The sequence below is a fragment of the Chitinophaga alhagiae genome (assembly GCF_003568665.1).
Lineage (GTDB): Bacteria > Bacteroidota > Bacteroidia > Chitinophagales > Chitinophagaceae > Chitinophaga > Chitinophaga alhagiae.
The window spans coordinates 518786-576456 of sequence record NZ_QXMH01000003.1 but is presented as its reverse complement, the minus strand read 5'-3'; the positions used below and the strand labels follow the sequence as shown (position 1 = coordinate 576456).

Here is a 57671-nt window from a genome sequence, read left to right as displayed (position 1 = left end):
CAGCTACTACGATGGACCAGGAACAGGCGGCAAGGCTGCTGGAAAGATACAATAGTGGTACCGCAACAGCGGCAGAACGGGCTATGGTAGAGCGTTGGTACGAGTCCGAAGCGGCCGGCAGAAAACTGGGGGACGACCAGTTCTTCGAGCACCTGAACCAGCAGATCTGGCAGGGCATTGCGGCCAGAACAGGCCTGGTGCGTTCAACGCCCATACAACGCAGCCTGCGCAACTGGCGGCAACTGGCGGCTGCCGCGGCGGTGCTGCTGCTGTTATCTGGAGGCCTGCTCTTTTACCTGGCTCAGCGCCCCGCAGCTACGGTTGTTGCAGACAGGCAACCGGCCGCTATCACACCGGGCGGCAACAAAGCCATTCTCAAACTGGGAGACGGCAGCGAGATCTCCCTGACAGATGCCGCCGAGGGTGAACTGGCGCAGCAGGCGGGCGTACGCATCGTCAAAACAAAAGAAGGCCAGCTGGTGTACCAGCCGGCAGACGCGGGCGTGCAGGAAGGGAAATACAATACCATTTCCACCCCCCGCGGCGGGCAGTACCGGATAGACCTGCCAGACGGCACCAAAGTATGGCTGAACGCCGCGTCGTCTCTCGTATTCCCCGCTACCTTTGCGGGCCTCCGGGAAAGGAAAGTGGAGCTGACCGGGGAGGCCTATTTCGATGTAGCGGCCAATGAAAACAAACCATTTATGGTAACCAGCCACCAGCAAACGGTGCAGGTGCTGGGCACACAATTCAATATTAACGCCTACGCGGATGAACCAGAGGTGAAGACCACCCTGCTGCATGGGGCCGTAAAAGTGAACGGCACCTTGCTCAAACCCGGCCAGCAAGCCCTGGTGCAGGGCGGCAGCCTGCGGGTAGTACCGGTGGAGACGGCCGCGGAAACGGCCTGGAAAAACGGGGAATTTGTGTTCAACGGGCAGTCATTTGCCGCCGTTATGCGCACTATTTCCCGCTGGTACGATGTTGAGGTGGTATATGACCACACGCCGGGGGCGTTACACATCGGGGGGGAAGTATCCCGCTCGCGCAACCTGCCGGAAGTGCTGAAAATGCTGGAAGTAACAGGAGATGTTAAATTTAAAATAGAAGGGAGGACGATCACCGTGACCAAATAAGCCAGGAGGCCCCGGCCAACGCTGATGAATGAGCGCCGGTTTTATCAACTAAAATAACGCAATTGAATGTTCTCAAAAATTACCGCACATGGTAAGCGATACCGCTATGCCGTTAAATTTCCGCTTGTTATGAAGCTCTTGCTGATGCTGCTGTTTTCAACAGCCCTACAGGCCGCCGCTACCACGGGTTTTGCGCAAAGCATTACCATCAACGAAAAAAATGCGCCGCTGGAAAAGATCCTGCGGCTGATCCGGGTGCAGAGCGGCTATGATTTTATGTATGACAAAGACCTGCTCAACGCCGCCGGCAAGGTAGACCTGCAGGTGAAGAACGTTACGGTAGAGCAGGCTATGGAAAAATGCCTGGCCGGTTTGCCGCTGAGCTTTTTTATTGATAACAAAATGATCGTTATCAAAAAGAAGGAGGCGCAGCCTGCGCAGCAGCGGGCAGACAGTACTGTGAGGGGCAGGGTAACAGACCATGAAACGGGCGAAAACATTATTGGCGCGTCCATTATCGTAAAGGGCAGTAATGCCCGCGCGGTAACAGACCAGGAGGGCCGTTTCACCATTGCCGCGTCCAGGGGCGCTACCGTATCGGTGAGTTTTATCGGGTATGAAAAAAAGGAAGTGACGATAACCGGCCCCTCGCTGGAGGTATACATCCAGCCTACTTCCGCCGCTATCAGGGAAGTGGTGGTAACCGGTTATGGCGAAGTACGCCGCCGCGATCTCACCGGCGCCATCGGCTCCGTGAAAATGGCAGACTTCCAGAAAGCGCCTGTACGGTCTTTTGAGGAAGCGCTGGCGGGCCGTGTGGCCGGCGTGCAGGTCAGCTCTTCAGACGGGCAGCCGGGAGCGGACATGAAAATAGTGATCCGCGGCAATAACTCCGTTACGCAGGATAATTCGCCGCTGTACGTCATAGACGGTTTTCCTATGGAAAGCCCTGACAATAACGCCATCAATCCCGCGGAAATCACCAGCATAGAAGTGCTGAAAGATGCTTCGGCCACTGCCATTTACGGCGCCCGTGGCGCTAACGGCGTGGTGATCATCACCACCAGAAAAGGAAAGGAAGGGCCGCCGGTGATCACGTATAACGGGTATTACGGTATTCAGCAGAACCTGCGGCAGATGGAGCTGATGGCGCCCTATGAATTTGTGAAGTACCAGCTGGAGCGTGACAGTGTACTGGCCACCGCCGCGTACCTCGCCAACGGTAAAACGCTGGAAGATTACAGGAACGTGAAAGGGCTCAACCTGCAAGACGAGATATTTGGCGTGCAGCCCATGCAGAACCATTTTATCTCGATCACCGGCGGTACCAAAACCACCCGGTATGCTATTTCCGGCTCACTGCTCAACCAGGACGGCGTGATCGTCAATACCGGGTACAACCGTTACCAGGGAAGGTTCAATCTTGAGCAGGACATCAACAAGCATTTCAAGGTAGGCATCAACGCCAACCTCAGCCACCTCAACAAGTTCGGCACATCGCCGGCAACGGGCAGGGGCGCCGTGTTTTCCACCAACCTGATGTACAGCGTATGGGGCTACCGCCCTGTTTCAGGCGGTTCTTCAGACCTGCTGGAAGATGATGTGGACGACGTGGTTGACCCCCTGGGAGATTTTCGCTTCAACCCCATCACCTCTGCGGAGAACGAGCACCGCCGGCTGGTGTCTGACATCACCATGGTGAACGTTTTTGCGGAACACAACATCGGCAAGCATTTCAAGCTGCGCATAACAGGGGGCATGACGAAAGACAAGGTACGCCGCGAAGCGTTCAATAATTCCAGAACACCTTCCGGCAGCCCGAAAACACAGGCCGGCAAAAACTATGGCATCAACGGCTCGGTGAATTTTGTGGAGCGCAACAGCTACCTCAACGAGAACACCATCACCTTCAACAAACAGCTGGGCCGCTCTCACCGCATCAACGCCGTGGCAGGTTTTACGGTACAGCAATCTGACATAGCGCAGTACGGCCATGCGGCCAACCAGGTGCCCAATGAAGCGCTGGGCATAGCCGGCCTGCGGGAGGGCACGCCGGTAACGGTCAACTCCGAAGCCTCCTCTTCCGCGCTCGCTTCCTTCCTGGGCCGCGTGAACTATACGTTCCGTGATAAATACCTGCTCACCGCTTCCATGCGGGCAGACGGCTCTTCCAGGTTCTCGGACGGCAACAAATGGGGCTATTTTCCCTCCGGCTCCGTTGCCTGGCGCCTCAGTGAGGAAAATTTCATGAAGGGCCTGCGGGCCCTCTCCAATGCCAAGCTGAGACTGAGTTACGGCGTAACCGGCAACAACCGGGTAGATGATTTTGCGTACCTCAGCGCCATCACCCTGCCGGCCGCTACCGCCTACAGCTTCGACAACCAGCCGGTAAAGGCGGCTGTGCTGTCTGAGCTGGGCACCCAAAGCCTGCAATGGGAAAGCACGAGCCAGACCAACCTCGGCCTGGACCTCGGCTTTTTCAACCAACGCTTCACCCTGGAGGTAGACGCATATAAAAAAGTAACCTCCAACCTCTTGCTGGACGCCAAGGTGCCCACCTCCATGGGCTTCTCCAATGCTTTCAAGAACATCGGCAAAGTGGAGAACGCGGGGCTTGAATTTACCTTCAACGCAGACATATTGAGCGGCCGCGCTTTTACCTGGAACACCAGCTTCAATATCGCTTTCAACAAGAACAGGCTGCTCCAGCTGGCAGACAACCAAACCTCCCTGCTGTCTATCCTCTCCTGGAACCTGGACTACAGCAAGGTGCCGCTCTACATTGCGGAAATAGGCGCGCCCATTGCGCAGCTGTATGGCTACACCTGGGAAGGGAATTACCAGTACAGCGATTTTGATGAGACCAGCCCGGGCGTATACGTGCTGAAAGACAAGGTGGCCTCCTACCGCACCAACCGCGCGCTTACGCAGCCGGGAGACATCAAGTACCAGGACAGGAATAACGATGGTGTGGTGAATACCGATGACCGCACCGTGATAGGCGATCCCAACCCGGATTACCTGGGCGGGTTTTCCAATAACTTTTCCTGGAAAGGTTTTGACCTGAACGTGTTTTTTCAGTACTCCGTAGGGCAAGACGTGTTCAATGCCAACCGCATCATTTTTGAAGGCGGCGGCAGAATGCACCAGAACATGTTTGCCACCTACCTCAACCGCTGGACGCCGGATAACCAGAACAATACCTACTTCCGCACCAATGGCCTGGGCCCGGCGGATTTCGGGTATTCCTCCCGGCTGGTGGAAGACGGCTCTTACCTCCGGCTGAAAACGGTGGCGCTGGGTTACAACTTCCCGCAAAAGCTGCTGAAAAGGATACGGCTCTCCAGCCTGCGGGTATATGCTTCCGCGCAGAACCTGTTTACCTGGACCAACTATTCCGGCTTTGACCCGGAGGTGTCTGCCTTTGAGTCTGCCCTTACGCCGGGCTTCGACTACTCCGTATACCCGCGCGCAAGAACCATCACCTTCGGCCTCAACCTGACCTTATAAAAAGAATTAGCATGAAAAAGGCAACTGTATTGTTAGTTGGCATCATATTATTTTCCACGGTGTCCTGTAAAAAGTTCCTGGCCACCAAACCGCAGGATTTTTCTTCTCCCGAACAATTCTACAGCACGGAGCAGGAGCTGAATGAAGCGCTGGCCGGGGTGTACAATGCCCTGGCGCAGGATGCCACCTATGGCCTGTACCTGTCACTTTTCCTGGCGCATGGCAGCGATGAGGCGTTTTACAAGTCCACTACCTCTACGGCCAACGCCATGGCGTATGACCATAACACCGCGGATACTTACGTTAATAACGTGTGGCGCGATCTTTACATGGGCATCAACCGCGCCAACTACCTGCTGGCCAACATCGGCAAACCGGTGATGGACGAAGGCGCCCGTAACGTGATACGCGGAGAAGCGCTGTTCCTCCGCGCCTACATGTATTTCCAGCTGGTGAGCCTGTACGGGGACGTGCCGCTGCTGCTCAACCCGTCTGTAGACAGCCGCAGCACAGACAATCCCCGTACGCCTGCCAGTGAGGTGTACCGGCAGATACTGAGCGATATGACCGTGGCCAAAGACCTGGTGAACAGTTATACGGTAACAGGCAAACCTACACATGTGTCTAAAACCGCCATCATGGGGGTATTGGCAAGGGTCTGCCTGACCATGGCCGGGGAGCCGCTGAAAGACACGGAAAAATACAAGGATGCGCGCGGCTGGGCAGATAGCGTAATACAATCCGGCATACACCAGCTGAACCCTGACTACAAGCAGGTATTCATCAACGAATGCGCAGACCTGTACGACACGCAGTTCAATGAAGTGCTTTGGGAAATTGAATTTTACGGTAACAATAACAGCACGCTCAAAATGGGCAGCCGCTTTGTCAACTATGCATCCACCCTCAACCGCGATAATATTGCAGGCTATGCCTACGAGCGCATTGGCGTTACGGCCGTGCTGTACAGGATGTACCATGTAAACGACCTGCGGCGCGACTGGTGTATAGCGCCTTACAGCTTCAGGAGCAACAACGGTACCGAAGAAGTGCCCAAAGCCGCCACAGACATTTATTCCCGCAGCTGCGGCAAATGGCGGCGCAAATATGAGACCGCGCTGCCCCGCAATACGGATTACGGGCCTACCAATTTCCCGATCATCCGCTATGCCGATGTGCTGCTGATGTACGCCGAGGCAGATAACGCGGTGAACGGCGGGCCTTCCGCCAGGGCTTATGAGGCCACCAACCAGGTGAGGCGGCGGGGTTACGGCAAGCTGCTGCCCGGCGCAACCAATCCGGAAGAGGCAGACCTGGCGCCCGGTTTGGGGCAGGAAGATTTTCTGAAAGAAATGCAGCAGGAGCGCGCCCGTGAGCTGGCGTTTGAAGCGCTGAGAAAATTTGATCTCATCCGCTGGGGGATCTTTTTACCCGTGATGAAGGCCGTGGGCGCTGATATTCAGCAGGGGGCCCCCACCAACCTGCGGTACGCCACGCGCGGGTATAATAATGTATCGGAGAAACACAAGCTGCTGCCAATTCCCAGCCTGGAAATGTCGCTGAATAAGGCCATGGAGCAGAACCCTTTGTGGAAATAGATATTGGCGGGGCCGGCCATCAGCCGGCCCTTTCCCGCTAACTTGCTGCCAGCTGTGCTGCCACGGCTTCCAGCGGAGCCACGTCCACATAAAAATCAGCATGGTAGGTGTCTGTTGAAGTGCCTTTACTGAGCAGGTAATAATAGTCATGCTCCAGCGCGGCGGCCATGGCAAAGAAGCAGTTATTGTGACTGTCTTGTTCATTGCGAAGTTCCAATACCTTGCCGCCCCGGGGCATGAACAGCATATTGGTAAGCCCGGCCCCATGCAGCCCTGCCAGCACTTTCGCGGAGCGGGCCAGTTGTACCTGCTGCTCAAAAGTGTAATCTTCAAAAATGTGTACCTCAAAACCGTGGCGGGCAAATACGCCCGCCACCTGAGTTTCGTTGATGATCTTTCGTTTGGCCGCTTTGGCGCGGCTCACATAAATATTTTTACCTGCAGCATTCTGATGACCGGCGTTAAACCGGCTGCGCAGCAAGTTGATCAGCTGTGGGTTGTAATTCCCGGTTGGCGCTGCATGGGCGGGTACTATCAGCTCGCTGACCGTCAGCTTTTTATGGGGATCGTAGTGTAGCGGCGTAGCGCCCAGCATGTGGAGAGACGGTGGTACAAAAGGGACCTGCGCATAGTGTTCCGGCAGCAGCACCGGGCCGTAGAAACCTGACTGTTCAGCCGCCATTAGTCGCGGAAGGGCATCAGAGAACCAGTGAAAATATTCCCGGCTCCACTCGTCCGTTATCCAGATAGCCTCTGCAAGTTGTTTGCCGGGCAAAGGCAGCATCAGCAGCTTTTTGAACAGCCGCCTGGCGGGTACAGGGCGTATATGTGAAAAACTAATATGGAACCGCCGCTGGTGCGGGTCAAAAATGCTGCCTTTCAGCACCTGTGCATTGCGCAACCGGTATGTGACGGGTGGCTGCGCTTCAAAGCCAAGGGCTGGCTCAAACAGGTGAGCGTCTGTTTCCCGGATGTTTACGGGAAGTCTTTTTTGCATGGTTTACCGTTCGTGATATTTCACGTGCTCTACGGCAATTGCTTCATGCTACAGGCCGCTAAAATAAAAAATATTCTGGTAATCGGGCTGGGCCCGCATCATCCCCTCACCACCGCGGCATACATCACGCCGCCGTACCGGGAATCATAGTTGCCCAGCCGCGCTACGTCCGCGTACCCCAATTGCTCCGCCAGTTTTCCCAGCCGGGAAAAAGAAACAGGGTGGGGCACCCATACGGGCACCGGTACTTCGGTATCATACTCCACTACTACAAAGAGCGGGCGCTGCCTGAAAAACGGGGCGGTTTTGCGAAGCAGGGCGGCAGGGTCTGCCACGTAGTGAAGGGCATTGGCCATGAGTATGCCGTCCAGGCCTTCCAGCGGAAGTTCATCCAGTACAAAGTCCGCTTTAAGCGGTACAATTTCTACCGGGCCTTTTTCCGGGGGCATGGCAATGTTATCTACCGCAAATATGCGGCTGCCCGGCGCCAGCAGGCTGCCCAGGGCATGGGTAAAAAGCAGCTCGCCGCTGCCGAGATCGGCCCAGTGCTGTGGGTGCGGTTGCTCAAGATGGGCGGGTTTGAGCAGGGAAATAGCGTCTGTCAGTTTCATCTCGGTTAAAAGGTAAGACAATTCTGCCTTTTTTGCCTGCACCTGTGGAGAACTGCCGCCGGTCAGCCCGCTACCGGCTGACGGTGGTGTTTTACCAGGTGCCCGATCAGGTCTGGTATAATAAGCCCTGTTTGCATCCCAAACGCGGCGGCAACACTGTTCAGCGTTTCCCGGAAGTGATAACCCACCGAGCCCACGCAGTTGAAAGCATACTCCCGGTAACCGGGGTAGCAGCTGACCAGGTTGGTGAAGAACTCGGAAAAAGCGCCGCGTAGTACCGCCTGTGCATAAGCCTCATCTATGTCAGGCAGGGAAAGGAACCTGGTGAAACCGGCGCAGTAGCGGTTGGGCAATGGTTCTTTGTATACCTGGTGCATAATGGTTGCTTCACTCAACCCGTAAGTGCTCTCAAACAATTGCCGCACATGGCCCGGCATTTTATGGCGAAGGAAATCTGACAATATTTTTTTGCCGATGGCCGCACCGCTCCCTTCATCGCCCAGCATAAACCCGAGGGAGTCTATGTTCATTGATATCTGGCGCCCGTTGTACAGGCAGGTATTGGTGCCGGTACCCAGTATGGCGGCAAAGCCGGGCGAGTTGCCCAGCAGGCCGCGCGCGGCGGCCAAGAGGTCAACCTCCGCGGAAACGTGCGCGGCGTGTGTAAATACCTGGCGCAGCGCAGCTTCCATATCCAGCTCCTTGCCGTCCTGGCAGCCCGCGCCATAAAAATATACCCGCGAAACGGCGTTGATATCGACCTCGGCGGGAAAGCTGGCCCTGATGGAGCCGGCTGCGTAATCTGTGGATACAAAGAAAGGATTATACCCTTCCGTATTGAAATAGTTTTCTTCTCCCGCTTCATTCACAAGGCACCACGCTGTTTTGGTGGAGCCGCTGTCTGCGATCAGTAACATGTATGTTTTTTATAGGTTTGACAGTTCTTTTTTCCGCCCTATCAAATGCCCTTTTATAGCAAAGAGCCCGATCACGATGTAACAGGGCACTACCAGCCAGTAGGCCTGCTGTTCATTGAAGGCATCCGCCAGCTTGCCATAGGCCAGCGGCAGCACCGCGCCACCGCTGATGGCCATTACCAGCAATGAGGCGCCGGCGTTGGTGAACCGGCCCAGGCCGTGTATGGAAAGCGGCCATATGGCCGGGTACATCAGCGAATTGGCCAGCCCCAGCAGGGCAATGAACAATACAGACGTGTAGCCGGTCGTAAAAATGGCGGCCAGCGAAAACACAATGCCCAGCAGCGCGGAGTATTTCAACGCCGCCTGCTGGCTCAGGTAGCGCGGTATCAGTACAATACCGGCCAGGTAGCCGCCCAGCATGGCCAGCAACGTAAAAGACGTAAAGAAGCGGGCGGTAGACAGCCTGATGCCCTGGTACGCGCCATAGCTGATAATGGTATTGCCCGCAATTACTTCCACGCCCACGTACAAGAACAGCGTGAATACGCCCAGCAGCAGATAGGGGAACTGGAAAACGCTGCCTTTTTCAGCATTGTCTCTGGCCGTTGAGGCTGTTCCCGCGTCTTCCCGTACTGTGTTGTGCCCGCCTGCGCTGCTTTGTTGCGCAGGCATATTGTTTTCCTCCACGTCTTCTTCCGGCGAAATTTCCGGCAGGGGAGAGCGGTAAATGAGCGCTGCCAGCACCAGCAGCAGCGCTGTGATCACGATATAAGGTATGATCACTTTCTGCGCCAGCCCGTTGAGCGCGGCGGTTTTTTGCGCCTCGGTCATCCGTTGCAGGTCTGCCACCAGCCCGTCCGCATCGCTCAGTATAACGGCGCCGAGTATCAGCGGGGCCACAATACCGGCTACACCATTGCAAATGCCCATGATGCTCATTCTGCGCGCCGCGCTTTCTACCGGCCCCAGTATGGTAACGTACGGGTTGGACGCGGTTTGCAGCACGGCCAGCCCCGCGCCCTGCACAAAAAGCCCTGTTAGAAAAATGATGTACTGGCGGTACATGGCCGCCGGCACAAACAGCAGGGAGCCGGCGGCTACCAGCAGCAGCCCGGCAGACATCCCTTTTTTGTATCCCGTTATTTTCAGCAGCCAGCCTGAAGGGGCGGCCATTACAAAGTACGAAATATAAAAAGCAAATGCCACCAGGTAAGACTGGAAACTGTTCAGCTCGCAGGCTATCTGCAGGTAGGGGATGAGCACCGAGCTGAGCCAGGTCACGAACCCGAAAATGAAAAATAGTGCGCCGATGATAATAAGCGGATGCAGCCTGGCGGGCGCAGCGCCGGTAATGGTGGCGGAAGAAGATGGCATAGCGGTTAGCGGTTTTTACGGCGGATGTTGTCCAGCACGGTTTCGTAAACATCAATTGGGAACTGGGAGGGTTGCCCGTACCAGAAGAAGGAGTCCAACCCTTCGTAAGTATTTTCCTTCATATGGCGCGAGGTGGGCAGATAACTGGCCACGTCGTTGCAGTACCCGGCCACGCTCACAAGGCTGCCGGGGTACAGGGCTTTGATGCCGCTGCTGTACTCCGTCACAACCTCACGGGAAAGCCCTACCAGTTTCCAGTTGCCGATGTTGATGGTTTGCACGTATACCGGCATGGTGGCCGGCATGGTGTTGGTGTTGTAATACTGAAGCATCATGTTGGCCCAGCGCACGTTACGGTCCGGCACCATTTGCCCGGCGCCTGTCGCATTGCTTTCGTGCATGGCCTGCACGGCTTCCCTGGCCATGGGCCGGGTGGGGAAAACAACGCTGTCCGTAAAGCAGGTAATAGCCCCTTTAATGGGCGTCATGCTGCCGGTCATCACTTCCTGCACGTTGGCGGCCAGGGCGTTGCCGGTGTTGGTGTGGTTGGCGTCTTGCGGATTAATGTCTCCCGCGCAGCCCTGTATAAAAACAGCGTGGCTGATGTTGTTGTTCCCTTCCAGCGCGGCGCGCGCCACGGCGGGGTAGTTGGCGCTGAGCGTAACACCCTCCCGGCCGCTGGCATTAAATACCGGGTGGCAGCCGGTGAGGAAGAGCACGGTCTTTTGCCCGTTGTCTTTCCGCACGGCGGTGATCACGTCCACGTCATTGTCATATGGCTCGGGCGCTGTGCTCAGGCAGCGGTTGCGGCCAATAGCGGTTTTGCCGCGGCCAAAATACAGGTCTGACGGCGCAAGGTTGCGGATGGCATTGCCCACTGCACGTACAATGGCGGGTTTCACCACGGCGTAGAGATAGCTGCTGTCTGGTTGCTGGCAGGGCGGGTGCCAGGTGATGTAGGGCTGGGCCACCGGCGCAAAGTGGGTGTGCGAGGCATTGAGCATCACGGCCTGGGGCGGAACACGGTATTTTTTGCTGATCTCCCGTTTCACCTCCCCGGCAAATGCATGGTCAAAACCGCAAACATCCAGCCCCACTACTACCACGCGCTGTTTGCCTGCCGACACGGCCAGGGCGGACGCGCTCATGTTGCCGTCGCTGTTGTGTTTGGCCCTGAAGATGTTGCCCGCCGCATCGCAGCCGTACAGGGTATTTCCCGCCACCGCAATGTGCCGCAGCTTCACATCGTACGTAATGCCGTTGTGGCGGGCCATGCGCAGCCAGTTATCGCCTTTGGCGGGGTTGCAGCGGTAGATGTTGTCGTCTGCCGTGAGGGCGTACAGTTCGTTGTTGTAGGCGGCAAGACTGATAATGTTTGCCGGGGCCTGCATGGTTTGCCAGCGCTGACCCAATGTGCTTACATCAGCAAACTGCAACCCCGCAGGAGTGGCCGCGTATATGGTGCCGTGCAGTACCGTGATAGCTGTGGCGTTGGGCGCGGTGCCCTTTTTAATCCAGTTTGCGGGAAAAGAGCTTTCCGGTAACCGGGAAGTATTGCCGGCCGCCCGCTTTTGTTTTTTTAGCGTTTTGTTTGCAGAATGGCTTTCCAGTAATTCTCCCTCTTTATTCAGCGCGTACAGCGTATTCCCTTCAGCCGCCAGCAGCTTCACACCGGCAGCGCCGCCCGCCGCTTGCCAGGCGGGTGCGTTGCTGCCGGCTGCCGCTGAAAGTAATGTATGGTTGTTGGAAATGATGAGCTTGCCGCCGGCGCCTGTAAATGCGGTGTAACCGGGGGCGGCTTCGCCTGCCTTGATCCAGTCAAGACTGAAACGCCCTTCTACCGGCGCGCCGTAGCCTGCCAGCGTTAGTGAAAAAGGCCATGCCTGCGGCTCGGTGCTTTCGCGTGCAAAGCCTGCCCTGTACTGCTGCGCCTGGCCGGGCAGGCAGCAGTGCAGGAGCAGGAACATGCAGGTAATGTATCCGGAAAACTTCATGTGTTGTTGTTTTTGAAAGATCAAAGTTTGGCGAGGGCTTTTGCGTTCTTCTGGATCTTGCGGATAGCTGCCGCAATCTGTTCCATATCCGCGCGGCTGCCCAGGAGCATGGTCTGGAAGAGCCATACGGCCTGTTCGCCGCACAGTTTGTCGTTTTGCGGGCAATGGTTCTTTTCCAGCCACTGGTTCATGGTTTTTTCACCATAGATCTTCAGGTAATGTTTGTTCTTTGCCAGTCCCGTTACATACTCGTTGCGGTTCATCTGCCCATATCCTTCGGAGCAGGGCACGCCTTCCGCCTGCAACGCTTTCAGGAACGTTTCCCGGCTAAGGCCGTCAAAATGCCGGCTGTCATACCGGAACATATAGAGGTGGAATGCGCTCATGGTAGTGCCTTCATACAGTTTGGCGGGATAGATACCCTTGATCTCTTTCAGCATGGAGCTGAGGTATGCGGCATTTTCAGCCCTGCGTTTAGCCTGTGCCTGCAGCCGCGTCATCTGCGCCAGCAGCAGGTTGCCCTGGAACTCGGTGAGGCGGAGGTTGGTGGCGCGGGTGCCGGTACCGGTGCCGTAAGAGGTGGTGGTGCCGCCCTGGCCCTGGTTGTGGAACGTGTAACAGGTGCGGGCAAAATCAGCATCGTTAGTGGTGATGGCGCCGCCTTCCGCACAGTTCAGGTTCTTGGAAGCCTGGAAGCTGAAGGCGCCGGCAAGGCCCAGTGTACCTACCTTTTTGCCTTTCCATTCCGCCAGATGCGCCTGGCACGCGTCTTCGATCAGGGGAATGCCGGTTTTCTGCGCAATGGCCAGCAGCTTGTCCAGGTTGGCGGGAGAACCGCCGATGTGTACCGGCATAATGATCTTGGTCTGCGGCGTAATGGCGGCTTCCACTTTGTTGGCATCTATCTGGAAACTTTCAATGTCTGTATCTACCAGCACCGGCAGGGCATAGTTGAGCACTACCACGTTGTAGGTGGCAATAAAGGTGTATACGGGAATGATCACTTCATCTCCGGGGCCAATGTCTTTGGCGCCCAGAATGGTGTACAGGGCGCTGGTGCCGCTGGATACGCCCAGGCTGTGTTTTGCGCCCAGCATTTTGGCGTATTCCGTTTCGAAAGTAGATACTACATTACCGCCCAACCGGCCCCAGGTGCCGCTTTTCAGTACGTCGGTAATGGCTTTTTCTTCCGTTTTGTCAAACAGCGGCCAGCCGGGGAAACCGCCGGGGTGGGCCTTGGGGCCGCCCAGCAGGGCCGGTTTGCCGTTGTCTGCGGCGTGGGCAATGTGGGGGAGGCCTAATACCATGCCTGCGCCGGCAATGGCCATGTTGCTGATGAATTGCCTGCGTGGCAGATTATTTTTTGTCATGGTAAGATGTTTATCGTGTTGACGAAATGTTTTTTATGGTGTTTTATGCGTGCCGTTGAGCGCCGTCATGGCTTTCTTTACACTGCCATGCTCCAGCAGGATGGCCTTTGCTTTTTCATAACCGGCAATGCCTGATTTTTGCATGAGCATTTTCACCGCCCTGTCCGTGATCTTGTCATTGATGAGCTTTACGTTCACCATGCTGTTGCCTTCCACGCGGCCCAGCTGTATCATCACGGTGGTGGAGATCATGTCGAACAGCATCTTCTGCGCCGTGCCGCATTTCATGCGGGTGCTGCCGGTAATGAACTCGGGACCGGTGATCACTTCTACCGGCAGGTCTGCCGCGGCGGCAATGTCGGAATCAGGGTTGCTGACAATGCAGCCGGTGGTGACGCCCAGCCTGCGGCATTCTTTCAGCCCTGCCAGAACAAAAGGCGTAGAGCCGCTGGCGGAAATGCCGATCACAATATCACGGGCGGTCAGCTGCTCGCGGTGCAGCTTGTCAAGCGCTTCGTTCACATCGTCTTCCTTCTCTTCCGGCGCTTCCGCCAGGTGTTCCACGCCGCCGGCCAGTATTACGTTCACCACGCCTTTGGGAATACCGTAAGTGGTAGGCAGCTCAAGGGCGTCCAGTACGGAAAGGCGCCCTCCGCTGCCCGCGCCCATGTAATACATGCGCCCGCCGCTCTTCAGTTTTTCAACAATGGTCGTGATCAAACGGCTGACCTGCGGGAGCGCCTTTTGAATGGCGCCCGCCACCGTGGCGTCCTCGTTATTGATAAGGGTTACCAGGTCTTCCACCGATCTGGTTTCCAGGTGGTCATACCTGGAGGGTTGTTCAGTAATGCGCGTCATATGAATAATTGATTTTTCTGCTTTAATTCTTTTTCAGTGCCCACAAACCCGCGGGGTTGAACTGGTAGCGCCAGAGGTCGCCGTTGCTGTCAAGCGCCAGCAGGTCAGTGCCCGCCGTGATCACTTGTACGTACATGTCCCATCCGGTGCCTGCCAGGCGGCGGCTGCCGAAGGCGCCGTCTTCTGAAAGCGGGTATTGCCACATGTTGCCGTTGGCCTCAATGGCCATCAGGGAATTTTCGTAGGCAAAGATGTTCACAAAGCCGCCCCATCCGCTGCCTATGCCGCTGATGTTCCCGAAGTCGAAATTACCGTCCGCGTCCAGCGGGTATTTGGTCATGCTGCCGTTGGCGTCTATACCCAGCAGCAGGCCTTTATAGGGCACTATCTTTTGCGCCCCGCTCCAGCCCCAGCCAACCGTTCTGCCGCCGGCTATCTCGCCTGCCGCGTTGATGGGGTACTGGGCCAGGTCTCCTCCGCCGGTGGCATACCGGCCAATGAGGCGGTTGCCGCCATAGAAAAAGATGATATTGAAAATGTTCCAGCCCTGGCCAACAGTAGCGGGCGCGGCTGTAAACAACCCGGTTTGCGCATCTGGCGTATACAGCAGCATGTTACCGCTGGCAGGGTCTTTCAGGATGAATTTTTCACCGAAGCTGATCAGGAAAGTGCCGGCGTCTGCGCCCAGCGATGCGACTTTTTCACGCGGCACTTCACCCGGCATGTACCCGCCGGTCACCACAAAATAGCCGGTGCTCAGCGAAGCGTTCACGGTACCTGTTTTGCCGGGCTGGGACAGGGTAACGGGCAGCAGGTAGCTGACAAACGGCTCCAAAAAGCCTTTGGTATGCACTACCAGCGGCTGCGGGCCGGTGGTGAGCTGCCCCGCGGGTATGTTAACGGAAGGGGTGGCAATGCTGTAGCTGCCTTCCGGCATCACCGGGTAGCTGGTGCCGTGGGCCTGGTTGAAGGCGGTAGCCGCCGCGGGATCTACTGCAAAGGTAACCGGTAGGTCTGCCGTGGGGCGTGCAATGCCGCCGAAGTAAGCGGAAAAGCTGATGGTGTCGGGCACGTCCGTAATGGTCACGGAGATGGGCAGGGGCCCTCTGGCGGCTTGCGGCATGTACAGCAGGGAATATTTTTCCGTACCGGGAACGTCCGTTTTCACCGGCACTTCTTTTGAACAGGCCAGCAGCAATAATGTGCAGGCAACTGGTATAATGAGTTTGCGCATAGTGTTCAGTTTTTACCACCCCGGATTCTGGATCAGGGCGGGAGCTTTATCTATTTCAGATTGCGGAATGGGAAAGAGGTAATGCTTCGGCGCCTGGAACACCCTGGTTTCCACCAGCGTGCGTTTGTAAAAAGCATTGTCCTGCAGGCTGCTGCCGGCGCTGATGTTCATACCGTATACCGGGCCGTTGTCTGTTTGCGGCGCTATCTTCCAGCGGTGGCAATCAAAGTACCGGTAAGATTCGTAGGCCAGCTCCACTCTTCTTTCCTGCCAGATGCGGGCGCGCATGGCGTCTTTGCCGAGGCCCTGCGGCAGCTTGGGCATACCGGCGCGGGTGCGGATGGCGTCTATATACTCGTATACTTCCGCCGTGGGGCCCTGGGCTTCGTTCAGGGCTTCCGCATAATCCAGGTAGAGGGCGCCGAGGCGGAAAAACGGCCAGGTGCCCAGCAGAAAGCGGCCCTGTGAAATGTTGGCGGCCGGGTTCACGAATTTTTTCAACAGGTAACCGGTGGTGTTATAGTCTCGCCCGGCGTTGCCGCGGCCGTCTGCGCCGCTCTGCCAGAACTCCATCTGCCGGTCTACAAAATAGGCGCCGTTAAAATTGATAGTGGCATAAAAACGCGGGTCGCGGCCCACGTACATGTTGCTCACCCCGGCCAGCCATCTTTTGTCTGGCCCGTCTGCAGCGGCATACCCGCTTTCCTGGTAGCCGGAGGCGGCGTTGATGATGGGCGTGCCGTCTGGCTGGTACCCGGTGATGGGCGCCATGCCGTTGGCCATTTCATAAGCGTCTACCTGTACCTGTGTTGGATTGTAGCCGTTCCAGCCGCCAAGGCTGCCGGGAAAGGCGCATTTTTCCATCCAGCCGGTCACACCTGCGTTGTAGGCAAACAACACTTCGTTGTTGTGGTTGTCAAGGAACATTTGCTGGTAGTTCTCTACAGGGTTGGTGTACCGTTTGTAAAGCGCGTACCCGGCCGCTTCGCATTTGTCTATGCAGTCTTTGGCCGCCGTGGCCGCCTGTTCCCAATAGGAAGCATCATATTGCTGGGGGAACAATTTGTTACCGTCCCTGTCCGCAAAGCTCACATAATCCGGGTTGCCGTTAAACAGCGGGCTGGCGCGGTAGAGCAGCATGCGCGCCTTCAGCGCCAGTGCGGCCGCGGCGGTGGCCCTGCCGTAGTCACGGTCAGATGTGAGTTTGACGGGCAGTTTGGGTATGGCAAGGTCGCATTCGCTGGCAATGAATTGAACGCAGCTATCCAGCGTTGTTCTGCGCAGTTTGGTGAAATCGTCCGCTACGCCGGCGGGCGCGTTCATGATGGGCACGCCGCCGTAAATGCGCACCAGCCTGAAGTGGTAATAGGCGCGCAGGAAAATGGCCTCACCTATCCACCGCTGCTTGTCCGCTTCGGAAAAGGTAGCGTCTACCGGTGTTTTGTCTATGTTGGCCAGGAAGATGTTAGCCTTGCGGATACCTTCGTACATGTTCTTCCACAATTGGGCATCTACATTATACGCATTCCACGAGCCTTTGTTCATCAGTTTCTCAAACTTCTCCGGCCAGGGGATGTTCATCTCATCAGCCGCTATCACGTATGGGTTGGGCGATGTGCCCAGGTAGTCCGTAAAGTAGTATTCATTGCCCATGGAGGCGTACGCGTCTGTGAGGAACGCTTCCGCGTAAGCCCTTTTCTGGAAGGCTTCTTCAATGGTGATGGACTCGTCAGGCTGCTTGTCCAGGAAGCCCTTTTTACAGGCGGCGCCCGCAAGCAGCAGTATGGTGATCAAATATGGAATATGTTTCATCATGCTGATTTTTGGCTATTTGAAATCTATTTGCAGGCCTACGTTGACCGTCCGCTGCAGCGGGTAGGAGCCGGTACCGTCGTTAGACTCCGGGTCCATGAACTTGATATAGTCCCACGTATGCAGGTTCATGCCATTCACAAAAAAACGCAGGCTGCGCAGTCCCACCCGGTTGTTGAAGCGCTCGGGCATGTTATAGCCGATCTCGGCATTGCGGAAGCGCAGGTAGTTGCCGTTGCGCATCCAGAAATTGGAAGTAGTGTAGTTGTTCGGGTTGTTGCCCACGTCAATGGCCGGGTATTTGGCATTGAGGTTGCCCGGCGTCCAGCGGTTGTCATAATATTCGCGCAGCACGTTGTTTACGCCGAGGCCGTCTGCAAAGGCGTACATGGAAGTGCCGGTGATGAGCAGGCTGGTATTGGCCGCGCCGGTAAAGTATATGCTCAGGTCAAAGCCTTTGTAGGCCAGGGTGCCGCCAAACCCGAAGGTCATTTCCGGCAGGCGCGGGTTGCCGATGGGGAGGCGGTCGTAAGAGTCTATTACACCGTCTGCGTTGATGTCCCGGTACTTGATGTCTCCGGGGCGCGGCGTGGCAAAGGTCTGCCGGGGACTGTGGTCAATGTCTGCCTGGTCTTTGAACAACCCGTCAGACACGAGAGACACTACCTGCCCCAGCCGCAGCCCGCGCGTTTGCATATAGGGATAGAGCGGGTTGGGCGTGGCGTCTTCCAGTACTTTGTTGCGGGCAAAGGTGTAGTTGCCGCGGAAGGTATAGAACAGGCCGCTTTGTGTGGTGTGCCTTATTTCCAGCAAAGCGTCTATGCCTTTGTTCTCAATAATGCCGAGGTTGCCGTAGGGGATAGACCAGGGGTAGAAACCGGTAATGGAGGGCACGGTTTTCTGCTGTAGCAGAATGCCGCGGCGGTTTTCGGAAAAGGCGTCTACCTGCAGCGTGATGCGGTCATTCAGGAAACCGAGGTCCAGGCCGATGTTGGCCTTGCGGGCTTTCTCCCAGCTTACGTCAGGGTTGCCGATCTGGTTCTCTTCCATGCCGCGGTAGGTTTGCTGGTCAAGCCCGAAGCGGTAATTCTGGCCGTTCAGCAGGGTGGTGGTCAGGAAGAGGAAGCGGGCGCCGCCAATCTGGTCATTGCCTACCAGGCCGTAAGAACCGCGCAGTTTCAGATTGGAAACGGCGTTCACGTTCCAGAACTGTTCGTTGCTCACTATCCAGCCGGCGGAAAAGGCCGGGAAGAAGCCGAAGCGTTTGCCTTTGGGAAAGTTCTCGGAGCCGTTGTAGCCCATGTTCACTTCCGCCAGGTAGCGGTTGTTGTAAGCATAGGTAACCCTGGCCGCCAGGCCCTGCCGGCGGAAGGGCAGGTTGGCGAGAGAGGAGCCGGCGGTAAGGGCTACGTAATCGCGCTGGTTGTATAACAGCATGCCGGTGATGGCATGGTCGTTAAAAGACCGTTCATAGTTGACCTGTGCTTCCATGTAAATGGCGCGGTCGCTGGAAGAGCCGATGCTGTAAGCCAGCGGCTGCTCTTCGCGGTAAGGGGTGCTATACTTGTCACTGCCGTCAGGGTTTTTGCCTTCATACCTTTTTACGAGGAATGCCTTGTGGCGTACGTTGCTGACGGAAGCGTTGCGGTCATAGGAAAAGAGGCCGCGTACGGAGAGGCCTTCTGTAACCAGTGAGGAGAGGTCCCACCGCAGGCCGAAAGTACTTTGCAGGGTGCTGTTATCTTGCGTGGTATACCCGCTTTGCGTTACCCTGGCCCAGGGGTTCCAGCCTACATAAGTGGAGGAGCCGCCGGGTGTGCCATCGGGGTTGCGGATGGGGTAGGCAATGGGGGAGATCACTTTCATGGCGCTGAAAATATCGCCGGCGGCAAAGCCGGGATAGTTGCCGTTCTGGATAATAGCGCCCAGCCCCAGTTGCATCAGGAGGGTTTTGGAAAGATTGACATCTACGTTGCTGCGGAAGTTGTACCGCTTGATGGTGGCGTTGGTGCTGTATTCGTTGGCGGCGTCTTGTTTGTACAACCCGTCCTGCAGGGTGAAGCCTACGTTGGTATAATATTTTATGATATCCGTACCGCCCGTAACGCTCAGGTTGTTGATCGTCTGCCAGGTATTGCGTTTGAGCACGGCATTGGTCCAGTCTGAATTGGGGTAGAGGTAGGGATCAGAACCGGTGCGGTATTTTTCCAGCTCTTCCTCGCTCCAGCGCGGTTGTTCATTATTGTATATCCGGGCTTCGTTCATGAGGCCCGCATATTCGCCGGCATTAATATACTCCGGCAACCGGAGTGCCTGCAGCGATGCTGTTTCTGTACGGAAGGTTACATGCGGTTTGCCGGTGGTGCCGCGGCGCGTATTGATAAGAATTACCCCGTTGGCGCCTCTTACGCCGTACACCGCCGTAGCGGAAGCATCTTTCAGGATGGTGAAGCTCTCCACCTCCTGCGCGTTGATCTGGTTCATATTACGCTCCACGCCATCTATCAGTATCAGCGGGGCGTTATTCCCGAAGGTGGCCAAGCCGCGTATTACCACCTGCGCGGCGTCATAACCCGGTTCACCGGAGCTTTGCCGGGTAATAATACCCGGCAGCTTGCCCGCAATGGCATTGGAAATGGCCGGGGTAGCCACTTTGGCAATTTCCCGCGTGGAAATAGTGTTCACCGCGCCTGTGACCGACACTTTCTTCTGCCTGCCAAAACCTACTACCACCACCTCATTCAGCTTGTCTGTAGCGGACGCCATGTCAATGATCACAATTTTGTTGCCGGCTACGGGAAACTCCCGCGTGTTGTAGCCTACATAAGTTAATACCAGTGTGGCCCGCGGCGGAACGCGCAGCTGGAACACCCCCTGGATGTCTGTTACCGCACGGGCCGTACCGTCCTTTTCGGTGACGGATACCCCGGCCAGCCTTACGCCGGCCTCATTCAGCACAGTGCCCGCTACCAGTATCCTGGCGGTATCTGCCTGTGCATAGGCCCTGCCGTGGAATGACATGCAAAGCAGCGCGGCAAGAAAGTACAGGACATAAAAAGCCCTGCCGGTTTCTGCATGAGTTTGAAATTTCTTCATAAATCATCTTGGTTGAAACTGGTCAATAAAATTGCGTATTCACGAATCGTAAATGCGCAGTATTAGGATGTTGAAGGGTGGATCGTCTGCATTGAAAGACCGTTTAGGTGTAAAAATTACCTTTCCAAGATAAAACAATTATGCGCATATATGCAAATTAAAAACGCAAAAAAACTCATTTATGCAGATTTTTGCCTGTTTTATATTACTTTGGGGCCTGTTTACAGTTAATTTAATAGTATGTTGAAAGAGGAAAGGCATAAAATGATCATGCGGGAGGTAAATCTGCACAACAAAGTGTTGTCCGCAGACCTGAGCCGGCTGCTGAACGTGTCTGAAGATACCATCCGCCGCGATTTCAAGGAGCTGATAGAGGCCGGCAGGATATTGAAGGTACATGGCGGAGCGGTAAGCCCTTCGTTCCACTTTCCCCATAACCTGCAGAGTGACGTGTATGCCCGCGAAGCCAAGCAGGCCATTGCCGAGAAAACCAAAAAGCTGCTGAAGAAGGATATGACGGTGCTGATAGAAGGCGGCACCACCATTACGGAGCTGGCCAAAGCTATTTCCAACGACCTGCGCGCCACTTTTTTTGTATTGAGCCCCCAGGTATCCATTGCCTTGTCTGACCACGAAAAGCTGGACGTGATCAGCATCGGCGGCAAACTCTCCAAAAACTCCAACGTACATACCGGCGCCAGTGTGATCAACCAGCTGGCAGACATCAAAACAGACCTGTGCATCATTGGCGCCAACGGTTTTTCCGTGGCAGACGGGCTGACGGACAGCGATTGGGAAATAGTGCAGATCATCAAGGCCATGATGCGCTCTTCCCAGAAAGTGGCCGTGCTCAGCATCTCCGAAAAACTAAACACCACCCAGCGCCTCAAGGTATGTGACCTGCAGGCCATAGACTACCTTATTACGGAGCTGCCGCCAGACGATCCGTTCCTGGCGGCATACCGGGGGAGCGTGGAGTTGCTGTAGCGCCAATTTTTTGATATATATCAAGAATGTTTAGGAAAGGAGCCCTTAAATTTACGGGTAAACCAAGACAACCTCCGTTATGTACCGGATCATACCCCCGCCCCCCGGCCCGAATACCCGGTGTACCACCCTTGAACCGCCGCATGCAGATAACCTGCTGCTGCCATATGAATATGCAGACCGCCTGGAAGACGATTTCGGCAGTATTACCTACCAATGGGTCAATGGGGCCGGGTTCAAAATTTTCTTCTCTGTACTCGACTTGTCAACACCACAGGAATTGATGCTGAAGGTGGATGCGCAGTCTATATCACTCATGCATATGATGATCGGCTCCTGCTCTTTTTTATCAGAGAATGAAGAAGAAAGGCAACTGAAGGAAGATGGGTACGCGCTTTTTCATATCCCTAAGGGTTGCCACTCCCTGAAGTTTCCTGCGGGAAAGCATGTGTTAGCCCAAATAGATATTGAGGCCGCAGTTGTAGAGCGGCTTTCCTGTTCCTGTTTTGCGGTGTTCGATGTATGGGAACGGTATGAAGAAAAGGAAGACCGCCTGTACGCGTCCTGCATCATCACCATGAGCAACCGCCTGGTGGAAATGCTTATACGCCTGTTATACAACCAGGCCGATGAAAGCATCCGCGATCTTAATCAGCAGGCAAGAGTACTGGATATACTGGCAATGTACGCGGAAGACGCAGCGGGTATTTATGATGAAGACAACCGGCCCGCACCGGGAGGGTTCAGTTTTTCACGGGAGGATACAATTGCGGTGCGCAGGGCCAGGGAGCTGCAGGCGCAAATGGCCGGTGAGGAATTATCCCTGAAAGACATTGCGCGTATGGTCAACATGCACGTAAAAAAGTTGCAGGCGGGGTTCAAGATGCTGTTCGGACAGAGCGTAGGAGAGCTGACCACGCTTGAAAGGATAGAAAAGGCCAAGCGCCTGCTGTCAGGAACGGAACTTTCGGTTACAGACATAGCCTACGAAACCGGCTATTGCAATGCATCCGCATTCATCAGGGCATTCAGGCGGCTGGTGGGCGTTACGCCTGCGGCTTACAGAAAATAAGCGCCGGAGTACATGTACCTCCGGCGCTGAACATTCCCGATGCTTACAATACTGTTTCTTCTTCCGTTACATTTCCCGGCAGGTCATTGACCTGTACCTTCACCTTTCCACCGGCGGCCGCTCCGTTGGATGTGGTGGCGGTATACAGCCAGATGTCCTTTTCTCCCGGAACAGGTACGGCCTGCCCTTCCTCCACCAGGTTGCCTGCGGCATTGGTGATGGTCACATGCACAGCCTGTACCCGGAAGTCGTCTGTGGCATGTATGCGGATCGTGTCTCCCGGAGAGCCGGTGTAATTGACCGCATCTGTTTCCCTGATGACTGGTGGTGTGAAATGGTCTGCGATGGCCTTGTTGAAAGCAGATACGCCGGGATCCGCGGCTTTTTTGTAAGCTGCCTTCAACGCAGGATTGCCGAGGACGATCTTAGCATAACGAGAAGCCTGCTGAAATCGGCTCCTGATGCCCACCTGCTCCTCCGTCGGGTTATCCGGCCGCCAGGCCGGGGGCTTGCTGATCACGGTTTTACCCGCGCGCTGGCGAAATACCAGCTCGTTGCCCAGGGCGCCGCTTGCGCCCCTCATAATACTGTTGTAATCTTGTTTCATACATTTTGTTTTTTAAAAGTGAATAAAAATTGTTTCCGTCAACTTTAAGTACTTATTGTTAACAGTTACAAAATTGCGGCAACCGGAAGCAACAGCATGTTCCGGCCGGCATAAAAAGTATACCGGAAAGGCGAATCCCGCAGCAGGCAGGTGTAGTATTTTAACCAGTGCCCTGACCGTACCTCAAGCGAACGTGAAGCGAACGAGAAGCGAAGGAGAAGCGTAGGTGAAGGGTGGCGAAAATAGTATCATAAAGGAAGCGCTGCTACTATAAACACGTAAATGGTATTGCTGCGCGTTGGCTGCGTATGGACCTGGAAAAGAGCCGCCATGCAGGTGCCGCCGTAAAAAAAACAGTTGTGCGCCGACTGGCCGGTTTCAAACTGGAGCATCATCCGCACAGAAAAAAAATTTGGACGCTAAAATTTATTATTCTACTTTCACCAGCGAAGCGAAAGCTGCTTTTTTTAGTCCCCTTTGCTTAAACGTTTAAGCGTTATGAAATGGGCCGGTCAGACCAGGGCCGGTAGGAAGATCTTTTTGCCATAAGGCAGAGGGGCCCCAACATATTCCACGGGTGAGCAAGATGCTGAACGCGGACCGGTAATGCCCGTTACTATTCACCATTTTATCAATAAGAACCTCGTCAACTATGAAATCAAGCAAGAACCGCCGGGATTTTCTGAAGAACTTTACGTTAGGCGCCATTGGCGCAACCGCGCTGCCAGGCGTGGTTACAGCGCATACCGGTAGCACCGGGCAAGGCGTGCCGCAAAACGGGCCGGATGCAGCGATGCCCGTAGAAGCAGGCGGAGAAAGAACAGCCGCTTCCGGCGCGCGCGCCTACAACGGCGTGTACACCGGTCAATACATCAACCGCGTGGCGTTCCCCATTGGCGGCATCGGCGCGGGCATGTTCTGTCTCGAAGGTACGGGCGCTATTTCCCACATGTCTGTCCGTCACAACCCTGAAATGTTTTTTGAGCCGGCCATGTTTGCCGCCATCAGTATAAAAGGCATACCGGGCGGGGCCAGGGTGCTGGAGCAAAACATTCCCGAATGGAAAAAGTTCGGCCAGCGCGATGCGGGCCTCGGCGGCACCGGCGGCGCTACCTGGGGACTGCCGCGGTTTGCCGCGGCGGAGTTTAAAGCGCGTTTCCCTTTCGGAGAGATATCGCTGAAAGACCCCGCTATTCCGCTGGCGGTGCGGATCAAGGGGTGGAGCCCGTTCACTCCCGGAGATGAGGACAACTCCAGCCTGCCCGTGGGCGCGCTGGAATACCGCTTCACCAACACCGGCAAAACCACGCAGGAATACGTGTTCTCCTACAACAGCCGCAATTTCATGCGGCAGGGAGACCAGCTGAATAATATCAAAGCACTGGAAAACGGTTTTATCCTCTCACAGGAAGCGTTGCCCGATGCGCCGGAAAAGCAGGGCCACTTTGCCATTTTCACCACAGACGATGCCACGGTTACAGATCATTGCTGGTTCAGGGGCGGCTGGTTCGATCCGCTGTCTATGGTATGGAACACCATTCGCAACGGCGAGGTGAAGAACAACGCGCCTGTTGAAAAAGATGCGCCGGGCGCCTCGCTGTTTGTGCCGTTCCGCCTGCAACCCGGCCAGCAGAAAACAGTGCGCCTCATGATGGCCTGGTACGTGCCAGACTCCAAACTGCGCATCGGCGAAGATGTTTCCGGAGACCATCCCGGCCAGCCAAAGTTTCACCGCCCCTGGTACAGCAGCCGCTTTAAGAACATCGGGGAAGTGGCGGCTTACTGGAACAGCCAGTACGATGCGCTGCAAAAAAGAACATCGCTGTTTACCAATGCGTTCTATAAAAGCACGCTGCCGCCGGAAGTGGTGGAAGCGGTAGCCGCCAACCTCACCATCCTGAAATCCGCCACTGTAATGCGCCAATACGACGGCCGGTTCTGGACGTGGGAAGGCTGCGGGGATAACTGGGGCAGCTGCCATGGCTCCTGCACGCACGTGTGGAACTACGCGCAGGCAGTGCCGCACCTGTTCCCCGCGCTGGAAAGAAGCCTGCGCAACACGGAGTTCAGTGAGAACCAGAATACGGAAGGACACCAGGGCTTCCGCGCCAACATTCCTATCAGCCCCCTGGTACATAACTTTCATTCGGCGGCAGACGGGCAACTGGGCGGCATCATGAAAGTATACCGCGAGTGGCGCATCAGCGGGGATAACAACTGGATGAAAAACATGTACCCCGCTGTGAAAACCAGTATGGACTACTGCATCCGTACCTGGGACCCGCATAAGAAAGGGATGGTGGCAGAGCCGCATCACAACACGTACGATATTGAGTTCTGGGGCCCCACCGGCATGTGTACCAGCTTCTACCTCGGCGCCCTCCATGCTATAACGCTGATGGGCCGGCACCTCGGGGAAGATGTAACGGCGTATACTTCACTGTTCCGTAAAGGCAAAGAGTATCTTGAAACTTCGCTCTACAACGGAGAATATTTTATCCAGAAAATACAGTGGACGGGCCTCAACGCTCCTGACCCGGTAAAGGCCCAGTCTTTCCACACGCATTATTCCGAAGAAGCGCAACGCCTGCTGCAGCAGGAAGGCCCCAAGTACCAATACGGCAGCGGCTGCCTGTCAGACGGCATACTTGGCTCCTGGATAGCCCGCGTGTGCGGTATGGAAGAACCGGTGAACGCGGCCAAGGCCAAAAGCCACCTGCTGGCGGTGCATAAATACAACCTGAAAAAAGACCTCAGCGCCCACGCCAATCCCCAGCGCCCCACCTTTGCGCTCGGCAACGAAGGCGGGCTGCTGCTTTGTTCCTGGCCCAAAGGCGGCATGCTGTCCCTGCCCTTTGTATACAGCAATGAGGTATGGACGGGCATCGAATACCAGGTGGCTTCCCACCTGATGTTCCATGGCGAAGTGGAAAAAGGGCTGGATATTGTACGCGCCTGCCGCAACCGGTACGATGGCTCCGTTCGCAATCCCTTCAATGAATATGAATGCGGCCACTGGTACGCCCGCGCCATGAGCAGCTACGGCATGCTGCAGGGCCTCACCGGCGTGCGTTTTGACGCGGTAGACGGTACGTTGCACATAGATTCCAGGGTGGGGGATTTCACCAGCTTCATTGCCACCGCGCAAGGCTTCGGCACGGTCAGCCTCCGCAACGGCAAACCATCGCTGGCGGTGGCGCACGGTTCCATTCCTGTTAAAAAGACCATCGTGGCGGGCAAAGAAACATCCCTGGCATAACATTATTATCACCATCACCACCGCATTATTCAACCAGATCAATAGCACGGCATTTTAAATTCCATCTGCTTAAACGTTAAAGCAACTCCTTATCCACAAAAAAATTAGCACGTTTATGAAAAGTTGCCGGCAATGTATGCCTATCCAGCAAAGCACGTCCAGGAAAAAATGGATCAGCTGCTTCTTTTTCTTTTTCGCCTTCACGGCCGCCGGTTACGGCCAGAAGGTGATCACCGGTAAGGTAACCGCGGCGGCAGACGGCCAGCCGCTGTCTGAGGTCACTATTGTAGTGCAGGGCTCGCCCGTGGGCACCACCACTTACCCAGACGGTACTTATGCCATCAAGGTGGCGGGGAACGATGCCATGCTGGTGTTCACCTACGTGGGCTACGAAACGCAGGCCATTACGGTAGGCGCCAATACCGTTATCAACATTGCCCTGAAGCAGCAGAGCAGCACGCTGGGAGATGTAGTGGTAGTCGGCTTCGGCAAGCAAAAGAAGGCCACGGTAACGGGTGCTATCTCCAGCGTGCCGGTAGCCAACATCCAGCGTATTGCCACGCCGTCTCTCTCCAATGCCCTGGCAGGCAGCATGCCGGGCATCATTACCCGCCAAAGCTCCGGTGAGCCGGGGTACGATGGCGCGGCCGTGTTCATCCGCGGCTTCGGCACCTGGGCCAACAGGGCGCCGCTCATACTGGTAGACGGCGTGGAGCGTGATATCAATAACATCAACACGCAGGAGATAGAGAGCTTTTCCATTCTCAAAGATGCTTCGGCCACGGCGGTTTACGGTGTAAGAGGGGCCAACGGCGTGATACTCATCACCACCAAAAGAGGCACCACGGGCCGCCCGCGCGTGGTGTTCCGCACGGAGCACGCCTCCCTGCAGGCCATGCGGCTGCCGGATTATATCAACGGCCCGGAATATGCCGGGCTCATCAACGAAGCGCTGCTCAACAACGGGCAGTCCGCACGGTATACGGAAGACGAGCTGCGCAAGTTCCGCGATCAGTCAGATCCCTTCATTTACCCGGACGTGAACTGGACGGACGCGGTGCTGAAGGAAAATACCTACCAGACCATCAACAACCTCAGCGTATCCGGCGGCAACGAGATCATTAAATACTATACCAACGTGGGCTATACCATATTGAACGGCATTTACAAACAAGATCCCCACAACCCCTATAAAACGAATGCGCAAATGAAGCGTTATAACTTCCGCTCCAATGTAGATATCAACGTGTCCAAATCCATCAGCCTGGAGCTGGGCATTGGCGGCATCATACAGAAAGGGAACTATCCCGGTACGTCCGCCCCGCGCATTTTTGACGCCCTGAAAATAACCTCGCCCATCAACTATCCCAAGCTGAACCCGGACGGTTCTGTGGCAGGCGCTTCTACTTCCTACCTGCAAGACAACCCCTGGGGGCTGGTTACACAGGCGGGGTATACACGGCAAGACAGAAATTCGCTGCAGGGCACCTTCGGCGGCAGATGGGACCTGTCTTCACTGGTCACAAAAGGGTTGTCTGTACGCGGGCTTTTTTCTTACGATCATAATTATGCCGCGTCTACAGACCGCATCAAGCCGTACGCCATCAAACAGTATACAGAAGATGCTGACGGCAATGGCAATTACGCTACCATCCGGGAAGAACAGCCCATGCAATACAAGCTGAACAACCAGGCCAGCCGCACGTATTATACGGAACTGGCGGTGAACTATAACCGGGCTTTCGGGAAACACACCGTTACAGGCATGATACTGGGCAACCGCCGGGAAAACATAGACCTCACCGCGGGCGTGCCCATCAACAACCTGCCTTACCGCAACCAGGGGCTGGCCGGGCGTATCACGTACAACTACGACAACCGTTACCTGGCGGAAGCGAACGCCGGTTACAACGGCTCCGAAAACTTCCCCGAAGGCAAGCAGTACGGTTTTTTCCCGTCCATTTCCGCGGGCTGGATCATCAGCAACGAAAATTTCTGGAACGTCAACGCCATTTCCAGCCTCAAGATCAGGGGCTCTTACGGCAAGGTGGGCAACGACAAGATCATTGCCGGCCGCCGCTTCCTGTTCCTGACCACCATTAACCGCTCCGGGCAGTCTTATTTTTTCGGGGATAACCAGCGTTTCTACCAGGGCTTTGAGGAAGCGCAGATCGGCAATGATGACGTGACCTGGGAGGTAGCCGCCAAATCGAACATCGGGTTTGACCTGGAACTGTTCAACGGCAAGGTGAACCTGCAGGTAGACGGTTTCAAGGAACAACGGGAAGGCATCCTGATACAACGCGGCGTAATTCCCCGCGTAACAGGCTACTACCCCTGGACGCTGCCCTATGCCAACCTTGGCAAAGCGGAAAACACCGGCCTGGACGCCTTGCTGGAGATCAAGCACACCACGCGCAGCGGTTTCTACTATAACTTCCGCGGCACCTTCACCTACGCCAAAAGCATCTGTACGCAAAACGACGATCCCACGCCAAAATATGCCTACCAGTCTTTTGTAGGCCTTCCCATAGATCAGCCCATGGGGCTGATAGCGCTGGGTTTCTTCAAAAATCAGGCAGACATAGACCGCAGCCCCCAGCAGAAATTCATGGACGAGGTAAAGCCGGGCGATATCAAGTACCAGGATTACAATAACGATGGCGTGGTGGACGATTACGACCGTGTGCCCATCGGGTACCCCCGCACGCCGCAAATGGTATACGGCGCCGGCGCCAGCTTTGGCTACAAAGGGTTTGAGCTGAGCGTGTTCTTCACCGGTGCGGCCAGGGCCAGCCTGTTCGTAGACGGGCCGTCTATGTACGCCTTCCAGATGGGGCTGGGCACGTATAACATACTGCGGGAATATTACGACAACCGCTGGACGCCCGCCAGCCAGCAGGCCAAATACCCCCGTGTATCGCCCTACCAGAACCCGAACAACAACAGAACGTCCACGCTCTTTTTGCAGGACGCGGGTTACCTGCGGCTGAAAAGCGCGGAGGTGGCGTACAACTTCAAAGTGGCCGCCCTGAAAAAACACGGGCTGGATGATATCCGCCTGTTCATTAACGGGTATAACCTGGTTACATGGGACAAAATAAAAGTGATAGACCCGGAATCCAACTACGGCACCGGCGGCTACCCGCTGCAACGTAGCATCAACTTCGGCGCACAGTTATCATTTTAAAACACCTTCAAACTTACAAGATGAACAAGCTGCTTGTTTTTACCGCTATATTGTTATTAACGGCATCATGCACCAAAGACTATCTGAAAAAGGCGCCTGACGAAGACCTGGATATCAAAAAAGTATTTTCGGAAAGAAAGTACGCAGAGTCTTTTCTCTCCTCCGCCTATCACAACATTCCCGTGATGCTGGGCGCGGCAGACTGGGACCAGCGCAACCCCTACACCGGGGCCAGTGACGAGATGGAGATCACCTTCCTGGGCGCCTACTCCCACCTGCTCAATTCCGGCGCCTGGAGCGCCAATGATTATTATCCTGACATCTGGGGGTTCATGTACGAAGGCATCCGGAAGACCAATATTTTCCTGGCCAACGTGGAGCAGGTGCCGATGGATGAAACGGAAAAGCGGCGCTGGATAGGGGAGGCCACTTTCCTGCGGGCCTTCTATCATTTTATGCTGGCCCGCATCTACGGCGCTATCCCCGTTGCGGACCACCCCTACGCGTTGAGTGAAGATTACGCCGTTATCCGCCGCCAGCCGGTAGACAAGGTGATCGACTTCATTGCCGCGGAATGCGATAAAGCCGTACCGCTGCTGGAATGGCGCGTAGGCGCGGACCAGCTGGGCCGCATCACCAAACCCGCCGCCATGGCATTAAAGGCGCAGGCGCTGCTGTATATGGCCAGCCCGCTGTGGAACGGCAACACGGACTATACCAACATCAAAGACCAAGAAGGCATTCAGCTGTTCCCCGCTTTTGACAAGGAACGGTGGAGAAAGGCCGCACAGGCTGCTAAAGATTGTATTGACGGTGCGGAAGCCAACGGCTACAGGCTATACCGCTCCGCCAGCAACGACCCGGTACGCAACTACCAGGAAGTATTCATAGAACGCAACAACGCGGAGGTGCTCTTTGCCCGCAATGCCGGGGAGCATTCCCATTTTGAACGTTGCAGCAATCCCATTGGCTTTGGCGGGTTCTCTATTTTCTGTCCCACGCAGGAGCTGGTGGATGATTATGAAATGGCCAACGGCGAGCGCCCCATCACCGGCTACAACGCAGACGGATCGCCGGTTGTCAACCCCGCCTCCGGGTATGTGGAAACGGGATATGCGGCGGCCAAACACCCGCTGGACTATTACCCCGCCGGCGTGCGCAACATGTACGTAGACCGGGAACCGCGTTTTTACGCCAGCATCAATTTCAACGGCGCCATCTGGAAAGGGAGGGGCATACAGTTCTGGTTTGAAGGGCTGGACGGCCGCAAGCGCGCCGGTTCCGACTATTGCATTACAGGTTACCTCATGAAAAAAATGGTGAACCCCACGTCAGATATTTTCCAGAACAGGTTTTCGCTCAATACTTTTATTTACTACCGGCTGGGAGAATTGTACCTTGACTATGCGGAAGCGCTGAATGAAATGGACGGCCCGGTGGCGGACGTGTATAAGTACATCAACCTGGTGCGGGACCGCTCCGGCCTGCCGGGGCTGCCCGCCGGTCTTACGCAGGATGCCATGCGGGAAAAGATACATCACGAACGGCGCATAGAGCTGGCTTTTGAAACGCACCGCTATTTTGATACCCGCCGCTGGAAGATAGCCGCCGGCATTGACAGCAGGGAGATCCACGGCATGAATATTGGCGCGGGCGCGGCACTGAATGATGATAATTTTTACAAAAGAACAGTGGTGGAAAAACGCGTGTTCATTGCCCCCAAACATTACTTATGGCCCATTCAGCAGGAAGAGATCAACAAGAACCACAACCTGGTGCAGAACCCGGGGTGGTAGGCCTTCCGGGGGATGGCCGGGCGCATGCGGCATGCCCCTCAACGATACAAACATTGGAATATGCATAAAAAGTTCCGCGCACGGGTGACCTCACCCGTGCGCAAATATTTACTGCTGGCCGCTCTGCTTTGCACCGGCACTGTTACGCAGGCGCAATGGCTGCGGCGTGACAGTACCCTGTGGGGCATCCGCAACGGCATGGTGGTAGGCCTTTGGCCGGGCGCCATTGAAAACCTGAAACAGGGCGCCAACGGAGGGCCGCGCGGCCTGCTGCGCATTGGCTACGAATACATGGGGCTGGTGTACCACATCAACTACATAGCGGTGGAACCGGTGGTGAACGGGAAAATAGAGTTCAGTGAAATTTCGCCCTCCGCTGCTGATGGCAAATGGGGCAAGCTGATGTGGGTAACAGATACTTTCCACACGGCAGACAGTATCGGCTTCTGCCTGCGGATGGAAAAATTCGCCAATGGCGCGCATCCTTATCTCAAGATCACCCTCTTCAAAAACCGCCCTGAAGAACTGTGTATTGAAGTATACCATCATGCAGACAGCGCGCCTATGGACCGTTGCGGCATTACCGCCACCATGGGCAACTATTCCCGGCTGAGAAGGCTGCATCTTAAAGACACGGTGATCAACGCCCGCCGCCTGTATGAGGGTTATAGCGGTATAGATTTCATCGAGAAAGAACCGTACCCCGCCACGCAAATGCCGCGGGATGCCAACGGGGATCTTTTGGTAGTGGCCACGCCGGATGAAACTTTTGCCGAACTGGCCGCATGGCCGCAGGAAGAAGCCTATATGAAACGGTGGAACTGGCGCTACCGGCCGTTCTACATGTTGAGCCAATACTGGCGGAAAGAAAAGGAACAGGCGCAGCCTTCCCTGCAGGTGCGCGTAAACGGCCGCGCCAGCTACTGGAGCGGCGGCAGCAGGAACGCGGAACATTACATTGCCGTACCCGGCGGTCCCTCTTTCGAGAACTTTGAATTGCGCGAAAAGTATATACCCGGCCAGCGCCTTTATTTTGGCCTTAGCCGTAAAACGGCGGCGGAACTGCTTTCCCCGTTATGAGGAAAGCGGTTCTTTTACCGCCACGGGCAGCGCATGCCGCCAGGCATACCAGGCCACCACGGCAAAACAGATCAGCGGCACCACGTATGCCAGCTGTACATTGTAATAATAAGCTACAGCCCCCAGCCCCAGCGGCACCAGCGCGCCGCCCACAATAGACATCACGAGAAAGGCGGAGCCTGTTTTTGTTTCGTTGCCGAGGTCTTTAATGGCCATCGAGAAAATAGTGGGGAACATGATAGACATAAAAAATTCCACCAGCAGTAAAAAGTATACGCCCACCAGGCCGCCCTGCAATACGCAATACGCCAGCAGCAGTACGCACGCCACGCTGTAAGCCAGCAGCAGCAGGCGGGGAGATGTTCGCTGCATCAGGAAGGTGCCGGCGTACCGCCCCACCATAAAACAAAGCAGCAGCATGCCCAGGAAGGTAGTGGCCTCCATTTCCGGCATACCCGCGCTGAAACCGGCGTAGCGGATAAAGAAGCTGGAAATGCATACCTGCGCGCCCACGTAAGCGAACTGCGCAATAACGCCCCAGCGGAAATGCATGTGCCGGAATACGCGCAGGTTGAGGCTGAAGCCGCTGCCATGTTCTTCTTGTACTTTAGGGAAATGTACCAGCCTGAAAACCAGGGCCACCACCAGCAATACCCCGGCAATAGCCAGGTAGGGCGCCTGCACGGAACGGGCTTCAGACAGGAGGTAGTTGTTGAGCGCGTCAGGGCTCATGGCGCCCAGTTGTTCCGGTGAGTATTCCTTGCCGGACAATATCACCTTGCTCAGGAAAAAGGCCGCCACAAATGCCCCGAGGCCATTGAAAGCCTGCGCAAAGTTGAGGCGCTGTACAGAGGTCTCTTTGGGGCCCATAACGGTAATGTACGGGTTGGCGGCGGTTTCCAGGAAGGTCATGCCCGCGGCTACGAGGAACAGCGCAAAGAGGAACAGGCCGAAAGAGCGCATTTCAGCCGCGGGAAAAAACAAAAGGGCACCGGCCGCCGCTATCAGCAAGCCGGTGATGATGCCCGTTTTATAACTCCATTTGCGCATCACCCACGCGGCGGGCAGCGCAAAAAAGAAGTAACTCACCCAATAGGCAGAGTCTATGAAAGCAGATTGGAAATCGTTCAGCTGGCAGGCCTTGCGCAGGTGCGGTATCAGTACAGGGATCAGGTTGCCGGTGAGCGCCCATAAAAAGAACAGGCTGATCACCAGTATGAAGGTGAGCTTTACCGCGCCGCTGCGCCCGGGAGAGGCCAGCGTATCGTTTTTCATTTCAATTGTGGAATCCATAAAGGAATTTTTTGGGAATGCAATTGTTGTATGCCGTGCATGGTATTTCCTGTATTTGTCCGCTTCTGCATTGGGCGCTCCAGGGTGCTACTGCAAGGTAGCTACATGGTTCACCAGCGTGCCGATGTGGTCTATGCTGATCTCCACCCGGTCATCGTCCTGCAGGGTAAAACTGTTTTCAGGCACCAGGCAGGTGCCCGTCATCAGGTAACATCCGTCCGGGAAGGCGCAGCCGCGGAAGAGGAAATCTACCAGCTCCTGGTGGCCGCGTTTCATCTGGCTGATGGGCACATGGTCTCCATACTGCTGCACGGCGCCCCGGTAGATGGCCATTTTGATCAGCGTATCTGGCGGAATGGGCGCGTCTGTTACCATCAGGCAAGGCCCCAGCCCGGCGCACTTTTCATACACTTTTGCCTGCGGCAGGTAGAGCGGGTTTTCGCCTTCAATGCTGCGGGAGCTCATGTCGTTGCCTACGGTGTAGCCTTCAATGGTGCCGTGGCTGCTCACAAACAACGTCAGTTCAGGTTCGGGCACGTCCCAGGAAGAGTCTTTACGGATGTACACCGTTTGCCCGTGGCCGGAAACGCGGCGCGGAGTGGCCTTGAAGAATAGTTCAGGCCGCTCCGCCACGTATACCTTGTCGTAAAAAGTAGCGCCGCCGGCATCTTCAGATTCTTCCATGCGCGCGGTACGGCTGCGGAAGTAGGTAACGCCCGCGGCCCATACCTCCTGTGTGGCAATGGGAGGCTGCAGGCCGGTGGCAATGATCTTTTCCGCCGCGGTCTTGTCCATCGGGGACTGGCCCTGCAGGTCAGACAGTATGCATTGGTACAGGTCTTTCCTGTTCACGAACCGGTTCCAGTCTGTGAGGAAAGAATAGTATTGATGCTGATGGAACACCAGCAGGGCGCCTTCGGTTTTATAAAGAAGAATGGTATTCATGTGGCTTTATTTGTTTTGAAGGAATTGTTGTACATCCTGCAGCGGCAGTTGCCATAGCAGCTGCGCCAGCGTTTGCAGCGCTTCGCGGCTGCCTTCAAAATGCAGGGTGGCCTGGCGGTAGTTGACAGATTCCCCGGGTTGCAGCGCGCGTGCGTCTGAAGAGGATTCTACTTCGTAGAAAGGCCCCATCTGCGAGCCGTCTGCCAGCGGCCCGTCGTTATAGCAGTTTACGGCATCTCCCTTGAACGGTTCTTTCTGCAATTCCCATTTTGAATTGACGTAGCGGCCATCGGGCACTACATCGTACAGCAATACCGTGAGGGTATTGTTCTCCAGGTCTATGCTGCCCGCGCCAGGCTTGGCCACCAGCGGGGAAAGGCCCAGCTTGCCGCGTGCCTTCCCGTCTGCGCGGAAAAGCAACAGGCTGTCTTTTACGGAAAGCCGATCCGGCGCAATTTTGCCGAAGTAGTCGTCCGTAATATGTGCGCGGGCATCCGGGATATGGCGGAACGGCGCTACCACGGCGGTCTGGTCAGAGGGTTTGAACATGCCCAGCAGCCAGATGCTTAGCAGGCCGCTTTGCTCCTGCCAGGCGCTGTCTCCCGCATTGGTGAGCACGTTTTCCGTTTCATAGGCTACATAACGCAGGCCCTCCGGCAGGTCAAAGCCGAGTTTGGCGGTGATGGCCTGCTGGTCAAGCAGGCGGATGGTGCGGTTGATGTTGAGCGTGAACGGGGTGCCGGAGTAATTGATGATGTTGCCGGCATATTGGTAGGTAACGGCGGTGGGGGATGATGATCGCACAACGTAATGCGCGGTGTCTATCAGTCCCGGTGTTTGCCAGTTGTCAAAGTCGAAAGGTTTGCCGGGCGGGAAGAACAGGGAGTATTGCCCGCCTTCAGGCCCCAGCCAGAAACGTTCTTCCCCGCCAAAAGCATTGATATGCGGCGTGAGCTGGCCGGATGCCACCAGGTCATAATTGATCCAGCCGAAACTTTTGCCGGCATCGCCGCCGGCGGTGCTGGTCATTACGCGGGCCTGGTAATCGCCCGTTACCACCACCCGCGCGCTGTCTCCGCCGCTGAGCACCACTACGTTCTGCAGGTGTTTTTGCAGGAAAGCCACATCTTCTCCGAAGGTGGAGGGTTTGGCATCTTTTTTCTGTGCCGCCTCATTACAACCAATAGTGCCGGCCAGCAAACAGCCTGCAATGATTTTCATGTTCATAACTATGGTATTAAGATGATTTACAGGGATACGCCTCTTTTCCATGGTATAAAATCGTCTTGCTCCAGCACCTGCGCTTTGGCCGTGTATTGCCCGCCGGCCGTATCTATCACCAGCTCCATGATACGGGCGGCCACCTCGTCAATAGACTCTTCTCCGCTGATGACGGTGCCGGTGTCCAGGTCAATGATGTCCCGCATTTTATTGGCCAGCCTGGTGTTGGTGGAGAGCTTGAGCACCGGTGTTACCGGGTTCCCGGTAGGCGTGCCCAGCCCGGTGGTGAACAGGACGATGTTGGCGCCCGCGCCTACTTCGGCGGTGGTAGACTCTACATCGCTGCCGGGCGTGCAGAGCAGCGCCAGGCCAGGGTGCCGCACACGGCCGGGATAGTCGATCACGTCGGTAACCGGGGAGGAACCTCCTTTCCGGGCGGCGCCGGCGGATTTGATGGCGTCTGTGATCAGCCCGTCACGGATGTTGCCGGCGGAAGGGTTGGAGTCAAAACCGGAGCCTACTGCTTCGGCCCTGCTGGCGTACTCCCGCATCAGCTGCGTGTACCGCGCCGCCAGTTCCGTATTGATGCAGCGGTCGCTCAGCTCCTGCTCCACGCCGCACAGCTCGGGGAACTCGGAGAGTATCACCGAACCGCCCAATGCTACGATCATGTCTGAAACCCGGCCCACGGCGGGGTTGGCGGAAATGCCGGAAAACCCGTCTGACCCGCCGCATTCCATGCCCACTATCAGCTTGCTCAACGGCGCCGGCTGGCGTTGCTGCTGGTCGGCTTTCGCCAGCCCTTCAAACGTTTGTTGCAGGGCCTGTTCCATCAGCGCTTTTTCCGATCCTATTTTTTGCTGTTCCAGGCAGATCACTGTTCTGTCAAAGCCCGGCACCCTTTTTTCAATTTCTTCTTTCAGCATCTCAAGCTGCGCGTTCTGGCAGCCGAGGCTGAGCACCGTGGCGCCCGCTACGTTGGGGTGGGTGATGTAGCCGGCCAGCAGCCCGCACAGGGTGCGCGCATCGTCTTTGGTGCCGCCGCATCCCAGGGTATGCGTGAGCAGCTTGATGCCGTCTATGTTGGCAAAGGCCCTGCTCTCGACCGCGGGCTGCTCCGCGCTGTCTGTATTGCGCAGCAGTTGCTGCAGCATGGTTTCGTAGGGATTGTGTTTTGCGTAGCCCAGCTCCTTGACCAGTACTTTGTGCAGGGTTTGCACGTTGCGGTTCTCGCAGAATACCATGGGAATGATCACCCAGTAGTTGCCGGTGCCCACGCGCCCGTCTGTTCGGTGATAGCCCATGAACGTGCGGTTGGCCCAGCGGGTAACGTCCGGCACGTTCCATTGCGTGTGCCTTTCTTCTTTTACGGCAAAGCTGCCGGAGGCATGGCGGATGTTCTGCGTGGTAACCAGTTCCCCGGCGGGCAGGTCTTCATTGGCAATGCCTACCAGCACGCCGTACATAATAACCGGGCCGCCTTTGGCAATGGCCTCGCCCGTGAACTTGTGTTTGGCCGGAACGTTGCGCAGGGCGGTAATACCGGCTGCGGTGGCGCCTGCGGGCACGTCCTGCAGGGCTACCCACACATTATCTTCCGGGTGTATTTTGATGATCTGTTGACGCATGTTGTTTGAATATTGAGTGGATGATCAGAGCGCCCTGTCCAGGTGTACATACCCGCCGTCTACATGTATCAGCTGCCCGGTGGTATGGCTGGAACGGGACGAGAGGAGGAAGGCGGCCATGTTGGCGATCTCTTCCGGCGTGGTCATGCGTTTTTCCAGCGGTATGCCGGCCAGGATGCCGGCCAGTTTTTCTTCCTTGTTGTCAAACGTATTGATCCAGCTTTCGTATAGCGGTGTCCATGACTCCGCTACTACAATGGCGTTTACGCGGATGCTGAAGGGCAGCAGCTCTACCGCCCACTCCCGCGTAAGCCCGTTGCGCCCGCCATTGGCGGCGGCGTAGGCGGAGGTGTTGCCCTGGCCTGTTTCAGCCGTTTTGGAGCTGATGTTCACAATAGGGCCTTTGCTTTTTTTCAGGTAAGGCAGCGCATGGTGCGCTACCAGGTAATAATGTACAAGGTTGCGGTGCAGGGATTGCATGAAAGCGCTGTAGGAACCGCTTCCCAGCCCCACCCCGTCATTGATGCCGGCGTTGTTCACCAGCCCGTCTATTCTCCCGAATTTTGCCGCAACGGCGTTTACAGCCTGTTGGCAGGCTTCCGGGTCTGTCAGCTCCGCCACTACCTGCCAGCCTTTGCCGCCGGCTTGTTCAATATGGGCCAGGTGTTGCAGGTTGTCTGCCTCATTTCTGCCAATGATGACGGGGAAGGCGCCTTCCGCCGCCAGTACTGCTGAAATGGCTGCTCCAATGCCTTTGGCGCCTCCGGTCACAATGATGATCTTGTCTTTTAAACCCAGGTCCATAGAAGTGTTATGTGTTTTTGAAGGTGGATGGAACTTGCGCTACAGCGCATCTTTGGAAAACCAGCCGTTCAGCAGCCGCCAGATGCCCAGCGGGTTGCTGTTTTGCAGCTCCGGCGGCAGCAGGTAGGCAGGGAAGTCCTGGAAACATACCGGCCGGCAGAAACGGTAAATGGCGGTGCTGCCTACAGATGTTCCCGCGGCGGGTGTGGTGGCGGGCCAGGGGCCGCCGTGCACCATGGCATGGTTAACGGCCACGCCTGTAGGAAAACCGTTGATCAGTATCCTGCCGGCCTTTTCGCGGAGTATGTCTACCAGCTCCGCATGCTGCCGCAGGTCTTCTTCCGTACCGTGTATGGTAGCCGTTAGCTGCCCTTCCAGCCCGCGGGCCAATTGGTACAGCTCTTCCCGGTTGTCCGCGCGGATGTGGAGGGAAGAAGGGCCGAATACTTCATGGCAAAGGGACGGGTTATCCAGCGCCTGTTGCGCGCTGATCTGCAGCAGGTAAGGAGAGGCCTGGTGCGCCGCTTCGGGCGCTTTGCCCAGCACGGTGGCGCCGGCCTGCTGCAGTTGATGGATGCCTTTTTGATACGCGTCCAGTATGCCGGGCGTTAACATGCAGCCGGCCGGCATGGCGGCAATGCTTTTTTGCAACGTGTCAACAAACGTATTGCCTGCGCCCGGCGTGATGAACAACCCGGGATTGGTGCAGAACTGCCCCACGCCCATGGTGAGGGATTGCAGGAATTGCGCGGCCAGCGCTTCGCCCTTTTCCTGTAAAATGCCGGGCAGGAAAAACACGGGGTTCACGCTGCCCATTTCCGCAAATACGGGAATAGGTACCGGCCTTCGTGTAGCCGTATCATATAGTGCCTTGCCGCCCCTGAAAGAGCCGGTAAAGGCAATGGCAGACAATTGCGGGTGTTTGGCCAGTTGCTGCCCTGTTTCAATGGAAGCGCCGTGCAGCAGGGAAAATACGCCTTCTGGCATGCCGGTGCTGTTGGCTGCCGCCAGTATGGCCGTGGCCACCAGGTGAGAGGTGTGGGGGTGGGCAGGATGGGCTTTGCACACTACGGTGCAGCCGGCGGCCAGCGCGGCTGCCGTGTCTCCGCCGGCTACGGAAAAGGCCAGCGGAAAGTTGCTGGCGCCAAAAACGCCGATAACGCCCAGCGGTATCTGCATCTGCCGCACGTCTGGCGTGCCGGCATCTATGCGGGCATTTACCCAGGAGCCTTCCGTGAGCAGGCCGGCAAACAGGCGCAGTTGCCCGGTGGTACGGTCACGCTCGCCCTGCAGCCGCGCCAGCGGAAGCCCGCTTTCCGCGGAGGCGGTGTTGACAAGTTCTTCTCCCAGGGCCGTAATGCCTTCCGCAATAGCTTGCAAAAAGGCCGCGCGCCGCGCCGGGGGTACTTTTTTATAGGTGGTGAATGCGGCGGCGGCCAGTTGCACCGCGCGGTCTGTTTCATGTTGGGTGGCTTCCCGGAAGGGCAGCGGCAGGGTTTGCTGCCGCTGCGGGTCAAACGCGTGGAAGGTATGTTGCCCTTCCGCGCTGCGGGTATTGCCTATCAGTTGTGATCCTGTCTCGTTCATCGCCATAAAAAAAATTAAAGGTTAGTTAACTTCCAGCAGGTCTTTGGCCGGCAGCTTGGGGAAAGGTGCATGCGGCTCGCGCTGGTACCAGAACACCACGCTGCTGATGTCTGACTGCTGCGGCAGGTACCGCCCGCCGCTGCGCCAGCCCAGGTCCTGTATCGTAATTTTCAGTTCTTTCTCGAAACGCACGGGGTCCATCACATGCCAGCGGTAAAGGCCGAAGCGCTGCTGGGACTTATACAGCCCGTCCGGCCGTATCACCTGGTGCAGGCCGGTGTAAGGGGTGCTGAACTCCTGGTAGTGGCCTTTCCTGTCAAAATTGTAGGAGCCGCAGAAATAATCTTCTGTACCGGTGCCGCAAATGGTGGGGAACTTGCTGTCTCCGTCCATGAAGAACTTGATCTCGCCTTCGCCCCACCAGCCGTTGTTGTTCACGCCCCAGGCCATGTAAGTGCCTACGTACTGGCCTTTCCCCTTGATGCCGTCTACCATGGTAAACTCGGCGCCTTTCACGGGATTGTTGCGGCGGAACTGCGCGTGGAAATACCCGGCGTCTTCCGGTACGTCCGTGAGCGTATAATCTACCTGGTAGTACAGCGTCATCCGTTCTGTATTGATATTCTCCATGGTGATCTTGCACTTCTTGCGGAAGGGCATGGTCCAGTAGCAGTTGAAGGCGCTGCCGGGGTTGACGGTAACGGCCAGCGAGTTCATCTGCGCGTATTCTCCCCAGCCCATGCCGAAGAAATCGCCCACGGGCACTTCTACGGAGGGGGTGGTCTCATCGTCCCAGTAAAAACGGAGAATGGAGTAACGCCAGTTGCCGGTAGGGGTCATCCAGATGTGCTGGATGGCGCCGGGGCCTTCAATTTCGGCCAGTGTAAAGGTTTTGCCGGGCTCAATGTGGATGTACGGGTTTACCTTCCAGCCCTGCCCCAGCTCCCGCGCGGCATTGCGGGCATTACCCTGTTCAAGGGTGGCCATGCCTCCCTTGCCCGGCTCGCCGGTAAAGTTCTCGGGACTGATGGAGCGGGTTTTGGCGTCTGACAGGCGGTGAAGGTTGCCCATGTTCATTTCCAGCCCGTTAAAACCTTTCTGGGCCAGTGCGGCGCTGCTGATACAGGCCGCCAGAGAGATCAGGAACAGTTTTTTCATACGTTTTTATGATTTGTGGTATTATGTTGCTTTATCGATTAAGCAGCGCGCTTCACAGCATCTTCCCATAGGTGGTAATAACAAGCTGTTACGTTTTCTGCCGGCAATTGCTACGCCGTTCCCTACGTGGCAATAAATTAAGCTGTTACTTCTTTTTCTGGCGGTTGCTGGATTGCCTGATCACTAGTGCTGTATCTATGCAGACGTTCTCCGCCGGTTTGTCACCGTCTTTGATATGTTCCAGCAACAGGCGTACGGCGGCGTTGCCCATTTCCAGGATGGGCTGCCTGATGAAAGTGATGGGGGAGTAGTAGAGGTCAAAGGCCTCACTTTCGTCAAAGCTCACCACGGCCAGGTCTTCCGGCACCCGTACCCCCAGTTCGTTGATATATTTGAGCCCTTCTATGGCCAGGCTGTTGGTAGCAAAAAACACGGCGTCTGCCGGTTTGCGGCCCTGCAGCAGTTGGTCAATGGCCTGGCGCGTTTCTTCGCGGATATGGGAATAGCGGGCCAGCTTCATCAGGCTGGGCTGCTGGCTGTGGCTGGCCAGCGCCTCCGTATACCCGCGTTTGCGTTCATTAATATGGTAGAGCGCGGTTTTATAGGCTATCATGCCAATGCGCTGCCGCCCCGTTTTTACCAGGTGGGTAATGGCGTTGTAAGAGGCCTGGTAATTATTGATGCCGATCTGGCTCACGGGTATCTGCGGAAAGTAACGGTCTATCAGCACAAAAGGCACGGGCTGCTTCTGCAATTGTTTGATCTGCTGCTCGGAACCTTCCGTGGGGATGAGGATAAGGCCATCTACCTGCCGGTTCAGCAGTACGTTGATCAGGTCTCCCGACTTCTCCAGGTTTTCATCAGAGCTGCCGAAGATCACGGTATAGTTGTTCCGTTTGGCCTCATCTTCAATGGTGCGGGCAATGTTGCCGAAGAAAGGGTTGGAAATGTCCGCCACTATCAGCCCGATGGTGTCTGACCGGCCGCTTTTGAGGCTGCGGGCAATGTGATTGGGCTGGTAGTTGAGCCTGCTGGCTATTTTCCGGATCTTTTTCGCCATCTCCTGGCCCACCCTCGCTTTCTCTTCCTTGTTGGTCAATACGTAAGAAACCAGCGCCGTGGATACACCGGCCTCCTGGGCAATATCTTTCAGCGAGGTTTTTTTCTTCATGGAATAAAAATATGCTTAAACGTTTAAGTAAACAAGTTTTTGGCGGGAAATAATTTTTTCCGCCCGGCGGCACGGGGATAAATTGGTAAATTCGGGACGGGGCCCCATCAACCACCGCGCCGGAGATATATGTGCATCCTGATTTGCAGGCGCGCAAATAAATGACTACATTCAGTATGAAAATTCACCCCTCATGAGATCCTGCTTTTTCCCCCTGCTGGTATTCCTTTTTTCCGGCCAGGCACAGGCCCAGTACCTGCCTGATACTACGCAGCAAAAAATAGACAAGCTCTTCCAGCGCTGGGACAGCGAGACCAGTCCGGGTTGTGCCGTAGGCATTATCAGGAACGATTCGCTGATCTTCAGCAAAGGTTACGGCCTGGCCAACCTGGAATACAGCGCGCCCAATACGCCCGCCACCATTTTTCATGTGGCCTCCGTATCCAAACAGTTCACCGGCTACGCCATTGTGCTGCTGGCCAGGCAAGGCAGGCTGCGCCTGGATGATGATGTACGGCAATACCTGCCCTGGTTCCCCGACCTGGGAGAAACGATCACCATCCGCCACCTGCTCAATCATACCAGCGGCATCCGTGACCAGTGGCAGCTGCTGGCTACCGCCGGCACGCGGCTGGATGATGTGATCACACAGGAACAGATCATCAAGGTACTCAGCCGCCAGCGGGCGCTCAATTCCAAGCCGGGAGAACGTTACAATTATTGCAACAGCGGCTATACCATGCTGGCGGAAATAGTGAAGGCCGTTAGCGGCAAAACGCTCCGGCAGTTTACAGACTCCGCCATTTTCAAACCGCTGAAAATGAACAGCACGCATTTTCATGACGACTATACAGAGATCGTCAAAGGCCGTTCCTATTCTTACCAGCGGAAGAACGGCAACCAGTTTGCCAACAGCGTGCTGAGCTATTCCAATACCGGCGCTACCAGTCTTTTTACTACGGTGGAAGACCTTTCCAAATGGATCATGAACTTCTACGATCCCAAAGCTGGTGATGCGCAGGATATTGTACAGCTTACCGAAAAAGGCCGCCTGAACAGCGGGAAAGTAATAGATTATGCGCTGGGCATCGGCAATTTTACCTACAAGGGCTGGCGCGGTTTTGTGCATAACGGCGCCGATGCGGGCTACCGCACCACACTGCTGGTATGCCCTGACCTGAAGCTGGGCTGCGTGGTGCTGGCTAATGTGGGAGACTTTAACCCGGGCGCGAGAGCGGAAGAACTGATGGCCCTGTTTGTGGAAGAAAAAGAGGCGGCCACCAAAAAGAACGCCGCCCGGCCAGACAGCAGCCAGGCCATACTCGGCAACCCCGCCTCCATGCAACGTTTTGAAGGCAGCTATATTTCTGATGAAGGCACGCAGATGGCGTTCCGCGTTACAGATAACAAATTCTATGCGGACGCATTTGGCCGTTCGGAACTGTTAAAAGGGGATGGCGGCACTTTCAGCGCGCTGGCTAACCCCGTACAGCAATATGCCTTTACTGCCAAACCTGGCGATACCACCGTGCTGGTCACTTTTGGGCCTGGTGAGACCGCCCTGCTGCAAAAGTACAGCGCCCCGCCCGCTACGGAACGGGAGCTGAAGGCTTATGAAGGAACGTACTATTGCCCGGAGCTGGACTGCAACTACGGCATAGCCCTGAAGAACAAACAACTGGTACTCACCAGCAACAAATACACGGACATGCCGCTCCGCTTTGCCGGGCCAGACCACCTGCACAGCAATTACTGGTGGATGAGCCACCTGAGGGTGCTGCGCAATGCAAAGAAAGAAATAGAGGGATTTGAGGTGAACGATGGGCGGGTGCTGCATTTGCGGTTTAACAAGCTATGAGGCCGCCTAGCCCTTTCCTTCCTTCAGCAGCTCCCGCCTGATGGCATACAGCAGCTCCGGCGAGGTGATCTCCTCTTTCTGGTTGCTGATCAGCTTCAGGCAGCAGAAATAGGCAATGTTGTTGATGTTGGAGCCGGTCAGCTCGTGTTCTTTTGAAATGTGATGTAATGACACGTCGCTGGCAAACCGTACCCTTTGCGGGAAGGAGCGTTCCCAGAGAATATACCGTTCCTTTTCAGCAGGAATGGGGAAGTACACCACGTTCTGCATGCGGCGGAGGAAGGCCTCATCCATATTTGCCTTGAAGTTGGAGGCCAGGATGATGAGCCCGTTGTAGTTTTCTACGCGTTGCAGCAGGTAGCCTACTTCCTGGTTGGCATACTTGTCGTGCGCATCGCGTATTTCCGTGCGTTTGCCGAATAACGCATCCGCTTCGTCAAAAAAGAGCACCCATTTTTTACGCTCCGCGCGGTCAAAAATACGCGCCAGGTTCTTTTCCGTTTCCCCGATGTATTTGGACACTACTTTAGACAGGTCTATCCGGAACACGTCCAGGCCCGTGTACTTGCCCAGCAGCGTGGCGGCCAGCGTTTTGCCGGTACCCGGCGGGCCGTGAAAGAGTGCGCAGTACCCGTGTTTCATACGGCTGCCGAACTGCCACTCGTGCAGGAGGGTATGATGGTGCCTGATCCATTCCTCAATTTCCCTGATCTGCGAAAGCGTATGATCGTTCAGCACCAGGTCTTCCCACTCGCGGGCGGTGCTGATATGTTCCGCCGCAAACTCCGAAGAGAAGCGCGGATGGCTGATACGGCCTGTTAGCCAGAACTCCAGCGTTTCTTCCGCCAGCAGCAGGCGCCCGCTCATCCGGGGCTCTCCATAGGGCACGGTTTCGAGAGACAGTATACCTTGTTTGAAGAAAACGCTGCTGTGAAGCAGTAAGTCTTGCAGCTCCACCCGTTTGTTCACATCATTACCGGCCAATATAAAAAGCATGGTTTCCCCGGTGGGCAGCACCCCGCGGTGATACTGGCTTTTTGCACCGCCAAAGTCAATGAAGTTGCCCCCTTCGGGAATATATTCCCGGAGAATGTCTTCAAAAAAAGAGGGCTGCAGGTGAGGCGCCAGGGCCAGCAGCAGGCACACATATTCTTCCGGGCCGGGTTTATGCTCTTCCATCCATACGGCAAAAGGGCTGCCGTCGTGCCAGTAGGCATCCGTATCTACCGTAACGCTGCTGGCCTTGCCGAAATGAAGGTCCATGCGCCCGGCCACATAGTTGCGCAGGTATTGCAGGGGTATGTGAAAAGAGTTTGCTGCCATGTTATTCAAGTTGAGAAAGTATCTGGAGATATTCACGGAGCTTCACTTTCTGCAGGCTGTCTGCGGCAAGCTCGCCACCCAGCGCCACGGCGGGTACAAAACCGTAACATTCATCGTAGCTGACCGGCCCCAGGCGTTTGTAGGCTTTTTTATAGAGATGATGATAGTAATATTCATTGAGCGATTCATCCGCTGTAACGGAATAGTTCATCACGTCTGCCAGGCTGAAGTTCTCATAGCTGGTCACGTCCAGGTAAACAGGGTCATAAGAATGCCAGGCGCCGTTGTGCTCAAAGAAAACGGCGCCCAGCCCGGTACGCAGGGCCGGCAACGCTCCTTTGAAATCAGGCGCTACGGCGGCGGTTTCTTCTGCCAGGTCATCCGGGTTTACCAGCCAGAAAAAACCTTTGCTAAAGGAGCAGTAGCCGTTTTCTTTCCATAGCTGCAGCAAAAAGCCGGGCAGCCGGCTGCTATACTTGTCAATAGTAGTGGCCGCGGCGGGAGGGAAGCTGCCTTCGTCTTTCGGATGCCTCCGCAGAAATACATCTATTTCATCCATGCGCTATCAGTTTAATTTGACTTTTATGCTTTCGCTGTTATGTTTTTCAGGTTTCACCTGTTCCACGCCTTTCACTACCAGCGGCACCTGCGCTTTCCAGAGGCTGCCCAGCGCGGAATTGACGTTAGACGCGCCATGTCCGCCAAAGTCGTCGCCTTCACCGCCGGCCACCTGGTCTACGCGGTGCAGCAGGGCTTTGCCGGCCAGGTGATCGTTCACCATTTGTTCTGCGTCTGCCCTGGCCTGTGTATCCAGCGCATCCGGTTTGATGCCGGGGTTCTTTTTCTTGATCTCTTCGTACGCCACTTTCAGGAACTGGCTGAACAGCACCTGCCTTTCTTTTCGTTTGCCTCTGTCCAGGCCGGCCTCATCGCGCCCGCGTTGTTCAAAGTTGTAGCGGTTGGCCAGCCAGTTGCTGATCTTCATCTTGTTCAGGGCTACCTCCTGCATATGCAGCTGGTCATTAAATTCCTTTTCAGGGTGTTTCGGGTTGCGCTGGAAGGTAAGCGCTACCACGTCCATTTTATCTTTCAGGCCGTCTGTTCCTTTGATGCCGCTCAATATGCCGGCCAGCTTGCCAAAGAGTTTTTCCAGTTCTTTCTGTTTGTCTTCGTCTTTTTTGTCAGACCGCTTCACCGCGCCTATTTCGCTCAGCACGGTTTTGGCCTGCCCTATTTTGGCGGGATTGCCGGGGTCCAGCTTGGCCAGCCTGTCCAGGTACTGGTCTGCCAGCGTGGGCGTAGAGGCAATGTATACCTGGGCGTTTTCATCTTTTCCGCTGAAATATACGGAATGTGATTTGTTATCGCCGCCGGTAAATGTTTTACGGATCTTGAGCCAGCCCAGTATTTTGCTTTTGGCCTTGGCCAGGAAACTCTTGCCCGCTTTCACGATCCATTCTACCACTTTGTCAATGGCCTTGTCTACCGGGGCGCGCAGTTTCTTGATGATGGCCACAATTTTGTCTGATATCTTGCCCAGCCCCAGGAAGTTGGCGAGGAAAGAGATAGCCAGGCTTAGCATGCCGCCCAGCACGTTTTCCACCTTGTTGGCGGCCGCCCCGATAGCGCCGCTGGCAATTTGTACAATACTGTCTATCACGGCCCTGCCCACGGCGGCTATCTGCTGTATCTTCTGCACCAGGAACATGATGGTGTTGTAGATGGCAATGATGGCCTGTATGAAAGCGCCTGCGGGGTTCAGGCTGGACAGCAGTTTGACCACGGCCGTTTGCACTACGGTAACGGTAACAAAGTTGGTCACTTCTGAAATGAACTGGTCTTTCAGTTCGTTGATCTTGTCCTGTATCTTGTCCCACGCTGCGGCGGGGCCTTCGGTGATGAGCGTTTTTATGATGTCGAAGCCGGTTTCCATAGCGGCTACGGCAGTTTCGCCCACTGCTTTCACTAGTTTACCGCGTATGTTTTGCCAGGTGAGGCCGAATACGGAGAGGCCGAGCTTGAGTATTTCCTTGAGGGAGAACGATTGCGGAATGTAGATGTTGGCGCCCGCCAGCGAGCCCAGCAGCCAGTTGACCAGTGCTTTTTTCAGCCAGGTGCCTATCCTGTTCTTGAACTGGTTAAAGCCCTGTTTGGCCGCATTGATCAGGTGCCCCACAAATACCATCGGTTTTTCCAGGATAGACTTGAACGCCCCGCGTACCCGCTGCAGGTAGGGCATAGCGCCGGGCGCCACTACGGAGAACACAATTTCCAGCAGGTCAAAGATGGTGTTCATGGCCCAGCTGCTGAATTGGGCCGCAAACCCGCTGAACACGCCAAATACTTTTTCAAAAAGCGACGGGAGGTTGAGGAAGTCTGTTACCTCCAGCGATTTCAGCATGGCAATAAAGTCCTGTGGGAACTGTTTGACCATGTCCATCAGCCCTTTCATGGCCTTCTGGAACCAGTCGAACGCCTTTTGTACGGCATTGCCTTTTTTGATATTGTCCCAGATGTCTTCCCGGCCAATAAATTTCATGAAGCCGCCAATGAGGGTGTCTGCATTGCGGGGAACGGACTCGTTGGTAATGGGGTTGAAGCCTATTACGGCGCAAAGCAGGTCAAAGCCGCGGGAGTTGGCGGCCAGCGCGGCCAGCGGTTTGAGCACGGCATCCCTGATGAACTGCATCACTTCTTCAAACAGGCCCTGGATGAACGCCAGCATGTCTTCTACTGGTGTACTGAAAATACTTTTCGCATTTTCCCAGGTCTGGAAGGGCGATGTAATAATGTCGATGAAGTCCAGCCTGTTGAGGAAGGTGTTGACAGCGGCGGTGATATCTCCCAGCAGGTTGGAGAACTTCTTCAGTTTGCTTTCTATCCAGGTGCCGGCCTTTTCGAATACGTTGTATTTTTCCAGCGCCTGCGTGATCTGGTGCCCGCCCGGCAGGAACTCTACCGCGGCCCGCAGGATGTTGGCGGCGCTTCTGTCTGCCGCGGCCCCGCTGATAGGGTTGGAGCCGAGTACTATGCAGAACATGCGGAAGCCGGGGATGTTGTCTGCTTTCTCCGCCAGCCAGTCCAGAGCATCCTGCCAGGAGGGCAGGCTGATGTCTATGTCAATATCAATATCGATGAAGCGCTGCACCTGCGGCGGCACTACAGCGGTGGCGGCCGGCGCTTCGCTGCGTTGCACGCTTTGCCCCTGTTGCATTACATGGGTCAGCTCATGCGCCAGCAGGTGGCGGCCGCCTGACGAGCCGGGCTGGTACTGGTCATTGTTGAAGAAGATGTGGTTCTGGTAGGTGAACGCCCTGGCGCCTACCTGGTTGTTCATCTGCGTGGCTTCCGGGCCGGTATGTATGCGAACATTGCTGAAATCTGCGTTGAAGCGGTGCTCCATGAAGTTTTTGGTATCGTCTGAAAGCGTATGCCCGCCGTTGCCTTGCTGGCGTATGCCTTCACCGATGTCGTTGATGGCGGAGGAGGGAGTGCCTTCGCCTTTCATTTGTACTTTGGGGTCTTCTTTAGCAGGTGCGGCAGGTTTTGCGTCTTCTTTCTTCTGCACTTTAGGTTCTTCTTTACCCTGTGCGGTGCCTTCTTTCTTTTGTATCTTAGGTTCTTCCTTAGCAGGTGCGGCCGGTTTTGCATCTTCTTTCATCTGCACCTTGGGTTCTTCTTTATCCTGTGCGCCAGCATCTTTCTTCTGTATCTTGGGTTCTTCCTTAGCCGGTGCGGCAGGTTTTGCGTCTTCCTTCATCTGCACCTTGGGTTCTTCTTTACCCTGTGCAGCAGCATCTTTCTTCTGTATCTTGGGTTCTTCCTTAGCCGGTGCGGCAGGTTTTGCATCTTCCTTCATCTGCACCTTGGGCTCTTCTTTACCCTGTGCAGCAGCATCTTTCTTTTGTACCTTAGGCTCTTCCTTACCTGGTACAACACCCTTCATCTGCACCGGCGCGTCACTCTTCACTATTTTCGGCGCGGGCCTGTTCATCACCGCTTTTTTCTCCTGCTCCTTCTTTGCCGCGGGAACGGCCAGGTCAGGCTGGCGCATTACTTTGTCCGCCATATGATCTGCTTCCTTTTCCGCAGTATCATTGGGAGAACCTATTTTTAACTTGGGCTGGATACCTTTGGCAGACGGGGCAAAAAAGGGCTTTGCTTCTTTTTTTTGCGAAGAAGCGTTCTTTTTAGGGGGCTGTTTTACTGCGTCTGCACTTGCTTTCATGCATCCATTGGTTTATCCGGTTACATCCATTCCGTCCAGATGATCTTTTTGTTTTTGCCATAGGGCACGCCTACTACCTGGAAACTCCAGGGCAGCTCCGCCAGCAGCCATTCATCATAACTCTGCTGTTCCACCTGCAACAGCCAGTTGCCGTCTTTGGCAGACAGCTTGCCGGCCCGTTGCAGAAAGCTGTTGCGCAACCCGTCAGGACTGGTGTTTTGCAACACCGGCCAGTGGGATATAACGGTGCGCAGCAGGTTGTCCGCTTCTTCCATATGTTCAGGCGCAAGCGCGGTGATCTTCTCCACAGGTTGCCCTATGGGTATACCGCAGAGTATTTTGTTGAATATCATTTCCTGTTCGCCTACGCCCTGCCTGCCCGATGCGAGATACTCCAGCAACGCTACCGCGTAACCTTCATGCAGTATGCCTGTTTCACCGGCCGCGCCGCAATGGCGGAGGAATGTGGGCACAAAGGGCATGAGCAGAATGAGGCCGGCGTTGTGGATATAGTGGCCATCTTCTTCATCCGTTGCCGGCGGCTGAATATCCTGTAAGTCAACCGGCTTTTCCGCCGGGGGCTGTTGCAGCAGTTGAAAAACGGCTTTTGCAACGGTATTGAGGGGGGGATTATCAGGCAGGGGGAGAAGGCTAACACGCTGTTGCAACGCAGGCAGCGAAAGCGCTTGCAGCTCCGGTAATTGTGTATAGCCGAGTTGCGTCAGCGCATCCTTTATTAAAGAGGTCAATGGCTTCTCCGGCGCCAGCAATACATTCACCTGCCAGCGGGAGAAAAGCGCCTTTGACGCGGTAAATCGGGTGGGGGAAAGGTGTTGCAATAGCTGTTGCACGTATTGTGTGGCTGCAAATGCGGTGGGGGCGAGTAAGGCCAATACCTGTTGCTGCCATAAGGAAGAAAACTGGAATAGGAAACGCTGCCTGGCGGCGGGGTGCCGCAACAGGGTGATACGCAGCGTGTCCAGAACGGGGTGAGATGCAGAAAGAAGGTTGAGCATAGCGGCTTCCCAGCTTTTGGCTTGGTCAGGGGATGTCCACCATAGGAGGACGCCTGTCCGCAAAAAATGAAAAAACACTAACTCAACCCTACTTTCTATAACACTTTGTGCATCTCTTTTATACACTATCAAATCACCGTCGTAAGCCGGGGCAGGGGTGTTGCTCCTTTTGGGCCGTACCCTGCTTTGTAACGCAGCTGCAAGTTGGGCGGCAACGGAAGGTATGAATGCTTCCTCAAAATTGCCCGCGCGGAGGCTGCTGATATCTATGGTAAGATAATCAATTATTATGTCACTTTTGTCATCGCCATATAAATTCAGCACACGTTCCAGCGCCGCAGGCAGCGCGCTTTCACACAGAAGGGATACCTGCCGCTGCAGTTCCATGGCCTGTGGGGCGGTACCGTTCACGGTCACTTCCACGGTCTGTTTTTGTATGAGGTGCGTATGCATATCAGCCTTCGTTATAGATCACTTCCTGGTAGCCCCAACAACCCTGTTCGTTCAGCAAGATCACTCTCACCACCACGGGCAGGCCGAGCGCCTTGATCTCCATGCTCAGGCCGGTAGCAAATGCGGGCATGGCATCGCCGGCCAGCCAGTAAGCTGTTTTATAGCCGTCCAGGAATTTGATGAATAGCCGGTTGCCTTCCCGCTCAACGGCAAATTCATTGATGCGGCAGTCTTCGGTGGATTTATCCTGGCATTCATCTATCTGCACGCAGCCGAACTTTGGTATCCTTGTTCTGGACTCCTGGCCTTTGATGCGGAAGCTGACGTCTACGCCGGAATTGGTGTACCGGTAATCGTGGTCCACGTCTTTGGCGCGTATCACAATGCGGAACTCAAAGCGGTGGCATTGCAGGTACCTGATCCTCAAATGGCCGGTCTGTTTATCGTCCCGCCCGCCGGCGTCATACTCGAACACGAGGCCTTTATAGTTGGGCAGTTTTTTCCGGATGCTTTCATTGATGGCTTTCACTATTTCTTCCATCCAGCCGTGGTAGTTGCCGTTGTTGATCTCGCCTGCCCTTTCCGTGATCTCGCGTATCAGCGTGCTGAAGTCCTCATCGAATATCACGGCGCCTTTGTCGTCAGTAATATTGAGGTAGGCAAACTCAATGAACAGGGCGTCTTTGGGAATGTTTTCCACGGGTTTGGCCAGCCATGCGGGATACCTGCAGATGTAGGAGATGCCGTTGCAGGGGAGGTCGCAAACGGGCGGACAGGTTTGCGGGGTAACGGTTACGGCGGAAGTGGCGTTCTGGCTGTCCAGCACTATCACCTGCCCGCCCTGGTTGGGGCCGAAGGTGCGGGTGAATTTACTTTTCACTTCCACGTTGTTCACGTAGTACGGCGGTGCGCCGCCGTTTACCCGGAAGGTGACCACGTTGCTGCCGTTCACGCACTTTTCTTCTTCAATGACCAGCTCCAGCGGCAACGGTTGTTCCTGTATGATGTACTGTACCGGCGTGCCGTCGCTGCAGCATTTGTAGGGCAAAAAGAAGTCCGCGAACACAATGCCTTCTGTTACTTCCACGGGCAGCGCGGCCCGGAAGGTATCCCGGAAAATACCGGTGTTGCGGATGGCTTTGTTCTGGGGTATCATGGCCAGGAAGGCGTCTTCCGCCACCTTCATGGTTTTGGGATCGTCCGGGTTCAGGGCCTCGACCAGCGTAGTGTACGTTTGCAGGCTTTTTGAATCAACATTGTACAAACGGGCTACCTGCTTGTTCACCGTATACCGGTTGAACGTATTGCCGCCAACGGTTACCGCAGTAACATTGAGCAGGCCGGAGGCGCCGCCTGCTACGGGAGGAGGGGCCACCATTTCACCGTGGTACACCATCACAAAGGTGCCGCCTACGGGTACGCCGCCCTTGTGCTGCAGGCCTACATGCTTTTCGGAATAGTTACTGAGCAGGAAGGCTTCCTTGAGCGCGTCCGTTCTTTTTTTGTACGCGGCTGCCAGTTCTTCCAGCTGGTCCGCTTCACATTTCACCGGCGTTTGGGCACGCAGGGCGGCAATGATCTGCGGCGTTACCTTGGCAAGGGTGTCTATGGGGTCCAGGAGAGACACGCCCTTGCATTTTACATTGTCCCACAGCAGCAGGTAGGCGGTTTCCAGGTCTTCAAAATGTGCGGAGAAACTGGCGACGTCAATATTGTCCGCCTTGTTACCCGTTTTGACGGCCACCACGTCAAAAGGCAGCCGGTTGCTCTTGATAACGCTGGTAATGTATTTGAGCGAAGCCTTGTAATTTTTGCCTACATGGCCTTCTATCCTGAAAAAGTTATAAGGCTCCAGGTCGTATTTCAGCGGTGTTTTTACGAAGTCGTCTGTAGCGGGATATTCTACCGCTCGGTAAGACAGGTTCTGCGCGGCTTTCCCGGCTTTTGACAGCCGGTAGTTCCATGTCTCGAACACGCGTTGGCCGTTGGCTTGCGGTGTTTGGCTGTAGTAATGCGGAATGGAACGCTGCGATAGGCTGCCGCCCATGAAACTGGGCGTTATCCGCGTGTCTGAGTTGATCACCCCGCTGCCGGTCAGTACGGCGGGCGCGGCTATTTCCGGAAAGGCGGCGGCCATCAGGTACAGGCGCTGGAACAGTTGTATGATCTCCGCCGCGGCCTGGCCTTCCTTTGCCGTGATGGGAGAAGGAATGAAGTAATGACGGTACTGGCTGGGCGTGGGCGGGTTCAACGCTTCCTTGAGGAAGAGGTGGCGCCGGAACCAGGCCGGGTCAGGGCAGCAGGCCGCGAGAATAGGCGCCGCCTTCTGCTTGATCTCGTTATAGGCGTCTACCAGGTCGCTGATAAAATCATAGTAGTATTGATAGAAATACTGCCGGGTAAGCAGCAGTTTGTTGGCGGCATCAAAGGGCAGCCCCTTGATAGATTCCAGCGCATTGTTGATGTCGTTGGCCGGAAAGCCCAGGAAGCTGTATGTATTGACCAGGGCCTGCAGGTTGGCCACCACGGTATCCGCTATGAAGGCTTTGGTCAGGATGTTGCGGTACGCGTTCACCACATCGTCTGTTGTACGCAGGGTGGAGGAGAGCACGTTGAAGCGCGGCATCCGCATGTCTGGCAGGGCGCTCTTGGCGGTGTAATAGCTGATGGCGGTCTTGATCTTGTCCGCATCCCCTTTGCTGACCAGCAGCGGGCGTACCGTAACGGAAATGGTGGCGCCTTTGTCATCACATGAATTGGGCAGGCAGTTCTTGTTGGCCGTTTTGTTCAGCTCTACAAAAAGGAGGATGATCTTCCCGTTCAGGAAATTACTGTCAATGGCCGCCACGGTACCGTCTCCGGGAGGGGAAGCGGGCAGCAGTTCCCAGAGCGGGAACTGATCGCCATTGCCGTCCAGGAAGGGCAGGTATTGTACTTCCTTTGGCGCGGTATAAGGGCGCCGGAAGCGGTGTACCACGTCTGCGTCCTGCACTACCAGGTAGCCTTCAGAGGTTACGCCGCAGCCCCTGGTGATGGTGATATTGCTGCCGTTGGCCGCGGTCTGCGCGTCCAGCCCGCAAACAATGCCTACGCCGGAAAGGTGGGTGCGGGTCAGCCGGTTCTGCTCGTCCGTATAAGCAAAGAGCGTATTCAGCTGCTCGTTGGTGAGCACCTGGTTCACTTCAAAATGCGGGTAGTTTTCAATTAACGGTATCATATCTGTTATTGGCTTCTATGATTGAATAATATTCCTTATCCTAACGCGGTGGCGCCAAGGCGTACAGGATTGGTATCATTTCCATCCTCACAATCGTGCAGGGTGGCCGGCGGGTAAATGCTCTTCAGGTTGTACAATAATTTTATCAGTATGGCATGCGCCTGTAGCAGCGCTATTTTGTCAGCATCGTAAAAATCCGTGAACAGCTGGTTCACGCCGGCAGTGTTAACTCCGGCGCAGCCGGGAGAGAGCGCTGCTATCATGGCGTCAAAAGCGGCCTTCTGCAAACCGGCCTCGAAATTGGCTTCCACCCACTGGTGAATGGCGTGGCCGTATTTTTCCAGGATGCTGCCGGCGCATTGGCAGCGGGCGGCTTCCGTGGCGGCAGGACTATTTTGCGCCAGCAACGCCCGCAGGCGGCTTTCGAGATAAGTATCTTTTTGCTGCAGCTTCGCATTTTCTACCAGCCAGGCGCACCAGGCCTTTTTGAGGCGGCTGTAAATAAAACAATCGGTATTGTTCATCCAGTAGTTCACCACCCAGGTACGGATGCCGGGGTACGCGGCAGGTGGAACGGCAGGGATGTCTGCTACCAGCTCGGCCGCTACATCGTCATACACCGCTTCCGTTTCCGCTTGTGTGAGGAGCGTGTGGCCGTTTTCTTCCAGCTGGTCCCGGTAAGCGGCATTCATGGCCGCAATAATGCCGGTGGCCCGTATGCACATGGCATAGTTCAGCTCGTCCGTTCTTTCCGGCAGCGGCGTTTGTGCGTTCCACAGCAGGTCCGTGAGGTCGCAAAGCAGGGTACCCGGGCAGGCCTCATTGGCCACCCAGCAGATCTTGGGCAGCAGGTGAGACGGTGTTTCCAGGCGGATGGTGTTCTCCGCGTACCGGCGGTAGTCTATTTTCATCTGTTGCACCTGCCAGCCCGGTATCGCAAAGGTGATGCGGAAAGAATAAGGGTCATTGTCGTAACAGGTATGGCAGTCTGTATCCAGGCAGATGGGGAGCAGCAGCTGGCCGGGGATGCGCGGGCGCAGCAGCAGGTGCTCAACGATCATCATGTCTTCCATGTTGAGCATCCGCAACAACCGCAATTGCAAACCGGCCTGGTTGCCGGTAGGGTCTGCCGGGTCAGGCACGCAGGGGGCGGCAATGGAATAGTCCATGGCGCGGGCCCGGTTGCGGCTGGCTTCGGGGTAGCTTTGCAGGAACCTTGTTTTTACCTTCAGCAGCTCCTGCGCCGCGGTTTCCTTGTTGGCCTGTATCACGCCGTACTGTATCAGGGCAAAGTCACTGAAGCTCTCCGCAAACCGCGCCAGCAGGTGGTCCATGAACAGGTTGCGGCGTGTGAGGCCGGCCTGGGCGGGCTCCATCAGGGCTTGCAGCTTCAATTCATCGAGCGTATCATAGAGGTCTGTAACGTTGTGGATGTCCGTGTCTTTCAGCAGCCGGGTAAAGTAGCTCCTGGTCTGCGTTTCGTCCAGCAAAAACAGGTCTCCCACATGCTGCAGCTGGGCAAGGTAGTTCACCAGTATCTGCTCAAAGAAGAGCAGGTACGCCTTGAACTGCCGGGCCTGTGCCTGCCTTGTTGCCGTAACGCCTTCCGGCAGCCCGTTCTCGCCAATGCCATAGGTGGGCGGGAAGGAATACTGAACGGGATAATAATCTTCAAAATCCCGCTCCTGGCCGGTGGGTAGGTCCAGCTCATTTTTAAGGCCGGAAGTTTTGATGTGCTCGCGGTTGCCCCGCAGGAACTGCAGGGTGGCGTTCAGCTCCTCGCTGCTGGCCGCCAAAAAGGGCAGGCCGTTCTTGTAAAAGAGGAATTTAGACCGGTGTATGTACAGGCGGGGCTGATGGCCCTGCGTAACCGGCAACACCCAGGGGCGGCTGTGGTAGATCACTTCGCCGGCGCTGTCGTAGCTGGTCATCAGGAAATTGGAGACGGATATAACGCCGCTGATGTCCATAATGCCGTTGATCATGTCTGAGGCGTGTACTTCGGTACGCAGTTCCGCCTTGTCCAGGTCTTCATGCAGTATAAAGCCATTTTGCAGGCGTGGCCCGTTGAAAATAGCGGTAACGGGATATTTGTTCTCCAGCAGTTGGGCAAGGGAGTATACCGGAACGGTGGGGTTGAGGTACTGTTCTATCAGCACCATTATTTCCGCCTGTACCTTTTCTATGTCCGCATCTGGTTGCAGCTCCACGTCCATGCAAATGCTGACGTCTTCCATAGGCACCAGCCCGATGTTGCAGAAGCTCTCGTCCAGGTTGCGGTGGGCGTGGAGGTTTTTGCGGGCTTCTCCTACCAGGCTGTGGATCTTTTCGATATTCTTTTTATAGGTGGTGATAATACCGGCAATGTCTTCCAGCGCGCTTTGAATGTCTGCCAGCTTTAGGGCGCCGGCGGTAGAAGACGAGGTGTAGATATTAAGCACGCATTGCTGCAGTACTATGGGCGGCAGCGCGCCAAGCGTTACCGTAATGTCTGCCAGCATGCGGTTCCGTACGGCTTTGGCCAGGTTATCGTCGTTCACGTTCAGCCCGTCTTTATTGATGAGGGCCGTCATGGCCAGCGCGGTAACGGATATGGAAGGGTCTGTAAAGGGGTGGAGGCTGTTCCATGTTTTATGGATGGTCTCATAGTCCGGCAGCCTCAGCTCCAGTACGGCCTTGTTTTGTTCGTTGTTGAAGATCAGTGTCTGGTAAACCCTCCCGTCATTGATGTCTCCATAAACGGGGTCGCTTTCAAATTCAACCAGCACATCATACAAACCTTTAACGCTCACTTTTTCATTGGGCTGCGGGTTGCCGGTGGTTTGCCGCTGGTAGCTGAGCAGGCCGGCTTTTTCGTCCGCATAAAATTCGGTTTCGCAGTTGCAGTGCTCGCCGCAATCATCTGCTGCCGTGTGGCTGCCGCAATGGCAAACGCGGGGTATCAGCCAGGCGTTCTGTATGCCGGCCTGGTCTATGAGCAGCTTGCGGTAATCCCGGAGGGTGAGGGGATTGATGGTGAGGATGTCATGCGCCTCAAAGAAGGCCTGGCTGCCGAGTTTGTTTTTGGCAAGATAGGCGGCAAAAATATCCCGGCGGTCAAAGCCCGTTCTGTAGGCCAGGTCTGTGAGCGCAAAGCAGAGCAGCTCCAGGGTGGTGATGCCGGGGTCATGCACGTTATAGTCCGTCCACAACCGGTGGCCAAGCTCCTGGATGTAGCTGATGCCTTTCTGCCGGAGGAAATAGAAATCTTCCGGCGGCTTCAGTTGAG

General features: G+C 55.7%; 35 protein-coding genes (1 of these 35 cut by a window edge). 10 read left to right on the top strand and 25 right to left on the bottom strand.

What is annotated here, in order from left to right:
- The first annotated feature begins 11 nt into the window (after positions 1 to 11).
- The 3 genes from D3A97_RS18565 (at position 12) to D3A97_RS18555 (ending at position 6244) form a co-directional block, all read left to right on the top strand.
- The gene (locus tag D3A97_RS18565) at positions 12 to 1136 is read left to right on the top strand and encodes a FecR family protein (RefSeq protein ID WP_119080010.1); all 1125 of its coding nucleotides are present in this window, start codon (positions 12 to 14) and stop codon (positions 1134 to 1136) included.
- 129 nt (positions 1137 to 1265) lie between these two features.
- The gene (locus tag D3A97_RS18560) at positions 1266 to 4646 is read left to right on the top strand and encodes a TonB-dependent receptor (RefSeq protein WP_119080009.1); all 3381 of its coding nucleotides are present in this window, start codon (positions 1266 to 1268) and stop codon (positions 4644 to 4646) included.
- A gap of 11 nt (positions 4647 to 4657) precedes the next feature.
- On the top strand, positions 4658 to 6244 hold the full coding sequence (locus tag D3A97_RS18555) for a RagB/SusD family nutrient uptake outer membrane protein (RefSeq protein WP_119080008.1): 1587 nt from the start codon (positions 4658 to 4660) through the stop codon (positions 6242 to 6244).
- 37 nt (positions 6245 to 6281) lie between these two features.
- Here the strand turns inward: D3A97_RS18555 and D3A97_RS18550 are convergent, their stop codons facing one another.
- From D3A97_RS18550 to D3A97_RS18505, 10 genes are all read right to left on the bottom strand, one after another.
- Positions 6282 to 7241, bottom strand: a complete 960-nt coding sequence (locus tag D3A97_RS18550; protein WP_119080007.1) for a glycosyltransferase family 61 protein — start codon at positions 7239 to 7241, stop codon at positions 6282 to 6284.
- A 98-nt stretch (positions 7242 to 7339) separates the two neighbouring features.
- Positions 7340 to 7873 carry a class I SAM-dependent methyltransferase gene (locus tag D3A97_RS18545; protein ID WP_157986621.1) on the bottom strand — a complete coding sequence of 178 codons (534 nt, stop codon included), beginning with the start codon at positions 7871 to 7873 and terminating at the stop codon, positions 7340 to 7342.
- Between the two features lie 41 nt (positions 7874 to 7914).
- Entirely contained in the window at positions 7915 to 8769 is an 855-nt protein-coding gene (locus D3A97_RS18540) for an N-acetylglucosamine kinase (protein WP_119080005.1), read from the bottom strand.
- A gap of 9 nt (positions 8770 to 8778) precedes the next feature.
- Positions 8779 to 10146 (bottom strand): sugar MFS transporter, encoded by a 1368-nt coding sequence (locus tag D3A97_RS18535; RefSeq protein WP_119080004.1) that lies wholly within the window; start codon positions 10144 to 10146, stop codon positions 8779 to 8781.
- Positions 10147 to 10151: 5 nt separating this feature from the next.
- Positions 10152 to 12140, bottom strand: coding sequence for a hypothetical protein (locus tag D3A97_RS18530; RefSeq protein ID WP_119080003.1), 1989 nt, complete (start codon positions 12138 to 12140; stop codon positions 10152 to 10154).
- 20 nt (positions 12141 to 12160) lie between these two features.
- Positions 12161 to 13510 carry a DegT/DnrJ/EryC1/StrS family aminotransferase gene (locus D3A97_RS18525; protein ID WP_119080002.1) on the bottom strand — a complete coding sequence of 450 codons (1350 nt, stop codon included), beginning with the start codon at positions 13508 to 13510 and terminating at the stop codon, positions 12161 to 12163.
- Positions 13511 to 13543: 33 nt separating this feature from the next.
- A complete protein-coding gene (locus D3A97_RS18520; RefSeq protein ID WP_119080001.1) occupies positions 13544 to 14368 on the bottom strand; it encodes an N-acetylmuramic acid 6-phosphate etherase in 825 nt (274 codons plus the stop codon).
- A gap of 22 nt (positions 14369 to 14390) precedes the next feature.
- The gene (locus tag D3A97_RS18515) at positions 14391 to 15602 is read right to left on the bottom strand and encodes a BT_3987 domain-containing protein (RefSeq protein WP_119080000.1); all 1212 of its coding nucleotides are present in this window, start codon (positions 15600 to 15602) and stop codon (positions 14391 to 14393) included.
- A 12-nt stretch (positions 15603 to 15614) separates the two neighbouring features.
- Entirely contained in the window at positions 15615 to 17414 is a 1800-nt protein-coding gene (locus tag D3A97_RS18510; protein WP_119080180.1) for a RagB/SusD family nutrient uptake outer membrane protein, read from the bottom strand.
- Positions 17415 to 17429: 15 nt separating this feature from the next.
- Complete coding sequence (locus D3A97_RS18505; protein WP_198674061.1) at positions 17430 to 20510, bottom strand: SusC/RagA family TonB-linked outer membrane protein; 3081 nt, start codon at positions 20508 to 20510, stop codon at positions 17430 to 17432.
- A gap of 240 nt (positions 20511 to 20750) precedes the next feature.
- On the opposite strand from D3A97_RS18505, the gene D3A97_RS18500 reads away from it, so the two are divergent.
- Positions 20751 to 21497 carry a DeoR/GlpR family DNA-binding transcription regulator gene (locus tag D3A97_RS18500; protein WP_119079999.1) on the top strand — a complete coding sequence of 249 codons (747 nt, stop codon included), beginning with the start codon at positions 20751 to 20753 and terminating at the stop codon, positions 21495 to 21497.
- Between the two features lie 79 nt (positions 21498 to 21576).
- Positions 21577 to 22569 (top strand): helix-turn-helix domain-containing protein, encoded by a 993-nt coding sequence (locus D3A97_RS18495; RefSeq protein ID WP_119079998.1) that lies wholly within the window; start codon positions 21577 to 21579, stop codon positions 22567 to 22569.
- Positions 22570 to 22612: 43 nt separating this feature from the next.
- Here the strand turns inward: D3A97_RS18495 and D3A97_RS18490 are convergent, their stop codons facing one another.
- Positions 22613 to 23176 carry a hypothetical protein gene (locus tag D3A97_RS18490; protein WP_119079997.1) on the bottom strand — a complete coding sequence of 188 codons (564 nt, stop codon included), beginning with the start codon at positions 23174 to 23176 and terminating at the stop codon, positions 22613 to 22615.
- Positions 23177 to 23828: 652 nt separating this feature from the next.
- On the opposite strand from D3A97_RS18490, the gene D3A97_RS18485 reads away from it, so the two are divergent.
- The 4 genes from D3A97_RS18485 to D3A97_RS18470 all read left to right on the top strand — a co-directional run bounded on the left by D3A97_RS18485 (position 23829) and on the right by D3A97_RS18470 (position 32501).
- Positions 23829 to 26435, top strand: coding sequence for a GH116 family glycosyl hydrolase (locus tag D3A97_RS18485; RefSeq protein WP_119079996.1), 2607 nt, complete (start codon positions 23829 to 23831; stop codon positions 26433 to 26435).
- A 136-nt stretch (positions 26436 to 26571) separates the two neighbouring features.
- Positions 26572 to 29625, top strand: a complete 3054-nt coding sequence (locus tag D3A97_RS18480) for a SusC/RagA family TonB-linked outer membrane protein (protein ID WP_119079995.1) — start codon at positions 26572 to 26574, stop codon at positions 29623 to 29625.
- Between the two features lie 20 nt (positions 29626 to 29645).
- Positions 29646 to 31421, top strand: coding sequence for a RagB/SusD family nutrient uptake outer membrane protein (locus D3A97_RS18475; protein ID WP_119079994.1), 1776 nt, complete (start codon positions 29646 to 29648; stop codon positions 31419 to 31421).
- Positions 31422 to 31481: 60 nt separating this feature from the next.
- Positions 31482 to 32501: a hypothetical protein gene (locus tag D3A97_RS18470; RefSeq protein ID WP_119079993.1), complete on the top strand. Its 1020-nt coding sequence runs from the start codon at positions 31482 to 31484 to the stop codon at positions 32499 to 32501.
- Here the strand turns inward: D3A97_RS18470 and fucP are convergent.
- From fucP to D3A97_RS18430, 8 genes are all read right to left on the bottom strand, one after another.
- A complete protein-coding gene (gene fucP / locus D3A97_RS18465) occupies positions 32496 to 33794 on the bottom strand; it encodes an L-fucose:H+ symporter permease (RefSeq protein ID WP_232826012.1) in 1299 nt (432 codons plus the stop codon). The genes D3A97_RS18470 and fucP overlap by 6 nt on opposite strands.
- Positions 33795 to 33881: 87 nt before the next feature.
- Positions 33882 to 34739 (bottom strand): fumarylacetoacetate hydrolase family protein, encoded by an 858-nt coding sequence (locus D3A97_RS18460; protein WP_198674060.1) that lies wholly within the window; start codon positions 34737 to 34739, stop codon positions 33882 to 33884.
- 6 nt (positions 34740 to 34745) lie between these two features.
- Entirely contained in the window at positions 34746 to 35966 is a 1221-nt protein-coding gene (locus D3A97_RS18455; protein WP_232826011.1) for a DUF6786 family protein, read from the bottom strand.
- A 20-nt stretch (positions 35967 to 35986) separates the two neighbouring features.
- Entirely contained in the window at positions 35987 to 37588 is a 1602-nt protein-coding gene (locus D3A97_RS18450; protein ID WP_119079992.1) for a UxaA family hydrolase, read from the bottom strand.
- Between the two features lie 24 nt (positions 37589 to 37612).
- Positions 37613 to 38392: an L-fucose dehydrogenase gene (locus D3A97_RS18445; protein ID WP_119079991.1), complete on the bottom strand. Its 780-nt coding sequence runs from the start codon at positions 38390 to 38392 to the stop codon at positions 37613 to 37615.
- 39 nt (positions 38393 to 38431) lie between these two features.
- A complete protein-coding gene (locus tag D3A97_RS18440; protein ID WP_119079990.1) occupies positions 38432 to 39979 on the bottom strand; it encodes an aldehyde dehydrogenase (NADP(+)) in 1548 nt (515 codons plus the stop codon).
- A gap of 21 nt (positions 39980 to 40000) precedes the next feature.
- Complete coding sequence (locus D3A97_RS18435) at positions 40001 to 41137, bottom strand: glycoside hydrolase family 172 protein (protein WP_119079989.1); 1137 nt, start codon at positions 41135 to 41137, stop codon at positions 40001 to 40003.
- A 145-nt stretch (positions 41138 to 41282) separates the two neighbouring features.
- Positions 41283 to 42308, bottom strand: a complete 1026-nt coding sequence (locus tag D3A97_RS18430) for a LacI family DNA-binding transcriptional regulator (protein ID WP_119079988.1) — start codon at positions 42306 to 42308, stop codon at positions 41283 to 41285.
- 193 nt (positions 42309 to 42501) lie between these two features.
- Between D3A97_RS18430 and D3A97_RS18425 the strand changes: the two genes are divergently transcribed.
- Complete coding sequence (locus D3A97_RS18425) at positions 42502 to 44166, top strand: serine hydrolase domain-containing protein (RefSeq protein WP_119079987.1); 1665 nt, start codon at positions 42502 to 42504, stop codon at positions 44164 to 44166.
- A gap of 6 nt (positions 44167 to 44172) precedes the next feature.
- On the opposite strand, the gene D3A97_RS18420 is transcribed toward D3A97_RS18425, so the two are convergent.
- The 6 genes in view from D3A97_RS18420 to D3A97_RS18395 are tightly spaced (at most 35 nt apart) and all read right to left on the bottom strand, a layout consistent with a single transcriptional unit that may run on beyond the window.
- The gene (locus D3A97_RS18420; RefSeq protein ID WP_119079986.1) at positions 44173 to 45489 is read right to left on the bottom strand and encodes an ATP-binding protein; all 1317 of its coding nucleotides are present in this window, start codon (positions 45487 to 45489) and stop codon (positions 44173 to 44175) included.
- Position 45490: 1 nt separating this feature from the next.
- Positions 45491 to 46048: a T6SS immunity protein Tdi1 domain-containing protein gene (locus D3A97_RS18415; RefSeq protein ID WP_119079985.1), complete on the bottom strand. Its 558-nt coding sequence runs from the start codon at positions 46046 to 46048 to the stop codon at positions 45491 to 45493.
- A gap of 6 nt (positions 46049 to 46054) precedes the next feature.
- Positions 46055 to 49717, bottom strand: coding sequence for an eCIS core domain-containing protein (locus tag D3A97_RS18410; protein WP_119079984.1), 3663 nt, complete (start codon positions 49715 to 49717; stop codon positions 46055 to 46057).
- Positions 49718 to 49737: 20 nt separating this feature from the next.
- Positions 49738 to 51186 carry a contractile injection system tape measure protein gene (locus D3A97_RS18405; RefSeq protein WP_119079983.1) on the bottom strand — a complete coding sequence of 483 codons (1449 nt, stop codon included), beginning with the start codon at positions 51184 to 51186 and terminating at the stop codon, positions 49738 to 49740.
- Position 51187: 1 nt separating this feature from the next.
- Positions 51188 to 54403, bottom strand: a complete 3216-nt coding sequence (locus tag D3A97_RS18400) for a hypothetical protein (protein ID WP_119079982.1) — start codon at positions 54401 to 54403, stop codon at positions 51188 to 51190.
- A 35-nt stretch (positions 54404 to 54438) separates the two neighbouring features.
- On the bottom strand, positions 54439 to 57671 hold the 3' portion of the coding sequence (locus D3A97_RS18395) for a baseplate wedge protein (RefSeq protein ID WP_157986620.1). It continues 31 nt past the right edge of the window; 3233 of the gene's 3264 nt are visible here — the last part of the coding sequence; its start codon lies off the right edge, out of view — the gene reads right to left on this strand; its stop codon occupies positions 54439 to 54441.

What these genes read in the sequence shown, in the direction of transcription:
- D3A97_RS18480 (WP_119079995.1), top strand. Translation starts at nt 26,572, where the DNA reads ATGCCTATCCAGCAAAGCACGTCCAGGAAAAAATGGATCAGCTGCTTC.
- D3A97_RS18445 (WP_119079991.1), bottom strand. Translation starts at nt 38,392, where the DNA reads ATGGACCTGGGTTTAAAAGACAAGATCATCATTGTGACCGGAGGCGCC.
- D3A97_RS18440 (WP_119079990.1), bottom strand. Translation starts at nt 39,979, where the DNA reads ATGAACGAGACAGGATCACAACTGATAGGCAATACCCGCAGCGCGGAA.
- D3A97_RS18520 (WP_119080001.1), bottom strand. Translation starts at nt 14,368, where the DNA reads ATGACGCGCATTACTGAACAACCCTCCAGGTATGACCACCTGGAAACC.
- D3A97_RS18400 (WP_119079982.1), bottom strand. Translation starts at nt 54,403, where the DNA reads ATGATACCGTTAATTGAAAACTACCCGCATTTTGAAGTGAACCAGGTG.
- D3A97_RS18550 (WP_119080007.1), bottom strand. Translation starts at nt 7,241, where the DNA reads ATGCAAAAAAGACTTCCCGTAAACATCCGGGAAACAGACGCTCACCTG.
- D3A97_RS18405 (WP_119079983.1), bottom strand. Translation starts at nt 51,186, where the DNA reads ATGCATACGCACCTCATACAAAAACAGACCGTGGAAGTGACCGTGAAC.
- fucP (WP_232826012.1), bottom strand. Translation starts at nt 33,794, where the DNA reads ATGGATTCCACAATTGAAATGAAAAACGATACGCTGGCCTCTCCCGGG.
- D3A97_RS18435 (WP_119079989.1), bottom strand. Translation starts at nt 41,137, where the DNA reads ATGAAAAAACTGTTCCTGATCTCTCTGGCGGCCTGTATCAGCAGCGCC.
- D3A97_RS18460 (WP_198674060.1), bottom strand. Translation starts at nt 34,739, where the DNA reads ATGAATACCATTCTTCTTTATAAAACCGAAGGCGCCCTGCTGGTGTTC.
- D3A97_RS18455 (WP_232826011.1), bottom strand. Translation starts at nt 35,966, where the DNA reads ATGAACATGAAAATCATTGCAGGCTGTTTGCTGGCCGGCACTATTGGT.
- D3A97_RS18525 (WP_119080002.1), bottom strand. Translation starts at nt 13,510, where the DNA reads ATGACAAAAAATAATCTGCCACGCAGGCAATTCATCAGCAACATGGCC.
- D3A97_RS18470 (WP_119079993.1), top strand. Translation starts at nt 31,482, where the DNA reads ATGCATAAAAAGTTCCGCGCACGGGTGACCTCACCCGTGCGCAAATAT.
- D3A97_RS18495 (WP_119079998.1), top strand. Translation starts at nt 21,577, where the DNA reads ATGTACCGGATCATACCCCCGCCCCCCGGCCCGAATACCCGGTGTACC.
- D3A97_RS18535 (WP_119080004.1), bottom strand. Translation starts at nt 10,146, where the DNA reads ATGCCATCTTCTTCCGCCACCATTACCGGCGCTGCGCCCGCCAGGCTG.
- D3A97_RS18450 (WP_119079992.1), bottom strand. Translation starts at nt 37,588, where the DNA reads ATGCGTCAACAGATCATCAAAATACACCCGGAAGATAATGTGTGGGTA.
- D3A97_RS18515 (WP_119080000.1), bottom strand. Translation starts at nt 15,602, where the DNA reads ATGCGCAAACTCATTATACCAGTTGCCTGCACATTATTGCTGCTGGCC.
- D3A97_RS18490 (WP_119079997.1), bottom strand. Translation starts at nt 23,176, where the DNA reads ATGAAACAAGATTACAACAGTATTATGAGGGGCGCAAGCGGCGCCCTG.
- D3A97_RS18430 (WP_119079988.1), bottom strand. Translation starts at nt 42,308, where the DNA reads ATGAAGAAAAAAACCTCGCTGAAAGATATTGCCCAGGAGGCCGGTGTA.
- D3A97_RS18420 (WP_119079986.1), bottom strand. Translation starts at nt 45,489, where the DNA reads ATGGCAGCAAACTCTTTTCACATACCCCTGCAATACCTGCGCAACTAT.
- D3A97_RS18505 (WP_198674061.1), bottom strand. Translation starts at nt 20,510, where the DNA reads ATGAAGAAATTTCAAACTCATGCAGAAACCGGCAGGGCTTTTTATGTC.
- D3A97_RS18565 (WP_119080010.1), top strand. Translation starts at nt 12, where the DNA reads ATGGACCAGGAACAGGCGGCAAGGCTGCTGGAAAGATACAATAGTGGT.
- D3A97_RS18540 (WP_119080005.1), bottom strand. Translation starts at nt 8,769, where the DNA reads ATGTTACTGATCGCAGACAGCGGCTCCACCAAAACAGCGTGGTGCCTT.
- D3A97_RS18425 (WP_119079987.1), top strand. Translation starts at nt 42,502, where the DNA reads ATGAGATCCTGCTTTTTCCCCCTGCTGGTATTCCTTTTTTCCGGCCAG.
- D3A97_RS18485 (WP_119079996.1), top strand. Translation starts at nt 23,829, where the DNA reads ATGAAATCAAGCAAGAACCGCCGGGATTTTCTGAAGAACTTTACGTTA.
- D3A97_RS18510 (WP_119080180.1), bottom strand. Translation starts at nt 17,414, where the DNA reads ATGAAACATATTCCATATTTGATCACCATACTGCTGCTTGCGGGCGCC.
- D3A97_RS18560 (WP_119080009.1), top strand. Translation starts at nt 1,266, where the DNA reads ATGAAGCTCTTGCTGATGCTGCTGTTTTCAACAGCCCTACAGGCCGCC.
- D3A97_RS18500 (WP_119079999.1), top strand. Translation starts at nt 20,751, where the DNA reads ATGTTGAAAGAGGAAAGGCATAAAATGATCATGCGGGAGGTAAATCTG.
- D3A97_RS18555 (WP_119080008.1), top strand. Translation starts at nt 4,658, where the DNA reads ATGAAAAAGGCAACTGTATTGTTAGTTGGCATCATATTATTTTCCACG.
- D3A97_RS18530 (WP_119080003.1), bottom strand. Translation starts at nt 12,140, where the DNA reads ATGAAGTTTTCCGGATACATTACCTGCATGTTCCTGCTCCTGCACTGC.
- D3A97_RS18415 (WP_119079985.1), bottom strand. Translation starts at nt 46,048, where the DNA reads ATGGATGAAATAGATGTATTTCTGCGGAGGCATCCGAAAGACGAAGGC.
- D3A97_RS18410 (WP_119079984.1), bottom strand. Translation starts at nt 49,717, where the DNA reads ATGAAAGCAAGTGCAGACGCAGTAAAACAGCCCCCTAAAAAGAACGCT.
- D3A97_RS18475 (WP_119079994.1), top strand. Translation starts at nt 29,646, where the DNA reads ATGAACAAGCTGCTTGTTTTTACCGCTATATTGTTATTAACGGCATCA.